Genomic DNA, 42328 nt, shown 5'->3' on the forward strand with positions numbered 1-42328 from the left:
GTTTCAGCAAAATAGGCTTATTGGTCTTGCCCAATTCCTTCAGCAGCTCGAAGTTCTGCATATTGCGCGCGCCCACCTGAATCAAATCTACGTCCTCAACAAAGCGCTCGATTTTATCGGCGGACATAATTTCCGTAACGATTGGCAAGCCGGTTTCCTCACGCGCGGCCTTTAAATAATCCAGGCCCAGCTCCTTTAAGCCCTGGAAGGAATACGGCGAAGTGCGGGGTTTGAACGCGCCGCCGCGCATCAGAGTTGCGCCGCCCAGCTTAACGGACTTAGCGACTTCCGTAACCTGCTCCTGACTTTCTACAGAACAGGGACCGGCAATAACCTGAATTTTTTTGCCGCCGATGGGCACGCCGCTGACGTTGATTACGCTATCCTCCGGGTGGAAGGCGCGGTTAGCGCGCTTAAAGGGCTCCTGCACACGCATAACCTTTTCTACAGCGTCGTCGATACGCAGCATATTCATGTCCAAAGCGCTGGTGTCGCCGATGATACCGAAGATCGTCATATTAACGCCGTTAATCTCGTTAATCTGAAAGCCTTGGCGCTCGAGATTAGCCTTCATTTTTGCTTTGCTTTCGGCGGGTGCGCCCGGTTTGAATACAATTACCATAACAATATCTCTCCTTTTTGCCTGCATCCTTGCAGCTTTACTAAAAAATTATCTGCCTAAAATCATTTTGCTACAAAAAAAGCAGGCTCCGTAAAAGAGCCTGCTCCTAAAGCATTGTGAACGTGTATATACCAATTATATACCCATACCTGTTAACGGCTTCTATTACGATTGCTGCTATATGCTTTTTGCCATGCAAAATAACCGGTGCTAAAGTAGTAGCTAAAGACCGGTGCATAATAAAAGCCGTATTCAGTTGCAGCGTTAATCCTGATAGAATCCATTTTCTTCACCTGCAAAATAATCTTTACGCATAATTCAGCGATTGAAGTTATTCTACTGCTAATTGATAAGACCGTCAAGCAAATTTGCCGACTTTACTTAGAATTTCTTTTTCACCGGCAAATGTGTAAATTAGGTTACAAATTTGTGAATAACAGCATTACAGCGCTGCGCCTCGCAGCGTTCCAACCGCATCGGCGCGGCAGCGGACGCAATGCTGCATCTGCCTTAAATAACGCCCGCAGTCCCGGCGCAAGGACGCCAGCCTTGCCGCGTCCAGCTCAGGCACCTCGGCAAAAGCGCTGCCTGCTATCGGCAGCATGGGAATAATATTCATCACGTCGCAGCCCAAGGCCGCCGCCTGCCGTGCTACCGCAGGAATATCGTCTATATTGACGCCGCCAATAGCTACGCAGTTGATTTTTATAATCACACCCGCCTGCTTCAATAAACGAATCCCGGCCAGCTGCCGCGCAAGCAGCAGCTCCGCCCCGTCCTCGCCGCGATAAATATTTCCCTTATCGTTCACGAAATCATAAATCAACGCGCCAATTTGCGGCTGCACGCAATTCATCGTCACCGTCACAAAACCCACGCCCAGCGCGATAATTTCCGACGCATATTCCGGCAGCAGCAAGCCGTTGGTCGACAGGCACAGCTGTACGCCGCTGTCCAGCTCCCGCACCAAGCGCAGTGTTTCCGCCACCTGAGGCCAATTTGCCAGCGCATCCCCCGGCCCGGCAATACCTGCCACCGTTAAATTAGGCAGCCTGCGCCGCAGCTTGTCATAGCGTGCCGCAGCCTGCGCAGGCGTCAGCACCTGCGCCGTCACTCCCGGCCTGCTTTCGTTCACGCAGCTGAACTTGCGCACGCAGTAATTGCACTGCAAATTACAGGCAGGCGCTACTGGCAGATGCACCCGGGCAAAGCTGTTGCAGCAGGATGCGAAGCAGGGGTGCGTTGCCAAATTCTGTACCATCATCGGTACAGCTCCCGACGCAGCCTGCTGAACAGGCCCTCGCTCTTATAATTCTGCTGCAGCGCGCCGTTGATTATTTTTTCCAGCAGCAGCGCCGTTCCCTGTACGCCTAAAAGCCCCTGCCTTCCTAAAATATATTCGTCAAAAACCGGGTACGCATAGCGCACCAAGGGAAGCTTATATTTTTCGGCCAGCGCCTTTTCCAAGGATGAGCCTAAAAGCAACACAGCGTCGCTGCCCGCCAGCTGCCGCGCCAAAACATTTTGCTCCTCCCTGTCCGCATCCACGCAAATTACCGGCTCCATGCCCAGCTCCCACTACACGAAGCGCCGCATACCCTCCAGCTGCGCGCCGCTGCCCGTCAAAGCCGCAGGCAAGCCGTACAGAGCAGGCAGCAGCACCGCCGTTTTGTGCACCAGCAATTTACTTTCTTCTATTATATTATTGCGCACAGCTGCTAAATCCACCGGCAGCTCCCGCTCTAAAATCTGCAAAAAGTCCAGCATACCCTGTACGCCATAGGGATAAGCCAACTCCACATAAGGAGTGCCGTAATCCCGCTGCAATTTCTGCGCCAGCTGCATGCTGCCGCCAAAAACAATATTCAAATGCGCCGCCGGCAAACGGGCCAGCTCTGCCGCGCAGCAATCCTGCACAGCGCAGTTAATTTTTATTTTGGAAGCCAAAAGCTCGCGCAAAATTTCTAAATCGTTCAGCGCATAAGGGTCGGCAGCCGTAACTCCCAAAATATTTATACTGGGCGCAGCCGTCCGCTCGCAGGAACGGCACAATGACGCCAGCTGCAGCAGTGCCCGCTCCATCCCCTTGCCTTCGCTGCCTTCATAGCCGGGCGCGCTGACGCAAACAATCTGCTTCGTTCCGGTATATTCCGCAGCGGCCGCCTGCACGTCGTCACCAATCATATTGGGAACGCAGCCGCTGATGATAAACGCCGTACTGCAATCAGGATATAAAGCGTCAATTTCCAGCAATGCCTGGGTCACTAAGCCGCAGCCACCGTAAATAACATCGTCCTCATAAATCACCGTGGACGCCTGACGAATATCGTACAATCTGCTTTGCGCCATTGCCAGCGTCCCCCAGTTGCAGCCCACCACGGAATGCTGCACAATCACCGCGTCTCTGACGCCTGCCAAAGCGCGATAAACGCCGAATAAGGCGCAGCCGTTCATTGGTTTCATCTTCTGCGCGTCCTCCAAAACTTCGTATACATTTCGCGGGAAGCCCGCGTATTTTTATCGTCCGCTGTCATAGGATAAAAAATTGCATCGTATTCCAGGCGGCTCAAAAGCAAGCCGTCGTGCAGACCCTGTCCCGCAGTAAGCCGCCGGGCCATAGCCTGCATAATTTCTGCAAAGCTTACGAAATCAAAAGCAGAATATTGTAGCAGCGTCGGCAGCACCAGCCTGCCTAAATTATTGTAGCGCGGATTGGAGCCAGCCAATACAAAATCGCATTCCTGCACGGCCTGCCGCAGCTCCGCGCCTGCGGGGTTAATATAAAGCTTTGCCTTGCACCCGGCCTCAGCCATAGCCGCTTCAATACGCTCGTGCATTTTCGCCAAAGTAGCGCTGTCCACGCCAGCCTCCTTTTGAAAGGACGGATTTAAAATCAAGCACACGCTGCCTAAGGGCAAACCAAAATCCTGCTCGTAAATCATAATCTGCTCCGGCAAAGCCGCCAGCGAACCGCTGATAAGCGCAAAGCGGTGCTTGGCAAAAAGTTCGCGGCAGGCGTCCAGCTGCGGCTGCACTGCCGCCAACTCTGCCGCCAGCACAGCCTCCGCCCGCTCCTGCAAACCCAGCTTAGCTGCTATCGCCAAATAATAATCCTTAATTCCCTGCAACCCGTGCCATTCCTGCATATCGGCAATATGCAGAAAATCCGTGCCGAATCGCTGCTGCATAGCCAACGCCCATTTGCGGCGGCGCACAATATTCAGCTGCGCCCTGGGAGCCTGCCGCATTTGCTCCAACGAGCACGCAGGCAGCAGCGTATTAACCTGCACGCCGATTTTTTCCAACAGCGCCAACATACGCCGCAGCTTCACCTCGCCGCCAAAGCCCCAGATAAACGATTCCAAATTCACCGTCCGCGGTTCCACCGTTTGCGGCTCCATAAGCTGCTCCACCACGGCGTCCATAACCTCCACATAGCCGCAGCCGGGATAGACCGCGCTGCAGCCCGCACGTTTGGCAGTGCAAGCCGCACGTTCCTGCAAGCGTTTGCGCGTATTGCTTTTGTCCATGTGCGAAAAAGCCTGCGAGCGAACGGCGACCACCTTACTGCGCAGCTCCGGATGCACCGCTTCCACAATACCTGCCAAATCATCGTTGATAATATCCGAAAGCACCGTCGGCAGCACAAAAATCAGCTCAGGCCGCTGTTCCGCATCGATCTGCCGCAGCAGCGCACACAGCCTTTCCTCCGCGCCAAAAACCACGTCCCGATCCTGTATGTCCGCACATTCCAGCTCATAATAAGGCGTGTTGCGCGACCGCGCCGAATAACGGTAATGAAAGCCGCAGCCCCGCGGCCCGTAAAGCACGGGCACAGCACTTTCCATTTCATGGATAGCTGCCAAGCTGCCCGCAATTTTGCCGTTCACGCCAAAATGATGCCAAAAGCTGAAGGGCTTGAGCCCTAACAAAAAATTATCCAAATAATATTCACGCATGTTCCGCCCAAACCTTGTTCATAAATTTTGCTTCTAACTCTATTCGAGAATCTATATCTCAAATAGTATATTCTGCCTAAATGCTGAATATGCTATTTACGGAAAGGCAGTAAAATATCTAAGCTCTATCACTACTGTCTTAAAAAAATGTGGAACAATTATTTATTATCTATCTCAATTCCCGGATACATTTTAGAGGCTAAGAATCTTAACCCATCTTCTGTACGGCAGGCCGAACCATAAGTAAAGCGCAAAGGGATACTATACACTTTCTTATTTTTTATACACGATAAATTACGCAAAGCCGGATTCTCTGTAATTTTTTTCAAACATTCACCATAATCAACATGGCTGCATACCACAAATAAGACGTCCGGATCTTCTTTAATAACATTTTCAAAGCCAATAACAGGCGGATTAACCTCTATTTTTCCGCCAATTCTGTTAATCATATCGCCAACTAATTTTGTCCGATCATAGCAAATCATGGAACTTAAGAATTCCACTACCATTACTTTAGGCTGTTTATAAGTAACCCTTTTTTCATTGATTTCATCAATCGCAGCATAGGTATCACTGATAATTTTTTTAGCTTTTTTCTCTACTCTAAATGCCTTGCCCAAATCATCTATAAATTTCATTTCTTTTTCGATAGTTTCAGAAACCAAATGCTTGCTTGGCGTATTAGTATTTAGCGGAACTAAAGTAGCCACACCTCTTGCGTTCCAATAATCCGTATTTTTCAAACGATTACGAACGAACACGCATTGCTGAGCTATAATTAAATCAGGATGCAGCTGCGTAATATATTCCATATTCAAATAGCCGCTGCTGCATTTTTTCACATGATCAAATTTATCCTTATTATAAGAACGCATAGCATACCGCCGGTTATTCTGAGCGGCAGCCATTAAAATATTATTTTCTACGCCCAATTCCAACAGCGTTTCTGTTTCGTTTTCGCCGACAACAACCACTCTGCTGGAAGCCTTTGAAAAAATCTGCTTATTGCTGCCTTTAACAAAATAATTATCTACAGTGATATTATTTATTACAACAGCTTTTTTACCTTTATTATCGTCCCCAGCCTGGTAATTACCACAGCCGCAGAATAACAGCGCTATAACAAGCAATATATTAACCAAAAATAATTTTCTCATTTTTTATTATACCCGTAGTTTTTACTTAACAATAAATAAACAAACACTGGCGCTCCAATAACGGACACTACTATACCAATAGGTACCTCCGACCCTTCCATCGCAATTCTGCTGGCGACATCGGCTAAAACCATAAAGACAGCGCCAGTTAACGCGCAATTAGGCAATATCTGTTTATAGTTATTTCCATAAATTAATCTTATGATATGCGGCACTACAAGTCCTATAAAGCCGATTATTCCGCTATTATACACAATTAAGCCAACCATTAAGGCGCATAAAAAAATATATACCATTCTAATTTTAGCCAAATCATATCCCAAAGTTATAGCAGCTTCATCGCCAAATAACATTAGATTCAGGATTCTGGAATTTTTATAAAAATAAAACATCAGACAGAACACAATAATGGCTAAAACATAAATGTTTTCCCATTTGGCATTCTGCAAACTCCCCATAAGCCAAAAGGTAACGCTTTGTATGCGTTCAGCATCGACATAAACGCTGATTATCAAGCTTATACAAGCGGCGCTGACTGCGTTAAAAGCCATACCCGATAATAAAATAGTTGCCGTATTAGCGCTGCCAAAATAAAAAGCTATCAAAATAATACAAATCGTTACTGCCAATGCGCCGATAAAAGCAAAAAAGCCAATACTATCAAAGCCCATTACACTTGTAAGCCCTAAAATAATTGCCAATACTGCTCCAAGCCCCGCTCCCGAAGAAATACCTAAAAGATATGGGTCAGCTAAAGGATTCTTCATTATTGCCTGCATTACACAGCCTGATACAGCTAATCCACAGCCAATAAGCACAGCCAAGGCAAACCTCGGCAGGCGCAGGTAATATATCACGTCCGCCAAAATATCTGTATTGCTCATAGACACCTGAACAATATCTGCCAAAATTTGACAAGTTTTTCTGTAACCTATCTCTATAGTCCCTTGCCCGAGCAAATATACAAGTATAATACAGCAGGCAAAAAATGTAATGACTGCATATTTTCTGCTAAATAAATTCATTATAAAATCCTTCGTTACTCATAAACTATCAATATTCTTCCATCAGAACGCCGGATAATTTCCGATTCCACTTCGTACATCTCATGGATAAATTCTCTTGTCAAAACCTCCTGCGGCGTACCGATTTTAACAATACTACCATTCTTCATAGCTACCAGCATATCGCAATAGGCCGCCGCAATATTCAAATCATGCAGCGCGGCTACTACCGTTAATTTACGGCTCTTAACAATATTTAAAAGCTGCAGCTGGTATTTTATATCTAAATGGTTGGTCGGTTCGTCTAAAATCAAGCATTCAGTTTTTTGCGCCAACGCGCGTGCCAGCATTATCCTTTGCTGTTCACCACCAGAAAGTAAGGCAAAGCTGCTGTGTGCAAAAGCACTCATGCCAACGACAGCCAAACATTCTCTGGCAATAGCGTAATCCTCTTCATCATCAGCTTCCATTGGTCTTTTATAGGGACTGCGCCCCATCAGCACTACATCTAATACTTCAAAGTCAAAATTATAATAATTGTGCTGTGCTAATACAGCTTGTTTCCTTGCAGTTTCCCGCACAGAATATTCCTCTAACGCTTTGCCGTCAATGTAAATCGCTCCTCTATCAGGCTGTAAAATACGGTAGATACATTTTAGCATAGTGCTCTTTCCACTGCCGTTAGGGCCTATTAAGCCAGTAAATTTTCCAGCAGGAAATTCTAATGTTACTCCCTTTAAAATTTCTTTACCACTGAATTGAATTCTTAATTCTTCTAAATTTATCTTCATTTTAATTCACACCAGGTCTGTAATTTTGTTTTAATAATAAATAAATAAAACACGGAGCGCCCAATAAGGCAAAAATAACTCCCAAAGGAATATCTATGCCAAAAATTATAGTACGGGAAAGTATATCCATAACCACGGCAATACAACCGCCAAAAAGTACGGCTACAGGAAACAATTTCTTATGATTAGCGCCAAAGAGCAAGCGTACCACATGCGGGATAATAAGTCCTATAAATCCTATAGCGCCGGCGTTAAATACTATAAACCCCACTAGCAATCCATTCAAAAGTAAATACCTTTTTATATAATGACGTAAGTCCACCCCTAATGTCATGGCAGCATCACGACCCACTAACATCAAATTCAAAATTCTGGTTTGCGTCAGAAAATACCAAAATAAAAAAATGATAATACCAAAAAGAATTATAACATTTTCTATTCTTGCATTAGCCACGTTCCCCATAAGCCAATAAGTAATAGCTTCCATGCCTTCCTTACTGCTGCCAAAATAAGCTATTAAGCTTGATATACTAGAACAAACTGCGCTCACGGCCATCCCTGATAACAGCAAATTATTATTCGCCGCTTTTGAAGAAGAAAAGTCGGCAATAAAAGTAACTAAAAGAGATACGGCAAACGCTCCCACAAACGCACACACACCTATGGCCTGCGCACCAAAAAAATAGCCTAACCCTAAAAAGATTGCGCTGGTAGCACCTAAGGAAGCTCCGGAAGAAACTCCTAAAATATACGGGTCAGCCAAAGGATTTTTGACAACAGCCTGCATAATAATGCCCGACATCGTGAGTCCCATGCCTACACAGGCAGCTAATAAAATTCGCGGCAGCCGCAGCTGCAAAATTACATCTATTATATCTGCATTAACAGTTTCCACCGGAAGCAGGCCTAATTTCACCAATAAAGCAGATGCCATCATCAGCCAGTCAACTTTTATAAAGCCCAGCTTTAATCCGCAAAACATAGCAATGAGCAAAAAAGCTGCTAAAAAAACTATTATATACTTTATTTTGTACTTTTTTATTTTCTCTTGCATCTTACAATTTCATTCATTATCAAAATAGGCAGAAGAGATGAGCACAGCTCATCTCTTCTGTTGCAGGAGTATACTGCTTATTAAATTTCAAAATTGGCGGACAGGACAATAGTACGCGGTGCACCAACATTTAAGCTGCTGCTGCCAGAACGTGCACTCCAATAATCTTTGCCAGTCAGGTTATAGCACATTAAATCAAAGGTTACGGGAGTATGGCTCAACTTAGTTTTATAGGACGCTCCTAAATCGAATTTAGTGTAGGACGGTACGTCCAAAGCGCCGTTATTAATGGTTGTAGAATCAAGATAAGTTACTCTACCGATGAAAGACAAGTCTTCGGTCGGATGATAAATTGCGCCTACAGTACCGGACCATTTAGATGCGCCATTAACGTCGTTGCCTTTGTAGTCCTCTGAATTAAGATACATAACGCCACCGATTAAATCCCATTTATCAGCCAAATTACCGGTAAAGGCCCATTCAAAGCCTTTATTTTTCTGCTCGCCGTCTTGCAGTAAGAAAGGTTTCTTGTAACCAGGACGATATACGGAAATATTATTGGCTTGAGTAATTTCAAAAGCGCTGAATGTATTTAAGAAATTACCTGCTTTTACTTTGACGCCTATTTCATTCTGTTTTGTTTTAGCCGGGTCAAGTATTTGCCCTTGGTTTTCATAATTATTACCAACCAAAGACCCCATGCCAAAGCTTTCGCTATGGTCGGCATAAATAGTAACGGCAGGCGATAGCTTATAGCTTACCGCATAAGTCGGGCAAATAGCGTCGGAATCCTGCGTTGGAGATCCGACAGGAGTTCTCGAAGCCTTATGACCATGCAAAGCCAAAGTTACCTGTAATTTATCATCCAAAGCCTTTAAGGTATCGACGATATGCCAGCCAGTCATCTGGGCATCCTGACTATGGACAGGATCGTAAGAAGGTCTTTCCAAGGATGGCCACCAATTATGATGATAAATATTACCAGTACCGGACCATGTTCCTCCATTAGCAAAATTCATATTTTTGCTTAAAGCATAGTTGTACCAGGTCTTATCAGCACCAACCAAATATTCATTCTTTACGGAACCGATATTAAAATCGCCTTTTACGCCAACGCCCAAATATTTTTTAGTCAAAGCCAAAGGATAGTTGGTCATAGAAATATCAAAGTCACCTATATTGTTTTTAATCGTAGGGTTGCCATCAATGTAACCATACCAGTCTTCACGATGATAACCGGCATTCAAATAAGCGCTGATATGCTCGCCTAATTTTTGCTCATGATTCAAAGCAGCAATCCAGTTATCGTATTCATTATAAGACCAATCAGGCTTATAAATACGGCTGCTGTCTGGAGCGCTAGGCAAAGAAGTTACATCGCTGCCAAAAGAAATGCTGCCCGTACCACCTTTATGATCAGTATGGTCATACGCAATCAACAAATTAGTTTTGGAATTGTCGCTCTTTTGATCCAAGTTAATTGAGAAAGCTTGTTGGGATAAATTTTCTCCGTCTAGAACAGTATCGCCGCTGATATTGCTGGCCGTAATGCGAACGCCGTATTTATCATTCTCGCCAAATCTGCGGCCTACGTCAATAGCTTCCTGCATGGAAGAACCGCCGCGATAAGCAATTTTCAAATTAGCATTGCCTTCACTTTCAGCAACTTTGGATTGAATATTAACGCTGCCTGCCGCCGCTTCGGAAAAAGACGTAGCGTTAGTTCCCAAGCTAGGACCGGAAATGACGCTGATGCTGTCGGCCCAATAGTAAGGAATATTCTCCTGGCACAGCAAGCCAGGAATACCGTTTACATAGAAGCTATGACCTGATTGATAGATACCGCGAATAGAAATATCGGTATATGTACCGCCGCGGTCAGCACGAACCGAAGGGTCCAAAGACAGAGCGTCGGCAATACCGGCATTGGGAGATGCGAATTTTTCAATAGTCTTATTACTGATTTCGCTGATCGTCATAGGCGCGCTCATAATATCCTGTTTACCAGTAAAGCCAGTAGCAACTACTTCTTTTGCCATACCTCCCGGCAGCACGCCGCGCTCGCCCTCAACGACAACCTCGTCCAGCTTGCCGCTCATCGTTTCTTCGGCGGCGGCAGGCAGCACGAATCCCGCGCCGATTACGGCGCACAGTACTGACATAACTAGCGCTTTCTTTTTCATCATTTCAAACACCTCGCAAAAATTTTATTTTTTAAACCGCGCCGCCGAGCTTGCCGTGTTTCGCTTGCAGCCTGGTTTAAAACAAAGAAAAAACGCCTTTCTGCGCGTACAGAAAGACGTGTGCCCATCAGGCTGCCTCTTTCCGTCGTTCGCAGAATGATTCGGCTTGCTTCAGGCAGTTCTTCTGGCTCGGTTTCATCGCAGGCTTCGTCTTCCCGGTTTCCCAGTGACAATCGTGAAGCCTGCTCCGCCTTACAGCTGCGGGACAGCATAGGTCTTGCACCTATTTCTCTTTTGAGCGCGTTGCGCGCCTAAAGCAAATATCCTATTGATGTTTTTACTTAACTATTGTATAATTGCTATTGATAATTGATTTCGTTTTCTATTATACACGCTTGTCCCCCCCCAGTCAAGCAAAAGTGCATCGAGCACTTTTGCGTTGCAGCGCTCACGCGCTGGCGGCTACGCTCGGGGACTATTTTTAGGAGGATGTTTTATGGACGCTATGCAACAAACTATCATGTACTTCCACAAGGGCGGTCTTGTTATGTGGCCTTTGCTCTTCTGTTCCCTCATGGTCATTTCTATCGCCATCGAACGCTTTTTATTTTACAAGGCCGCCGATTCCGGCCAGGCCTTCACCACCGAATACTGTTCCCTTTTAAGGCAAAACAATATCGACGAAGCCAACAAGCTGGCGGCCAGCGCCAAGGGGCAGTGCGCCCAGATGGTAACAGCCGCTGCCGCTATCGCCGGAGGCCGCACGCAGAAGCAGGCTTATTTAGAAAGCCAGGCCGGTATTTTCATCGCGCAGCTGCGCAACCGTCTGGATTATTTAAGCATCATCGTCACCATGTCGCCGCTGCTGGGCCTCTTGGGCACCATTGTGGGCATGATCGGCGCCTTCAGTATTTTTAATTTGCAGGCCGGCGCTCCCCTGGCCATCACCGGCGGCATCGGCGAAGCCTTAATCGCCACCGCTACCGGCTTGTGCGTCGCCATCCTGTCCCTGTGCGCCCATTCCTACTTTGCCCACCGCATGGACAATATCATTACCAATATGGAGCAATGCTTTTCCGCACTTTTGGAAGCGGCTGCAAGGAGTGATCAATAATGCAATTACGCGATATCCGCAACCGCAAAACTCCCGAACTGAATATTATTCCCATGATCGACATCATGTTCTTCCTGCTGGTTTTCTTTATGCTCAGCACCATGTACATGATTGATTTGAAAACCATTCCCGTAAAGCTGCCTAAGGCGGCTTCGGCGGCGACCGATACCAGCACCACCTTTGCCGTTTCCATGAAAAGCGACGGCAGCATTTATCTGGGCGACGTGCCTACCGAACTTAACGCGCTCGTCATGCAGGCCAGCATGGAGCAGAAGAACAATCCCAACTTCGCCGTCGTTATCCGCGCTGAGCGCGATATCGACTACGGCAAAGTCATCACCCTTATCGACAAATTAAAAAGCGCGGGCGTTACCCGCTTCGGTTTAGCTACGGACGGAGCTGATAAATAATGGACATGAAAAAACGTCAACGCATCGGTATGCTGGGCTCCGTGCTTTTCCACCTTTGCGTCTTTCTCATCGTGGCGTTTACCGGCGTACTGACCGTTTCCCACGCCAGCCAGGACGAAATCGTCGAAGTCACCATGTTCGGCGGCGGCGGTGGGGGCGGCGGTCAGGGCACCGGCGCAGACGGCGACGTAGTGGAAGAAGAAGCTGCGCCGCAAGGCAGCGAAGCGGTTGAGGAAGCGCCGCCAGCAACCGACGAAATTTTTCAAAACGACAAAAAAGAAACGCCGCCTGCGCCCAGGCCCCAGGCAGGCAAGCCCAAGGCTTACGCTAAAAAGGGCGAGGGCAGCGGCGGCGGCCACGGAACCGGGCACGGCACCGGTACCGGCAGCGGAACGGGGCCGGGCAGCGGCAGCGGCTCAGGCGGAGGGCATGGCAGCGGCCACGGCACGGGCGTAGGCAGCGGCTACGGCGCAGGCACGAGCATTTACGCATCGCCCGCAGTACCGCCGCGTTTGGTGCGCAACACGCCGCCCTCCTACCCGACTGCGGAAAAGAACGCCGGGATTCAGGGCACTGCGAACCTGCACCTATTAGTCGGCAAGGACGGCAGCGTAGAGGAGGTCACGGTGATTTCTTCCTCCGGCAACGCCAACCTGGATCAGGCGGCAGTCAACGCCTGCTACAGATGGCGCTTTACCACGGCGCGCAACCAGGCTGGGCAGCCCGTGCGCTGCTACCTCACGGTCCCCATCACCTTCAGGCTGCGCAATTAAATTCAGCTTAACACTTCACACTTCTCCATACAAAAAGCCTTCAGGCCATCCAATTTTTTTGGAAAGCTTGAAGGCTTTTGACTTTGACATATAAGATAAAAGAAAATTCTACTAAAATAAAACCTCTCTTTAGTTTTCTCAATCAAAAAATCCGCGTAAAATAAAGTGAGACTTTACTTTACTCGGATTTTTTTGTATTGTCAAACTCTATAACGCTATAAAAGCAGCTATACCAGGACAGCTTGAACAGGAATTTATTCTCGCTTTAGCCAATACGCTATATTAATTTACAGTTCATAGCAAAGTATACTTTTGCTTTTTAATCACAACCCTTGCCAACCGCTGACCAGCATCATGAACGCGCCGAAAAATACGATGAGCAGCGACAGCCTGCGGAACAGCTCCTGATTAAGCCGGAACACCAGCCGTTCGCCAGCCCAAATGCCGATTAACGTCCCCGGCAGCATCGTATACAGATAAGTCCAGTCGCCCACAGTGCCGATATTGCCCACGAAATAATTAACTATCAGCGTCAAAAATCCCGTCAAGCCAAATATCCAAATCATATTGGCGCGCATCAAATCCTTTTCCGTATGCTCGTTTAAAAAATACAAGGCCAGCGGCGGGCCGCCCACGCTGGTACACGCGCCGAAAAAGCCGCTCAAGATACCGGCTCCCAAACGACCGTAAGTTTTATTTGCGATTTTTACCGTATACTGCCTGCTCATCAAAAACGTAACGACAAGCAGCAGGACGCCCAGGAAAAGCTCCAGGCTGCTCACGGAAATACGCCGCAGCAGCATACTGCCCGGCACCGTGCCGATAAAACTGCCCAGCGAAGTTATGAGTACCGTGCGCCAGTCGAATTGCCCCCACACACGCAGCATGGTCAAAGAACGCAGCACTACCGTAAGCGTCAACATAAAAACGATGGCCCATTTTACCGGCATAATAAGCGACAGCAGCGGCGTCGCCACCAAAGCGAAGCCAAAGCCGGAAATTGTCGCAAAGAACGAGCCAAGAAAAATTATGCCTCCCGCCAGCAATAAATTTACAATATCCATAAAGCCTCCGAAAACAACAGCAGACAGAAAAGCTTTGCAGGCAGCTTACGCCGTCTGCATCGCTCCCCTGTCTGTTCTTTACTTTTTCTGCGAATATTGCTCCACCAAATATGTCCAGCCGTTTTCCTGCTTGATTTTGCCTTCCTTCATCAGATGGCCCAGAGCGCGCTTAAAAGCCGCCTTGCTGATGCCAAACTTCTGCTTGATGATTTCCAGCGGCGTAGTATCGCAATAGGGCATGCTGCCGTTGCGCTTTACCAGAAAATCGTAAATATCCTGCGCGTCGGCAATCAGCGCGTTTTCCTTCTGCAAGCGCATGGACACGTTAATGCGCCCATCCTCGCGGATATAGGTAACGCGGCAATTAACCTGCTGACCGAAGTCCAGCCTTCCTCCCGGCACCTCGCTGCGGTGCAGAAAGGCCAGGAAGCGCTGAGTAGTCAGGATAAAAAAGCCTTCGGGCAGAATATTATAAATAGTGCCCGTTACCTTATCGCCCACCTTCAAGCCTGCTGCCGGTTTTGAAGCGCGCACCATATCCTCCTCCACCCGCATGGTAACTGCCGGACGTCCGCTCTTATCGCGGTACAGCTTCACCCACACCAGCTGCCCCGGCACCACATGGCCGCGCATTTGGCTGTAGGGCAAAAACACGCCGCGTTCCGCGCCGATATCCACAAAGCCGCCGTCGCGGGTAACGCTGAGCACACGCACATAGCCCAGCTGGCCCTCGCGCATTTTAGGCAGGTTCATGCTGGCGGTCAGACGCCTGCTAGGGTCCAGATACAAATATACCTTCACCTCGTCGCCTACCTGCAGCTCCTTAGTCTGCTGCTGCTTATGCAGCAGAATGTCGTCGCTGGTATTGCCTGTGGCGGCATCCAAAAAAGCGCCCATCTCGCCTAAGCGCGCTACCTTCAGCGTAGCCACGTCGCCGGGACGGTATTTGGTATTATTCGGCGGAGCCGCCGGTTTACGCCCAAAGCTCCTTTTATTATCATTCATTGTCATTCTCCACAAAGGCCTCGGACGGAGCGTCGGCCCACAGCTGCTCTAAATTATAAAAATCGCGTTCTTCCTCCAAAAAGACGTGAGCTACAATATCGCCGTAGTCCAGCAGAATCCAGCGGCCGTCGGCATAGCCTTCCTTATGCGTAGGGAACACGCCGTCCTCGCCCAGCTTATCTTCAATATTATCGGCAATGGTTTTTACCAGATTGCTGTTGCCGGCGCTGCAAATTACATAATAATCAGTTACAGGGGACAAGCCCTCCATATTCAGCAGCAAAATATCCTTTGCCTTTTTATCGTTAGCCGCAGCGGCAATTTTCGTTGCGATTGCTTTAGTTTCCATTTAAGCTCCTCCTTTTAATCCTCTATCCATAATGCCTGAGGCATTTATTGCTTTTCCTTATCAAGCTGGTCCCTGTCCAGCGGCTGTAAATGCTCAACAGGAGTTTCTTCGGCCGCAACCTGGTCCTCAGACTGTACGTCGGCGTCCTCCTTCACATAGGGAATGCCCAGCTCCTCCAGCGACTTATTCACCGAGTCCTGGTCCGCAGCCCAGTAGCTGACGCCGCTACTGTCGTCAAACTTGCCGTACAGCATGCAGATGCGTACCTTATCGTCGCCGAACAGCTTAAAGCTGTTGGCCGCCTTGAGCATCGTCACCGTATTCAGGTCGGTCTGAATATATTTATCCAGCGTAGCCAGCAGACTGCTGACCTTAGTCATATTCTGCACCGAAAACATCTGCTCCGCCGCAGCCTTCAAAAATTTCTGCTGCCGCTGCACACGGCCGATATCGCCCAGCTCGTCCTTGCGGAAGCGTACATATTTGCCCGCAGTCTCGCCGTCCATATGCTGATAGCCCTGCTTAATGTCGATGACCAGATCGGCGTAAGGATCCTCGTAATACATATCTTTATCCACATAGATATCGACGCCGCCGATAAGGTTCACGATGTCGATAAAGCCGCGCCAATCTGCCAAGCAGTAATAATGAATAGGCACACGCAGCAAATTCGCCACCGTCTGCTTAGCCATTACCGCGCCGCCGTAGGCGTAAGCCGCATTGATCTTATCCGGGTCCTTATGCCCCGGCAGCACCACTCTGGTATCGCGAGGGATGGAAAGCACCGCCACCTTATTCTGCTGCGGGTCAAAGCTCAGCAGAATAACGGCGTCCGTGCGCTTAGGCTCCGATTCGGCAGCCTCGCTGTCGCCGTCGTCAATGCCCAGCAACAGCACGTTAATGCGCTCGTTAAGCTTTTCATTCTGGCGGATACTGTCGTCAGCCGCGGCAATTTGCGCCTGCGGCGGGTTAATCAGGTTATCGTAAATCCAAACACTGCACCAAAACAAACCCGTGCCAAATAATCCAATCAGCAGCAAAAAACACAGCAGTCTGCCCCAGCGCAGCTTGCGCTTTACACGGCGCGGCTGCTCCTGCTGCCCGTTAGTCTGTTCTTCCATAACAACACCCGCCTACTGCTTTTTCGCTGCCAAAAGCAGCTCGTTATAACCGCTGATGCAGTGAGGATGAATCAGCTGTCCCTCGTCCAGCAAATAGCGGATGGTATTGCCGTAGGCCAGCAGCATCGCTTTATCCAAATCCTTGCGCGCCAGCCTGCGCAGCTCCTCCACACCGGGAAAATCGCGGCCCGGCTCCACCATGTCGGCCAAAAAAACCACCTTGGCCAAGGGCGTCATGCCGTCGATACCCGTAGTATGGTACAGAATACCGTCCAAAATTTCCTGATCGGCCACGCCGTACTTGTGCATAGCGTTATAAACGCCGATTTTAGCGTGGAGCAAAATCGGCTGCTGCAGCTCCACATCGTCAATGGGCAGGCCCAGCTCTCTGGCCTTAGCCACGCTTTCCTTGCTGCCCACCTCGCGCCCGCAGTCATGGAGCAGCGCGGACACCGCAATCTTCTCCGCCGGCAGCTTATGCGTCGCGGCAAGCTCCAGCGCCGTTTCATAAACATTAACGGAATGCTTGTACCGCTTCGGCGGCAAAGACTCCTTTAAAACGCGCTTCATTTCTTCCAGCTTCATCATTTATAGTTTCTCCTGCTTTATATATAAATCATGCCGGTAAATATATTGCTCCACCGCCTGCGGCACCAATCCGGCCAGGCTTTCCTGCCGTCTGATGCGGGCGCGAATATCGGTGGAGGAAATATCGTATTCAGGCGTATCCAGCAAAATGATGCGCTCCCGCGCCCGTTGTCCCAGGCGCTGCGCCACCTGCTCCATCACTCCCTCATAGCCCGGGCGTCCGGCCGCCACAAAGGTAATCAGCTCCAGCATTTCTTCAATGTTATGCCAGGTGTGCAGCTGCGCCACGCTATCCGCGCCGATAATAAAATACAGCTCCTGCTCCGCATAAAGCTTGTGCAGCTCCCGGACAGTATCAATGGTGTAAGATACGCCGCTGCGCCGCAGCTCCATATCCGACACCGTAAAGCATGGGTAAGCGGCCACCGCCAGCTCGGTCATGGCATAGCGCTCCTCCGCCGTAGCGAAGTACATGCCCACCTTATGCGGAGGCACATACGCGGGAATAAACAGCACCTGCGACAGACCCATGCGCCGGTAAACGGCCTCTGCCATTTGCAGGTGCCCCATATGAATCGGGTCAAAGGTTCCGCCCAATATGCCAAGCTTGCCGCCAGCCACCACAGCCATCCTCCTCACGCTCGGCCGCCGCCCTTGCCGCAGCAGCCGGCTTCATTGTACATGGGCTTGCGCCGCATCTACTCTATCATTTTATTATATCAATCGCAAAGCAATTCTACAACCTTTTGCAGCAGAATAATTACAGCAATCAGCAGCAGCGCCAGGCGCAACCTGTCCTTCAAGTCAAAAACAGTTTTAGGCCTTCTCAGAAAGTCCAAGAAGGCCTGCACGTATTCGCTAACGCTAGATTTATTTGAGTGTCTGTTATTGTCGCCGGGGTAATCATTAAGATAATTTTTCATAAGTTATTATTGAAATGTTCTTTCGCAAATTACTTTTAATTAACTTCTTTCGTCCCCGAAAGAAGTTACAAGAAAGGGGCAAACTTTTAAAAAGTTTGACAAACTTCCGCTTTTTGCCTCGCCGCAAAAAGCTTAGCAAAAAAGGCTTTACCAATTCCCAATTACGATATTAGTAAACGAAAGGCTAGTATTTCCACCGTTACATATCTCTGACGAAGCAGATGACGCACTATGACGCTTCTGCCTCTATTCATATCTTAAAGCGTCGATAGGATCCAAAAGCGCCGCCTTACGCGCCGGGTAAATGCCGAAGAACAGGCCGATGCCCACGGAAAAGACTACCGCGATAATAATTGCCCACATGGAAATCACCGTATTCCAGCCGGCAAAATGGCTGATGGCAAAGGAAGCGCCCACGCCCAGCACCACGCCCAACGTGCCGCCCACGATGCCGATAACCATGGCTTCGATCAGAAATTGCAGCAGGATATTATTATAGGTAGCGCCTAACGCCTTGCGGATGCCTATTTCCCGCGTGCGTTCCGTTACGGACACCAGCATGATATTCATAATGCCGATGCCACCGACCAAAAGGGAGATGGCCGCAATGCAGCCCAAGAGCATGGTAATGCTATTGGCCGTTTCCATCATCGTATCCATAATGGCCGCCATATTGCGCACCGTAAAATCGTCGTAATCGTTTTCCTTTATCTTATGGCGCGAGCGCAGCACCTGCTCCGTTTCCGCCTGCACGTCGTTAATCGTATTTTCATTTTCCGCCTGCAGGGTTATGCGTTGCACATGCGTAATACCCATCATGCGGTTCTGCGCCGTCGTCAGCGGAATATAGACGATGTCGTCCTGATCCTGACCCACGCCGCTCTGGCCTTTGCTTTTCAAAACGCCGATAACCTGGAAGGGCGCTTTGTTGACGCGCATAATCTTGCCCACCGCATCGCCGTCAGGAAAAAGGCTTTCGGCTACGGTCTTGCCGATAACCGCCACCCTGCCGCGGCTGGACAAATCCTTCTCATTTAAAATACGTCCATCCTCTATTTCCAGAGTTTGAATCGTAAAATTGCTGGGAGTCGTGCCCTCCACGCGGCTGGTCCAGTTCTGGTTACCGGCCACCAGCTGATAGCTCTGGCTGACGCTGGCGCTCATCGCGGCGATACCGTCCACCTGGCGCACGATGGCCTGCGCGTCCTCGTAAGTCAGCTTAGCGCCCTCGCCCGCCGCCAAACGCGCGCCTGTAGCCGTGCGCCCGCCGCTGGTAATTACCAGCAGGTTGCTGCCAAGGCGGGAAATATTCTGCTTAATATTTTCCTTAACGCCAAAGCCCAAACTGACCATGGCAATAACCGCACCCACACCGATGATGATACCCAAAAGCGTCAAAAAGGTGCGCAGCTTGTTGCTAATCATGCCGTCCAAGGCCATTTTAATAGATTCGTTTAACATGCCGCTACCTTCTTTCGTCGCTGACCAGCTTGCCGTCGCGCATTACCAAAATACGCTTGGTCTGCTCGGCAATATCCGGCTCGTGCGTAACCATCACCACAGTTTTGCCGCTGTCGTTCATCGCTTTAAAAATATCCATAATTTCGTAACTGGATTTCGTATCCAGATTACCGGTCGGCTCGTCGGCCATAATAATCGCCGGGTCGTTAATCAGCGCGCGAGCGATGGCCACACGCTGCCGCTGGCCGCCGCTCATTTCCGTAGGCTTATGCTCCAAACGGTCGCCTAGGCCCACGGCCTCCAAAGCCTTTTTAGCGCGTTCCATGCGCTCCTCCTCGCCCACGCCGGCGTAAATCAGCGGCAGCGCCACGTTAGCCTGCGCCGTCAGCTTGGCCAACAGATTAAAATTCTGGAAAACGAAGCCTATTTTAGCGTTGCGCGTGTGCGCCAGCTCGTCGTCGTTATAACCGGCAATTTCCTTGCCGTCCAAATAATACTCGCCGCTGGTAGGACGATCAAGGCAGCCCAAAATATTCATCATCGTGGATTTGCCGCTGCCCGACGGCCCCATAATGGACGTAAACTCGCCAAAAGCAATTTCTACGTTCACATGATCCAGGGCGTGAACGACGCTGTCGCCCATCACATAGGTTTTCATGATGTCCTTCAATTGGATAACTACTGCCATTGCCTTCGCCTCCTTATTACATGGGAGGGCCCATTCTGGTATTAGTCTGCTTTGCTACCGCTTTTTTCACCAGCAGCCGTTCGCCGGGCTGCAGGCTGGCACCGGAAATAACGATATTGCTGTCGTTGCTCAGGCCTACGGTAACGTCAACGTCGCGGGTTTCCTTAGTCTTTTCATTATATACTTTTACATAACGGCGCTTACCCTCGCTGTATACGCAGTTCAGCGGCGCCATCAGCACGTCCTTCGCCTCGTCGACAATAAATTCCGCGCGCGCCGTCATAGTCGGCAGCAGCTTGCCCCTGGCGTCGTCGACGGTTACATATACCTTATAATAAATTACGTTGTTTTCCGTTTCCGCGCTTTTGGATACCAAACGCACTTCGCCCGTAAAGGTTTCGTCAGGAAAAGCGTCGACAGTAAAGCGCACCTGCTGCCCCACCTTAACCTGACCGATATCTGACTCGTCCACCATCGTTTCAATCTCCATATTATCCAGCGTGGCTACGGACATGATTACCTGCGGTTCGCTGATACCGGAGCTGATGGTCTGACCTACGGGCGTAGGCTTGCCGATAATATAACCGCTGATAGGCGTAACGATAACCGTATCGCTGACGTCGGAAGCAGCCTTATCATAATTGCTCTTAGCTACCAGATAATCGGCATAAGCCGTATCATAGGTGGACTGGCTGATAGCGCCGGTGTCCAGCAGCTTGCGGTAGCGGTTATAGGTCAGCTCGGCGTCGACTAACCGCGCCTGCATCTGCGCCAAAGTAGCGCGCAGGGAAGTGTCGTCCAACCGCACCAGCACATCTCCGGCATTGACGTGCTGATTTTCCTTAACCAGCACCTCGACGATACGTCCGGTAATTTTAGAGCTGATATCCACGTTATCTAACGCGGCCAAAGAACCGGTAGCGGAAATAGTTTCCGTCAAATCTCCCTTTGTTACCTCGCCCAATTTTATGGTAACGGCGTCGGCCTGAGAACTTTGATAATATTGGTAGCCGCCGTAGCTGCCCACCAGCAGGATAGCGCACGCGACAATGACATACTTATTGTTCTTGATAAAATTCAACATAGCAAATCCCTCATTCATCATCTTATTTAAAGTCATGTACTTATTATATACCCCTCGCTTTTTGAGGTCAAAATCATCATATCAGGAAGTTGTGTTTTTTTTATGGCGTTTGCTCATATTTCTCTTATAGCTGCTGCTTATAATCCAGTCCCCATTCTTCCATAGCTTTAATAACAGGCCGCAGAGAACGCCCCAAATCGCTTAAAGCGTATTCAACATGGGGCGGCACTTCTGGATAAACAGTGCGAGTAATAAGGCCGTCCGCTTCCATCGACCTTAAACTATCCGTCAACACCTTTTGGCTGATACCCTCCAAGGTTTTTTTCATTTCGTTAAAGCGCCACGGACGTTGTAAAAGATTCCTTAAAATCAGTAGCTTCCATTTGCTGCCGATAAGCTGTACCGTTGTTGCTACCGGGCATGCCGGTAATTCTTCTTTCGTTAGCAAGATATCGCCCCTTCCAAAAGTTTCAAAAAGAATATTGCATTCAAATTATAATACAGCGTTCAATTTTCTTCAAGCGCCAGGTTATAAGCCGGACTTTTGGAGACTGCTTGCTCTGCTCAAGGAGTACGAAATTCCTTTTACTATTTTAGGTAATCCCTTTCATTTAAACGACGAGGTGTGCCGGTTATTAAAAGCCCATGGCTGTCAAAAATACCAGCTTTCCCTTGACGGTATGAAAAAAACGCACGACTGGTTCCGCAAGCCCGGTTCTTTTAACTGCACGCTTGAAAAAAGAGGTAAGCTAAATCATGAATGAAACAATTAAGACAATTCCGCATCGCAGCATACTCTGTCGCTATACACTTTCCATCTACAATACACACAAAGCGTTACTTTTTCTGCCTGGCAAAAAATCTGCTTGACAAATCCCCAACTTGTTGCCATAATGTAAAGAACACAATGATGTGTTGTTGCTAAATTTAATACTCATCAGTAAATGCAATGAACGGGAAAATTTACCTGGCCCAAGGCTTTTAGAGAGACGGCGCACGGTGCAAGCCGCCACCATCCAGGCAGAGAAGCTCGCCCGCAAGCAGCCGCTTTGAACGAAGTAGAAGCGGACGCCCGACAGCGTTAAGTCTCCGAACGCAGGCTTCGGAAAGAATGAAGTAAAAAATTAGGGTGGTACCGCGATTTTTCGCCCCTATCTGTTATGAAAAAAGCAGATAGGGGCTTTTTCATACAGTTTAGAATGCTTTAGATACGAGGAAGAGCGACGACGGCGTATAAATACTACTCCCAGGAGCCCTGACGCAGTAGATGAAGTATTATAAGCCGTATTTATTAGGTAATAATCAACACCATATCAAAATGAAAAAAATTGGAGGTCTTAATTTATGGGTATGACAATGACAGAAAAAATCCTTGCGAAGCATGCTCATCGCGACAGCGTCAGCGCTGGCGATCTGCTGGTTTCCCAAGTAGACCTGGTATTAGCCAACGATATTACCGGTCCCCCGGCGATTACCGAATTTGAAAAAATCGGCAAGCCGGTATTTGACAAAAATAAAATTGCTCTGGTTCCCGACCATTTTTCTCCCTGCAAAGATATCAAATCCGCTACCATGTGCAAGCGTATGCGCGACTTCGCCCGCAAGCACGAAATCAAAAATTATTTTGAAGTAGGCCGCATGGGCATCGAACACGCTTTACTACCGGATCAGGGTCTGGTTGCTCCCGGCGAAATCGTTATCGGCGCCGACTCCCACACCTGCACCTACGGCGCGCTCAACGCGCTGAGCACCGGCATGGGCCAGACCGATATCGGCTGCGCTATGGCCAGCGGCACCACCTGGTTCAAGGTTCCCCAGGCCATTAAGGTCAACCTGACCGGCACGCTGCCCAGATATGTGCGCGGCAAGGATATTATCCTCACCATTATCGGCATGATCGGCGTCGACGGCGCTCGCTACCAATCTTTGGAGTTTGGCGGCGAAGGCGTTGCCCAACTGTCCATGGCCGACCGTCTGACCATCTGCAACATGGCTATCGAAGCCGGCGGCAAGAACGGCATTTTCCCCGTTGACGAAAAAACCGTAGAATTTCTTAAAGAACGCGGCGTAACCCGTCCCTGGGAAGCGGTAACTGCCGACGAGGACGCAGAATATGCCCGCGTACTGGATATTAAGCTGGACGAGCTGGTACCCGTAGTCGCTTATCCGCATCTGCCGGAAAACACCCATCCGGCCCGCGAAGGCCATAACATTAAAATCGATCAGGTAGTAATCGGCTCCTGCACCAACGGCCGTTTGGAGGATCTGGCGCAGGCTGCGGAAATTATCAAAGGGCATAAGGTTTGCGACCATGTGCGCATGATCGTCATTCCCGCTACCCAGGAAATTTATCAAAAGGCTATGCACCTGGGCTATCTTGATACCTTTATCGAAGCCGGCGCAGCCGTTTCCACTCCTACCTGCGGTCCCTGCCTGGGCGGCTACATGGGTATTCTGGCCGCCGGCGAACGCGCCGTTTCCACCACCAACCGCAATTTCCGCGGCCGCATGGGTCATGTGGACAGCGAAGTTTATCTGGCCAGCCCCTACACCGCTGCCGCCAGCGCAATCACCGGCTATATCACCAGCCCCGAGGAGGTAGTAAAATGAGTAAAGTTTGGCGTTACGGCGACCACGTCGATACGGACGTAATTATCCCCGCAAGATATTTAAACATCGCAGATTTCATCGAGCTGGCAGAGCACGCTATGGAGGACGCCAAGGAAAATCTGGTAGAAAACTTTGCCGCAGGCGTGCATCCCGGCGATTATATCGTAGCAGGCAAAAACTTCGGCTGCGGTTCCTCCCGCGAACACGCGCCCATGGTTTTAAAGGTTAAAGGCATCAAATGCATCGTTGCCGACAGCTTCGCCCGCATTTTCTATCGCAACGCCATCAATATCGGCCTGCCCGTTTTGGAAATCGGCGCTGACGTAGAAAAAATTCAGCCCGGCGATACCATCGACGTAGATATGAACGCCGGTGAAATTCATATTACCAATAAAAACATTACTATCAAAACCAAACCGCTGCCGGAATTTATTCAAAAAATTGCCGACTGCGGCGGTCTTATCAATTATTTAAAAGGAGAGCAGAAATAATGAAGATTTGCTTACTTCCCGGCGACGGCATCGGCGTAGAAATCGTAGACGCCGCAGTAGAGGTACTGGACGCCGCCGCGAAAAAATTCGGCTTTGCTATTGAATATGACAAGCAGCTTATCGGCGGCTGCGCTATCGACGCTACCGGCGTACCCCTGCCGGAAGCTACTATCGCTGCCGCTAAAGCTGCGGACGCAGTGCTGCTGGGCGCCGTAGGCGGCCCTAAATGGGATAATGTGGAGCCCGATATCCGTCCGGAAAAGGGCCTGCTGGGCATCCGCAAGGCGCTGGGCTTGTACTGCAACCTGCGCCCCATGACCGTCTCCAAATTCACCGCGCATTTATCCCCGCTCAAAACGGAACGCGCCGAAGGCGCAGACTTGCTCATCGTGCGCGAGCTGACCGGCGGCATTTACTTCGGCGAGCATAACGAGGCACACCTCAACGCCGACGGCGTAGAAGAAGCCAGTGACGTAGAGCTGTACACCCGTCCGGAAATCGAGCGCATTGCCCGCTTCGCCTTCGAGGCCGCTAAAAAGCGCCGCGGCAAAGTGACCAGCGTCGATAAAGCCAACGTGCTGGGCTCCAGCCGTATGTGGCGCAAAATCGTCGCCGAAATGCAGGCCAAGGATTATCCGGAAGTAGAGCTGAACAATTTCTATGTAGATAACTGCGCTATGCAGCTTGTACTCAACCCCAGACAATTCGACGTTATTCTGACCAATAATATTTTCGGCGATATTTTGAGCGACGAAGCCAGCACTATCGCAGGCAGCATCGGCCTGCTGCCCAGCGCCTCCTTAGGCGACGGCACTGGTATGTACGAGCCCATTCACGGCAGCGCTCCGGACATTGCCGGTCAAGGCATTGCCAACCCGCTGGCTACCATTCTCAGCGTCGCTATGATGCTGCGTTATTCCCTCAACCAAAGCGCTGCAGCCGACGCTATCGAAGCCGCTGTGGACGCGGTAATGGAGCAGGGCTACCGCACTCCCGACCTGTACGCCGAAGGCTTGAAGAAAGTTTCGACCGCTGAAATGGGTAGTCTTGTTGCCCAAGAGCTGTTGAAATAATGGCTCCGTCCCCTCGCAGCCGCGCCTTCCTCGGAGGCCTCTACTAAATATTAATCAACCAGCTAAAAAGCTCTGTGCAACCGTTTCAAATTGCACAGAGCTTTTTTATACATATTCCGCCGGTAGATAATACAAATTATCCGCTAACAGTTTGATTTCGCCTCCCGTACCGATAACGCAGCCGCTGCCCAAAGCAGCGCCGTGCTCTGCGGCATACCCGCGCAGCAGCTCAAAGCTTTTCTGCACCTTGCGCACGCTGTACCCGTCCTTACAAATATTTACGGGATACAGCACGCCGTCAACACGCAAGATCAGGCTGATTTCCTTGTAATTGGAATCCTGATAAAACATCATCCGCGCTCTTTTACCCTGCCGCAGATAGCTTTCCCTAAGCCTGTTGAGCACATAATTATCAAACAGATTCTTCAAATAAAAGCTTTGCACCAGCGTCTTCACATCACCGATTTGTAATAATTGCGCCGCTGCGCCCGTATCGCGGAAATACAGCTTCGGGGCTTTTACCATGCGCTTGCTGCCCAGGCTGCCCAAAGGCTGCAGCAGGTAAACCATGCCCGTCCCCGCCAAAAATTGCAGCCATTGCTTGGCCGTCGGCGCCGTAATGCCCACGCCGCTGCAAAGTCTGGAATAATTGACCACCGTGCCCGTCATGCTGGCCGCCACGCATAAAAAACGGTAGAACTTCATAGCGTCGCTGACCGTAGTCTGCTCCATAATCTCCCGCTGTACCAATCCGCTGATATACGCGCCCAGTTCCTCGCTACAGCCGTCCCAAGTTCCCCACAGAACAGCAGTAAAAACCTCCTGCTGTTTTTGCCGTAAATTCGCCAGGCAGGCGGCAGTCGGCGCAAAGGGTTCATTTAGTTCGTCCGCCTGCGGCAAGGGCAAATCTCCAAAGACGACCTTTCTTGTTTCCTGCTGCCCGGCCAACGCTTCTAAATAATAGCTCTGCGAACAGCTTACCAAAACCTTAGCCAAAGGTACACCGCCAGACAGCAGCGCAGGCAGCAAAGACGGCGTATACTGTAAGTTCGCCAGATAAACAGGCAGCCGCAAACTGCTCAAAAAAAGCCGCGGGTTCTGCTCCACCTGTAAGCGCAGATTGGGCAGGGACATATCCACCGTCGTATAATCCTTTGCCAGCGCAACCAGCAGTTCCTTTTGCCTGTCATTCCCGCAGGTACGTAAAATAACGAGTTTATTATTCAGTTGTAGATTGCGAATAGCATTTTGTAAATCAGTCATATTCTTCCTTTTCATGCGCCGCCCTTTTTATCGCCCTGCGGCACATTCCTTTAACAATTCCGGCTTTTGTTTTTTGACTATCGCCAGCGCCGCCTCCAACGCCGCTTTGCTTTCTCCTTTTTCCAATACCGCTTGCAACCTCTGCGCTTCCGTCCGCGCCGCTTCCTCGCGCTTCCTTTGCTGACGCTTACGCCAGCCTTCGGCCAACTTCCGTACTTCCGCCGCAGTTTGCGGCAACTTTTTCGTAGTCAGAAATTCCTCGTATGCGTCGCAATGCAGCGTTACCTCGTCAGTAAAAGCTACTTGTTTTCCGTGGTCCAGCCACAAAATTTTATTGCACAGCTCCCGTACCTGCCCCAGCGAATGGGACACCAAAATGCCCGTTACGCCGCCGGCCAGTATCTCTTTCATCTTATCGCCGCTCTTTTTGCGGAATGCTCCGTCGCCCACCGATAAAACCTCGTCCAGAATCAAAATATCCGGCTTCACTAAGCAGGCGATAGCAAAGGCCAGCCTGCTCTTCATCCCGCTGGAAAGCTGCTTAAAGAGCCTGTCCTGAAAGCCCTGCAGCTCGGCAAAAGCGATAATGGCGTCATACTGCTCATCCATAAATTTGCGGGTATAGCCCAATAACGCCCCGCGCAGATATGTATTTTCCCGCACAGTCAAATCGCCGTCAAAGCCGCTGGCCAGTTCCAGCAGAGCCGCAACTGTGCCGTTGATTTCCATATGGCCCTCAGTTGGCACCATAATGCCGGATACCGCTTTGAGTAGCGTGGATTTACCTGCGCCGTTAGTGCCGATAATGCCCAGCATATCGCCTTTTTCCAGGGAAAAGGTAATATTTTTATCCGCCCAAAATTCTGTAATGCGGTAATTGCCTTTAAGCCTGCGTACCACATATTCCTTGAGCCCGATATTTTTAAAATCTCCCGTCAGATAGCGTATGGAAACGCCCTCTGCTTTAATAATAGCCATGCCTGCCTCCTGCGCATAATATAAAATTTATGATTAGTTTTTTATTGCGTAAGTTACCGCCAACGCTTGCCTCTGTATTCTGTACATGTTATAATTTATATGAAAAATTCATAAGTAGGGCGGTACTTCACAGTATCTATTTAGCAGTATCTGCGTTCTGTTTTTACAGAGCGCCGGTACTGCTTTTTTGTTTTGCCGCATTCTGATTATGTGTTTTCAACCCCAAATTATCAAACTAAAGGAGATGAAAGCATGCCCAACGAATTCGTCAAACCCGAATATCTGGAAAAGCTTGCCAGGCTGCGTCTTATCGACGACACCTTCATGCGCAAAGTTTTTGAAAACAACACCCCGGCCACAGAGCTGCTCTTGCGTATCATTCTGCAGAATGATAAAATTAAAGTGGTCAAAGACCTAAGCCAATATACGCTTACCAACCTGTCCGGACATTCCGTACAATTGGACGTATTAGCCCAAGACGCTTGTGGTCGTTACCTAAACGTAGAAGTTCAAAGTAAATCAGAAGGAGCTTCACCGCAGCGCGCCCGCTATTACGTAGGCGCAATCGATACGGCACATTTCCCTAAAAGCGTCGACTACCGCACGCTTTTCGATACCTACGTTATCTTCATCACGGAAACCGACGTGCTTGGCGCAGGACAGCCTATTTACCATATTGAGCGTAAGATTGAAGAAAACGGAGCCAGTTTTAAAGACGGCTCGCATATTATCTACGTCAACGGCAATTGCCGTTATGACCAAACCGCTTTAAGCAGGCTGATGCACGATTTTTTCTGCACCAATGCCAGCGATATGCATTATCATGAATTAAAACAACGTGTAAAATATTTGAAGGAAACCGAGGAAGGAGTGCAAACTATGTGCAAGATTATCAATGATTTATCCGATGTAGCATTTGCCCAAGGTAAAAGTGCAGGTATAAGTGAAGGTCTCGCCCAAGGTGAAGCTAAAGCTACATTAGACATTGCCAAAAACATGAAACATTCAGGTAAATTCAGCGACGATGCTATCGTACTGGCTACTAACCTCACCTTAGAGCAAGTCAAAGCAATCCGCGTCTAGCCCACGCTACAACTTCATATTGTACGCTAGAGGACGGCGCAGGCCGTCCTTTTTGTTATCGCCAACGCTTGCCTTAACATCTCATTACATGATATAATCTATATGAAAATTACATAAGTAGTGCGGTACCTGACGGTATCTATTAAGCAGTATCTGCGTTCTGTTTTTACAGAGCGCCGGTACTGCTTTTTTATTTTGTACCGCACTCTGCTTATGAGTTTTCAATCCCCACATATTAAGCAAAAGGAGATGAAAGTATGCCCAACGAATTTGTCAAACCCGAATACCTGGAAAAGCTTGCCAGGCTGCGTCTTATCGACGACACCTTCATGCGCAAAGTCTTTGAAAACAACACACCTGCTACGGAACTGCTCTTGCGTATCATTCTGCAGAATGATAAAATTAAAGTGGTCAAAGACCTAAGCCAATATACGCTTACCAACCTGTCCGGACATTCCGTACAATTGGACGTATTAGCCCAAGACGCTTGTGGTCGTTACCTAAACGTAGAAGTTCAAAGTAAATCAGAAGGAGCTTCACCGCAGCGCGCCCGCTATTACGTAGGCGCAATCGATACGGCTCACTTCCCTAAAAGCGTCGACTACCGCACGCTTTTCGACACCTACGTCATCTTCATAACAGAAACCGATGTGCTTGGAGCAGGACAGCCTATTTATCACATTGAGCGTAAGATTGAAGAAAACGGAGCCAGCTTTAACGACGGTTCGCATATTATCTATGTCAACGGCAATTGCCGTTATGAGCAAACCGCATTAAGCAGGCTGATGCATGATTTTTTCTGCACCAGCGCCAGCGATATGCATTATCATGAATTAAAACAACGTGTAAAATATTTTAAAGAAACCGAGGAAGGAGTGCAGACTATGTGTAAGATTATGGAAGAACTGAAAGAAAGTGGTAAAGCCGAAGCTATGTTAGAATCAATCAAAAGCCTGAAGGTAACTCAAAACTGGACTACCGAGCAAGCCTTAGCCGCGCTCAATATCGATAAAAAGAATTGGGCAACATACATTGCATTACTCTAAATTATAATTGCGATCAACTTGCCGCTAGGACAAGCTCAAGCTATCAGCGTATAGCCCACGCTACAACTTCATATTGCACACTAGAGGACGGCGCAGGCCGTCCTTTTTGTTATCGCCAACGCTTGCCTCTGTATTCTGTACATGTTATAATTTATATGAAAAATTCATAAGTAGGGCGGTACTTCACAGTATCTATTTAGCAGTATCTGCGTTCTGTTTTTACAGAGCGCCGGTACTGCTTTTTTGTTTTGCCGCATTCTGATTATGTGTTTTCAACCCCAAATTATCAAACTAAAGGAGATGAAAGCATGCCCAACGAATTCGTCAAACCCGAATATCTGGAAAAGCTTGCCAGGCTGCGTCTTATCGACGACACCTTCATGCGCAAAGTTTTTGAAAACAACACCCCGGCCACAGAGCTGCTCTTGCGTATCATTCTGCAGAATGATAAAATTAAAGTGGTCAAAGACCTAAGCCAATATACGCTTACCAACCTGTCCGGACATTCCGTACAATTGGACGTATTAGCCCAAGACGCTTGTGGTCGTTACCTAAACGTAGAAGTTCAAAGTAAATCAGAAGGAGCTTCACCGCAGCGCGCCCGCTATTACGTAGGCGCAATCGATACGGCTCACTTCCCTAAAAGCGTCGACTACCGCACGCTTTTCGACACCTACGTCATCTTCATAACAGAAACCGATGTGCTTGGAGCAGGACAGCCTATTTATCACATTGAGCGTAAGATTGAAGAAAACGGAGCCAGCTTTAACGACGGTTCGCATATTATCTATGTCAACGGCAATTGCCGTTATGAGCAAACCGCATTAAGCAGGCTGATGCATGATTTTTTCTGCACCAGCGCCAGCGATATGCATTATCATGAATTAAAACAACGTGTAAAATATTTTAAAGAAACCGAGGAAGGAGTGCAGACTATGTGTAAGATTATGGAAGAACTGAAACAGGAAGGTTTTGCTCAAGGCGAAGCCAAAGGAAGAAGTGAAGGGCTAGCTCAAGGCAGAAGTGAAACTGCGCAAAATTTGAAGAAGTTAGGAAAAATGAGTGACGAAGCCATAGCTATAGTTACTAATCTCACCTTAGAGCAAGTCAAAGCAATCCGCGTCTAGCCCACGCTACAACTTCATATCATACGCTAGAGGACGGCGCAGGCCGTCCTTTTTTCATGCCACACGCTGAATTTAGACATCCAATCTGCATCAGCATTAAAATCAATTTATTTTAAGTTCTGTTGCCATAAATATTGATCATCTTATTGCATACATCTTGGATTTTTTCTTCTACTTTCAAATAATGAAATAATTTAATTCTTATAATCTCAATCAAAGTACAGCTTAGATATATCAATATTGCCGATAGTAATATTTTAGCAAGCATCATCAAAACATGCGACTTGATAAAACCAGCAGAAAAGCCACGAAATATTCCCTTCCATATCAATGGATGTAAATGAATAAGGTAAATACCAAAGGCTGCTGGCGCAAAAAATTTTATTAGATTTTTAAATCTTTCATTAGACACCTTTATTTTGGCAAACAAGATAAAAAGGAATACACCCGAAAATATAATGGTAGGCGATGTATACTTTATAAAAATATTAGCTGGATTTATTTTTAATGCTATGTATTTAGTCAAGATGTCAAACGCTATTTTCCATATCCACGTAAATATAACGCTTGTAAAAAACATTTTCATTGCGAACACGCTCGAAACATTATTTACAACATCCAACTTACGTATTGCTCCACCTAACAAAAATAATAACAAAAGCCAAATCAATGAATACCCTCTATTAAGTATATAAGGGTCTTTCATAAATAATGTAGGCAATACAGAAACAAAGACAAATAAAATTATCATATATCGCTTTAATTTTTGTCTATCAACGCCAACCAAGCCTTGATTTAAAATTGGCATGAGCAGAAAAAGTCCAAAATAAGCCGTAACATACCAATACACTCCATAAGTAACAGGTAAAAGACTCGCCAGCCAAATATTCTTAGGAATATTATTTCCGGACAACCAAAATATCAAGCTAATGCCGGTCGTATAAAAGAGTACCTGTAACCAAAATATCATTATTTTTGCAAACTTAATCGCCTTACCAAAATAGTTATAGCCTGTAAGAATTGCATAACAATTAACCGCGCAATACGCAAAAATTTCTACCAACCATGCCGCCGCGAACTTAGAAAAGTGTATTTTTGTCTCGGGGGGGGGTAAGGCCTTCAAAATTCCCCCTTGGCCTAAAATATGTAATAAAAGTACCATAAACATGGCTGTTATTCTTAATAAATCTAATCCGTAATTACGTTCATACATAATGTAATTTCCTTTTACACATAATACAAAAATTTATGATTGTATTTTTTGTAAATCCAAGCGCCAAGCCCTAAAGCCAAAATTGCATAGAACGCGCACAACAAATGTATCTCCATCGACGGCAGCTTCCCCAGCAGTACTACGGTACGGAAATACTTAATATATGTATATACCGGATTGAGCAAAAACAAATTTTGGTAAGTGGCAGGCAGCACGTCGACATTGTAAAAAATTGCCGAACAATACATTACCAGCATCGTGAATACGTCGTATAAATAGCTGATATCACGATAAAAGACAAATAAAGCGGATAAAATCAAGCCAATGCCGATATTAAAAACAACCAGGCAGGCCAAGGGATACAGCAAGGCTAAAAAATGCGGACCGAAGCTGACATTATCAAAAAATGCAAAAACGAAGAATACGCACAGCGTCAGCAGAAAATTGATAAAGGCCGATACATTTTTAGACAGCAAAAAAATATATTTCGGCACGTTGATTTTGGTAAAGATACTGGCGTTACTCATTAACGAGTTCATGCCGCCGTTCGTCGATTCGCGATAATAGCTAAAGACCAGATTACCGCAAAACAAAAAAATTGTGTAATGCGCTACGCCGCGCCCGAAGTAATGGCCAAAAACTAATTTCATCACCAGCAAACTTAAAAGCGGGGACAAAACGCTCCACCCCATACCTAAAACCGTGCGTTTATATTTTTGTTTGAAGTCGCGCTTGACGAGTTCTTCAAAAAGGAACTTATGCCGCATAATTTTTTTTAACGCTTCATTAACTAAAACCATACTTAAACATCAATAGATTTAATTGCTTCCCACACCCTCCGACAATTATTCCTGTCGTTAAAAGCAAAAAATCTCTCAATCCTCTCTCTGTACTTATCTTTTAAAGTACAATCATTTTCCATGTATTCAATAATTCTATCCACGGTCTTTTCTAAATCGTATTCGACTTCGCCAAAGCCGTCGCGCTCATAGTCAAAATAACCCTTGCTATAAATATGACTACCAGAAAATACCTGCTCTTTATCAAATTGAGTATAAATAACTGGCTTTCTAAGATATGCAAAATCAAAAGCTACCGAAGAATAATCAGTTATAATCATGCTGCTTTCGGCAAAAATATCTCTATAATTCGTGCTTATGCTGCAAAATTTAACATTATTTCTGTCAAACCAATCTATATACCCTATTAAATTGGGGTGAGGCATAAATTGAATAACATATCCCATTTCCACTGCAGCTTGTAATAAACGAGGATGATTAATAAATTCATTGTAGTACTTAAAATACTGTGAATTCATAACCGTTTTATCATACCTTTTTATGCCATCATCAAAATAAGTAGCATTGCTACCCAAACTGCTCCGCCACGTTGGCATAATGGTTACAACTTTTTCTTTTTTATCCACCAATCTGTCGTACCGCGGCATTCCCGTCAATTTTACAACGCTATCGCTATAAAAATACTCGCCCTGCACAATGGACTCATATTCCGGAACTGCGCTCGTAACGAACAAAGATAAATTTTTATTATATCTATTAAGCCAATCGGAAAGATTGTCTTTTGTTATCCCGTGTTGTAAAAATATTCTTTTTTGTTTATATAATATATCGTGGTAATATTTTTCATTATTGTAAAACGGATTGTAAACGAAATCGTCGGCGGCAGATGAAACTGTCTTATCCGCTAACAAATGGTACAATTTATGCTTCCAGGAATGATAATCCAACACTTTGCCCAGCTTTTTTACGACTGCATAATCCGCGCTGTCTTTGCGAATTACAAAATACGCATTTACCGGCAAATTGTTTTCATTAACGTATTTAAACAACGCTTCGCCGTTATCGTCCGCCTTATTGATGCGGTCGCTGAACAGCCAGATTTCGTTTTTGAAAAACGGTTTCATAGCATGGTACAAACAGCGGGAAACGATTGCTTTTTTCGCGGCCTGCCCTTTAGAGCAAAATTCGCCTAACAATTTTACTTCTTGAGCTATAGACTTGATAACGCTGCTCTTGCTAACGCGCAACGCATTATCTTCATAAGTTAAAGTGTAGCCGCCTAGTAAGGCGTAAGAATTTTTAAAGGATTTCGTTAGCGGGAAGAATTTGCCAAATCTGACAGATTCTTTTTCCACTAGCTGATTATCTACTTTTTCATAAAATTTAATTTCACAAATATCGCAGGCGCCGATACTATCTATTTTAACTTTAAAGGCCTTCGCCTCAGAAATTAGCTCTCCCCAACATTCGCTACAGATTTTCCTGGCGTCATTGATTTCGCAAGGCAAAAATTTCCCATTAACGCTTACGCAAATCTCCGTAGGCGTTTCAGTAGGAATAACTGTCATAGCGCCTTCTATTTCCATTGAACCATTAGCTATGTTAATAAATTCTAACCTTAACGCGCATTGTTTTAAAGCAATGACTGACGTACCATTGATATTCACAGCCAAATCGCCGTTTGCATCAGCGCCAATTTCAGGCGTTGCATTATGTTTCTTCGCCAGCAAAAAGCTTTTCACTTCCGGGGTAATATGCCTTTGCCCAAGAATAATTTTATCTTCAAAATTGACTAATATATCAAAACAAGCTTTTATAAATTCCCGCGCTTCTTCTTCACTTAATGTGTCGCGTATAACTCTAATATTTACTTTAAAACGCCACTGCAAATCATACATTAAAGTATATTGCACAAACAACGGCGCTTCGCCGCACAACTCCTTTGCCTTATTTAAACTACTATATGAGAAGTAGTTTAAAGAAGGCATGTACCATGCCTTCTTTAAAAGAGCTTTTTGTAAAGCAGACTGCTCTCCGCTGCTTCTCTTCCTATAGTTATATTGCGCTTCTTTAACGACTCCTAATTTCTTTTTAGCGCACAAAATACGAAGGCATTCTTTCGCATCCTCCGCGTACTGCAATCTGCTATCGAAATAAATTTCCTTAGCAATATCATGTTTAACAAACGCACTCGACAAGCTCAGCTGTACGCAATCATACTCTTGCTCCAAATCTATAATTCTGCTGCCTTGGTTAAATTTATAATTTAGTATATGATTGCCGCTTTGCCCATCAAAAAACATTATTGGTATGGACACCACATCAACGACTTCATAATGCTTCTCAAAAAAATTAAATACATTTTTTAAAGTTTCTTCAGACAACATATCGTCGGCGTCTAAAAAATTAACGTACTTCCCTTCTATATGTCTCAGCCCTTCATTACGGGCAGACGATACCCCTCCGTTCTCTTGATGCATAACTATTATGTTGTCAGGAAATCGAACGGCGAACTCATCGCAAATCTTCCCGGATTTATCCGTTGAACCGTCGTCTACCAAAATCAGCTGGACATTCTCTTGAAAGCCTATGTCCTGCTTGATAACGCTTTCAATAGCTGCCGCTAAAAACTGCTCCACATTATAAACTGCCATAACTATGGAAATTTTAAATTTATACATGCCTACTCTCCTCGTATTATTGCATAGAATTTTATTATCAAAGGTAGCGTCCTCGTATAGACGCAAATAAATTTTATTTTTAAGCGCATTCCAATATTTCCGTCCAAAAACAGAGTCCAAATATTGCCGTCTATAGTTGCGCACAGCTCTCTATATTTACAGCTAAACTTGTTTTTTAAAATTTGTCGGCATTTGCAAAATTGGAAGCAAAACCCTAATGCCTGCGCCAAATAACCGACTCTACTGATATTTTCATATCGTGCCGATAAATACTCGTACCGTTCTTTAGCAATCAAATAACAGTCGTAACTTTTTTGCAAATCTACTTCTTTAACTAAGCCGTCATTTCTGATTCGGTAACAATAAATGATTTCATGCAGGTAATATATGCTGTTGCAGTTTTCAATTATTTTATGTAGCACAGCGTAATCTTCCATGCACTTATAATGTTCCGGAAAAATAATTCCATTCAACAATTCTCTTTTAAAAACTTTCTGCCAAAGCTGGCTTTGTATTTTTTGATCGACAACCAAATCGTGCAAAAGTTCTTCGTTATTTAAATATTGAGAACGAGCGGCATATATAATTTTTTGACCGTTACCGTCCTTATCTTTTTGATAATCAAAAATCAATAAGTCAGGCTCTTTTGATTTTAATATTGTCGTTATGGTTTCGTACCAATTACTGCGCACATAATCGTCGGGGTCGACCCAAGCAATGTATTTCCCTTGCGTAAACTTTAAGCCGATATTGCACGCAGCAGCAACGCCTTTGTTAGCCGTGTGAATGACTTTAAACAAATCGCTTTTGCCAGCGTAAGCGTCGCATATCATTCCGCTCTTATCGGTAGACCCATCGTCGACGCAAATTATTTCCGCTCCTTCATCAATTTGCCCAATCAATGAATTAAAGCATTGCTCTATATATTTTTCTACGTTATATACCGGAATAATAATCGATAAGAAACGCATACTATCCCCTGCCATACTGAATTTTTGAAGCTTGCCAGAATTTTTACTTCCATGGTATAATTAGACAACTAAAACTTCATAAGCAGTACAACGCCTCGCAGCGTCCATTTAGCAGTATCTCGCGTTACGCATCAACGTAACGTCGGTACTGCTTTTTCTTTTGCCAGCTTATGAAGTTTTATATAAAAGCTAAAGGAGCTGACGCCATGTCCAACGAATTTATCAAGCCAGAATACCTGGAAAAAGTCTCCCGGTTGCGCCTCATCGACGACATCTTTATGCGTAAAGTTTTTGAAAACAACGTCCCGGCTACTGAACTTTTATTGCGTATTATTATGGATAATGATAAAATTAAAGTAATAAAAGCGCAAAGCCAATACGCCTTAACCAACCTTTACGGTCGTTCCATACAGCTCGACGTGCTGGCGCAAGACGGCTTTGGCCGTTACTTTAATGTAGAAGTCCACAGTGAAAGTTCCGATACTTCGCCTAAACGCGCCCGCTACTACGTGGGCGTAATCGATACGGCGCACTTTCCTAAAAGCGTCGATTACGGAACGCTTTTCGACACCTACGTTATCTTCATTACGGAAACCGACGTACTAGGCGAAGGTCGCCCAATCTATCACATCGACCGTAAAATCAATGAAAGCGGCAACCACTTTAACGACGGTTCGCATATTATTTATGTTAACGGCGCGTGCCGTTATGACGAAACTGCATTGAGCAAGCTGATGCACGATTTTTTCTGCACCAGTGCCAGAGATATGCATTATCAAGAATTAAAGCAACGTGTAAAATATTTTAAAGAAACTAAGGAAGGAGCACAAATCATGTGTAAGATTTCTGAAGAACTAAGAAAAGAAGGCTTTGCAGAAGGTATGTCTAAAGGCAAAGCAGAAACAACTTTATCCATCGCTAAAAATCTAAAACGGTTAGGAACTTTAACCGACGAAGCTATCGCTTTAAGCACGCACCTTCCTATAGAGCAAGTTAAAGCGCTTAGCGTCTAATTTCAAAATTTGCCAAGAAAATATTCATCGCAAGCCCTCTGATTTCATTCAGGGGGCTTCTTTATTTTCCGTATCGCCTATACTGAATCTCTTTAATCTTTTTAAAAATAAACTGCGGTATCAAACCCAAAATAACAGGCTTTAATATATACGGCAGTCCTTGAAGCAAAATGCCATTCTTTTTGTAACCGCGGTAACGCACAACGGCTTCGCTCAGCCTGTCCTTCATCGGCCTGTATTTTTTGCTGCCGTTGGCAACATAATAATCAAGCAACGTTTCCTGTATATTATGCCCTTTATATCCCTTGCTATATAAATCCATCACTAAAGTATAATCTTCGCATCTTCTATTGCTCGCGTCCGTACTGTATTGCACAACGTCAAAAATATTTTTTCTAAAAACCATCGTGGGATGGATAAAAGGTATATTCCAAAGAAAGTCGTTTTTAGCAGGCGCTTCCGGCATTTTTAAAACGCCCCAAACGCCGTTATTATTAAACACTCTGGCTATGCTGCCCACAAAGTCTATTTCCTTATGCGTTTCCAGATATGCTATCTGTTTTGCTAATCTATCTTCTCTGGATATATCGTCGTCGTCCATGCGCGCAATGTACTGCCCCTCTGCCAAAGAAATACCGTGATTTAAGGCAAAGGCTAAGCCTTTATTTTTAGCATAGCGTTCGATTCTTATTCTTGTGTCCAGCTCTTTTATCTTCTGTAAAAGTTCGAAAGTGTTATCTGTTGACCCATCATCGATGATGATAAATTCCCAATCAGTATACGTTTGGGCAATTATTGACTGTACACTTCTGTAAAGCGCAGCCGAATCTCTGCAATTATAGACGCCCATCACTACCGATACTTTAGGCATTTATCTCACCGTTCTTCTCAAAATTTTTTTATAAACAAAAATTCTTACTTTGTTTGGTACTAGCCTGATGGCTATCCTTACAAATACATTATTTGCATAATTTTCTAAGCCAATAAATCCCCGCTCATACAGCGCTCTCTGAAACCTTACTTCCTGCTTTAGATACCTCCACCCGCCGCGCCGGGCAAACATTTCTTCCCCAGCTCGGACGTTTACCAGCACCTCCGGCATATTCGCCACCTTATAGCCCTGCTGCAGTATCCTCACCCACAAATCGTAATCCTCGAACCACAAAAAATCCCGGTAATTACCGCTGGTTATAACGGCGCTTTTCTTAAACACCACCGTCATATGCCGGAAAGGATTGCGCTTCTTGGCGTAAGACAAAATTGCTTCATGGGTACAAGGCAGCTTGGTTATAGTGTCAGGTTTATCGGCATCTTGGGAAAATTCCGTTATCCAGCTTCCCAGCAGCGCGATATCCTGATGCTGCTCAAGATAAGCCATCTGCCTGGCAAAGCGGTCGGGCAGCGCTATATCGTCGGTGTCCATGCGGGCAATGTATTCATAGTTGCAAGCCTCCACACCGTCCCGCAGCGCCAAGCCTAAACCGCGGTTCTGCGCAAAAGGCAGGACTCTTACGTTTTGTTGCTTGGCGGCAAAATCGTCTATCACCGCATCCAAAGCCTGCGTTAAGCCGCCGTCCTTGACGATAACAATCTCGTCCGGCTGCAAGGTTTGCGCGGCGATGCTCTGCAAAGCTAGGCGCAGATATTCCGGCTTTTCATTTTTATATACTGAAAGCAGTACGGAAAACTGCATCTTTCTCAATACGCTCCTTTGCCCATGAACACGCTCTTCCCCGTCCGCCACAGCAGCATTACATCCAGCCACACGCTCCAATTACGCACATACCAGCTATCCAGCTGCACGCGCTCGTTATAGGTGGTATCGCTACGGCCGCTCACCTGCCACATACCGGTTATGCCCGGCTTCACCATCAGATAATCGCCCACGTACTCGCCGTAGCGCGCCAGTTCTTCCGCTATTATCGGCCTGGGCCCTACTAAGCTCATCTCGCCTTTTAATACGTTAAAGATTTGCGGCAGCTCGTCCAGGCTGGTCTTGCGCAAGAACGCGCCGCTTTTGGTAATGCGCGGGTCGTTTTTCAGCTTAAAGTCTTTTTCCCACTCTGCCCGCGCCGCCGGGTCGTTAGCCAGCAGTTCCGCCAGCTTTTCCTTGGCGTCCACGCACATACTGCGGAATTTATAGCAGGGGAACGGCTTGCCGTTCTTCCCGACGCGCGTGTGTTTAAAAATCACCGGCCCCGGCGAATCCTTATAAATCCAGGCGGCGATAAACAGTAAAACCGGAGAAATCAAAATCGTGCCAACAATCGTCAGCGTGTAATCGAAAATTGTTTTCAGCCAGCGGTTCAGCGGCCGCGCCAGATTATTCTTCAAACGCAGGATTAAAAGCTTTTCGTTGAAAATGCTTTCCGCTTCCACAGCGCCCAAAGGCACGCCCACTAAATTGGGAATCACGCCGATGTTTTTTACCAGCGGCTGGATGCGATAGATTAACATCCCCAGCTTGCGTTCTTCCAGCCCCGGCGCGGCGATAAAGACCCGCTTGACGCCCGTTTCCTTAATCACTTTTTCCGCGTCGGCAAATTTACCCAGAACCGGATATTTTTGCAAGACTCCCGGCTGCACTTTGTTATCTTCCAAAAGGCCGACGATTTTATAGCCCATGCCCGCGTCCTGCGTAATGCTTTTCGCCAGCAGCTCCGCCGTTTTGCCCGCGCCGATGATAATCGTCGGCGCTTGCAGCAAATCCCAATGCAGCAGCAAACGCTTAGCGCCGTACCGCAACAGCGTCAGGAAAACGAAAGCCAGAATACCGAATAAGCCCACGAACATTCTGCTGGTGGTGGCGGCGATGCGCGCCACGTACAAAACAAAAATTACGGCCAGCGTACCGTAGCAGCAGGCGTGGAACAGTTTTTCCACTTCCTTGTAGAAGGGCATACGGCGGCTGTACAGCTGTCCCAGATGAATAAAGAGCAGGAACAGGCTGGGAAATACTATCCAGAAATTGAGCCAGGAAATATGCAGGTTTTGCGAACGCAAAAACCAGTTGCGCAGGCAGAAAGCGCTCTGTTCGGCGCCAATTATCGCCACATAGTCCAACGCTATAAACAGCAAAAACAATATCGACGTGTAATAGCGTTTCACGAGCTCTTCTCCCCATCCCTACAGCTGCGGTTATACTTTGTATAAAACAAATTTCCTTAACATAAGTAAATCTAAAATCATGCCCATGAATATTTTAGCACATCTGCCCCCCCTCGCAAGACCTTTTGGCCGGCGTTTAGCTTTTGTTTCTGCTTCTTGCGACCCTTTGGCTCGCCGTTCTTTCGCAGGCTCCCTTTCTTTTCCTTTCCTGTACCCCTCAAGCCGCTTCTGCATGTCAGCTCGTTCCCTGTTTAACCGCTCCGTTAGGCGCATCTGTTCCCTCGCTTCCGCGTTTATATTATCCCTTGCCCTGCCCATCAGCTCCGCTATATCCACATCCAAAGCCACGCTCACTAGTAGATATTTGTCAATACTATAATTGATATATCCGTTTTCTATCCCTATCAACAGTCTTTCGGACATTACGCACATCGTAGCCAGCTCTTTTTGTTTCAGCCCTCGCTTCTTTCGACAATCAGCCAACGCTTCTCCTATTTCCTTACGCAATGTAGCCAGCAGTACATCCTTACTATAATCCATAAAGTCAGAGCCCTGCGCAGGCTGCAAAGGCCGTTAAGCCAATAAAGCAAAAAACTCGATGACCGCTTCCCTGCTATCAGAGAAGTTCGTCATCGAGTTTTAGTTTTATTTTATTATCTTTCAATCAACAGCTCTTTATCCAGCTCCATATCTTCACTAGGCTTCAGTAGTTCTGTTAAATCGTGCTGCTTTCCTATATTAGTCACATCAATCTTGTTTACGCATAAGCTAACCCAAGGCAATGTATCCAATAATTCGTCCATCAAATCATATATATCTGCCGTACTCAATTTCTCGTCAGAAATATAGCCGGAACCTTGCCTGTGAGAAAATTTATGAAGTTTAAAAAATTTGCGTAAATCATAATATGCCTGCCGGTAATTAGCACCTGAATAATGTTTCTGCAAACTATGCGTGTCCAAGTCAAAATTCAACGCTTTAAAATATCTTCTTTCCAAATTCTACGCTCCTATAGCCTGCTTTTGACGGTAATGACGCAATAAATCTTCTTCGCTAAAATCAGCAGGATTGTCTGAATCTTCGCTGTCACACAAAGTCCATACAGCGACATTATCCATAAACCATTCCTGTTTTTTCAAAGTATTTACAATTCTGCCAAAACGTCCATAATCCTTGCTGCTGCCATTATCACGATAAACCAATAAACCAGGCGTTTCTTCTATACGCGGCAAGCCCATTTTTACAAAAGCACTGTTAATAGTACTGTAAATACCATCTAAACGATACTTTTTTTCTGCATTTATTTTATTATCATCCATACGAATAATCATCTTCAGCATAATATACTCCTCACTTTAAGTATTATGTGCATCTTTCCAATAAAGAAAACTTTTAGCGCCACTATTATTATATCAGTACTACACTTTAAGTACAAGGAACAATCGCAAAGCGATTGTTTAAGCTAAACTGTACCCTTTGTCAAGGACATTTTTGAAAGAAAGAAAAGAAATTTCAATA

40 protein-coding genes, 3 pseudogenes, 1 riboswitch and 1 other annotated feature (1 of these 45 running past the window's edge) are annotated in these 42328 nt (G+C 46.7%); of the genes and pseudogenes, 11 read left to right on the plus strand and 32 right to left on the minus strand.

Features of this window, described 5'->3' with window-relative positions:
- From aroF to Q4E64_RS07545, 9 genes and pseudogenes are all read right to left on the minus strand, one after another.
- Positions 1 to 622, minus strand: partial view of a 3-deoxy-7-phosphoheptulonate synthase gene (aroF, locus tag Q4E64_RS07505; protein WP_303167165.1) — the 5' portion only. 392 nt of this gene lie to the left of the window's left edge; 622 of the gene's 1014 nt are visible here — the first part of the coding sequence; the start codon lies at positions 620 to 622; its stop codon lies beyond the left edge, outside the window.
- A gap of 442 nt (positions 623 to 1064) precedes the next feature.
- Positions 1065 to 1886 (minus strand): radical SAM protein, encoded by an 822-nt coding sequence (locus Q4E64_RS07510; protein WP_303167166.1) that lies wholly within the window; start codon positions 1884 to 1886, stop codon positions 1065 to 1067.
- Positions 1883 to 3085: pseudogene (locus tag Q4E64_RS07515) on the minus strand (nitrogenase component 1). The gene Q4E64_RS07510 and the pseudogene Q4E64_RS07515 overlap by 4 nt, the downstream one beginning before the upstream one ends.
- The gene (locus Q4E64_RS07520) at positions 3082 to 4581 is read right to left on the minus strand and encodes a nitrogenase component 1 (protein ID WP_303167167.1); all 1500 of its coding nucleotides are present in this window, start codon (positions 4579 to 4581) and stop codon (positions 3082 to 3084) included. The pseudogene Q4E64_RS07515 and the gene Q4E64_RS07520 overlap by 4 nt, the downstream one beginning before the upstream one ends.
- A 158-nt stretch (positions 4582 to 4739) precedes the next feature.
- On the minus strand, positions 4740 to 5741 hold the full coding sequence (locus Q4E64_RS07525; protein WP_303167168.1) for an ABC transporter substrate-binding protein: 1002 nt from the start codon (positions 5739 to 5741) through the stop codon (positions 4740 to 4742).
- On the minus strand, positions 5738 to 6766 hold the full coding sequence (locus tag Q4E64_RS07530; RefSeq protein WP_303167170.1) for an iron ABC transporter permease: 1029 nt from the start codon (positions 6764 to 6766) through the stop codon (positions 5738 to 5740). The genes Q4E64_RS07525 and Q4E64_RS07530 overlap by 4 nt, the downstream gene beginning before the upstream one ends.
- Before the next feature lie 14 nt (positions 6767 to 6780).
- Entirely contained in the window at positions 6781 to 7536 is a 756-nt protein-coding gene (locus tag Q4E64_RS07535) for an ABC transporter ATP-binding protein (protein WP_303167171.1), read from the minus strand.
- A 1-nt stretch (position 7537) separates the two neighbouring features.
- Positions 7538 to 8590, minus strand: a complete 1053-nt coding sequence (locus Q4E64_RS07540) for an iron ABC transporter permease (protein WP_303167172.1) — start codon at positions 8588 to 8590, stop codon at positions 7538 to 7540.
- An 80-nt stretch (positions 8591 to 8670) separates the two neighbouring features.
- Entirely contained in the window at positions 8671 to 10776 is a 2106-nt protein-coding gene (locus Q4E64_RS07545) for a TonB-dependent siderophore receptor (protein WP_303167173.1), read from the minus strand.
- Between the two features lie 153 nt (positions 10777 to 10929).
- Positions 10930 to 11103, minus strand: a riboswitch (cobalamin riboswitch).
- A gap of 166 nt (positions 11104 to 11269) precedes the next feature.
- On the opposite strand from Q4E64_RS07545, the gene Q4E64_RS07550 reads away from it, so the two are divergent.
- From Q4E64_RS07550 to Q4E64_RS07560, 3 genes are read left to right on the plus strand one after another with little or no spacing between them, the layout of a single operon-like run.
- Positions 11270 to 11887: a MotA/TolQ/ExbB proton channel family protein gene (locus tag Q4E64_RS07550; RefSeq protein WP_303167174.1), complete on the plus strand. Its 618-nt coding sequence runs from the start codon at positions 11270 to 11272 to the stop codon at positions 11885 to 11887.
- The gene (locus tag Q4E64_RS07555; RefSeq protein WP_303167175.1) at positions 11887 to 12297 is read left to right on the plus strand and encodes a biopolymer transporter ExbD; all 411 of its coding nucleotides are present in this window, start codon (positions 11887 to 11889) and stop codon (positions 12295 to 12297) included. Before Q4E64_RS07550 ends, Q4E64_RS07555 begins: the two co-directional genes overlap by 1 nt.
- A 5-nt stretch (positions 12298 to 12302) precedes the next feature.
- Positions 12303 to 13070: an energy transducer TonB gene (locus Q4E64_RS07560; protein WP_303167177.1), complete on the plus strand. Its 768-nt coding sequence runs from the start codon at positions 12303 to 12305 to the stop codon at positions 13068 to 13070.
- 323 nt (positions 13071 to 13393) lie between these two features.
- On the opposite strand, the gene Q4E64_RS07565 is transcribed toward Q4E64_RS07560, so the two are convergent.
- From Q4E64_RS07565 to Q4E64_RS07615, 11 genes are all read right to left on the minus strand, one after another.
- Positions 13394 to 14134 (minus strand): sulfite exporter TauE/SafE family protein, encoded by a 741-nt coding sequence (locus tag Q4E64_RS07565; protein ID WP_303167179.1) that lies wholly within the window; start codon positions 14132 to 14134, stop codon positions 13394 to 13396.
- Positions 14135 to 14212: 78 nt separating this feature from the next.
- Entirely contained in the window at positions 14213 to 15139 is a 927-nt protein-coding gene (locus tag Q4E64_RS07570) for a S1 RNA-binding domain-containing protein (RefSeq protein ID WP_303167181.1), read from the minus strand.
- Positions 15132 to 15488, minus strand: a complete 357-nt coding sequence (gene rsfS / locus Q4E64_RS07575; protein WP_303167182.1) for a ribosome silencing factor — start codon at positions 15486 to 15488, stop codon at positions 15132 to 15134. The genes Q4E64_RS07570 and rsfS overlap by 8 nt, the downstream gene beginning before the upstream one ends.
- Before the next feature lie 44 nt (positions 15489 to 15532).
- Positions 15533 to 16609, minus strand: coding sequence for an LCP family protein (locus Q4E64_RS07580; protein WP_303167184.1), 1077 nt, complete (start codon positions 16607 to 16609; stop codon positions 15533 to 15535).
- A 12-nt stretch (positions 16610 to 16621) separates the two neighbouring features.
- Positions 16622 to 17197, minus strand: a complete 576-nt coding sequence (yqeK, locus tag Q4E64_RS07585; RefSeq protein ID WP_303167185.1) for a bis(5'-nucleosyl)-tetraphosphatase (symmetrical) YqeK — start codon at positions 17195 to 17197, stop codon at positions 16622 to 16624.
- Positions 17198 to 17827, minus strand: coding sequence for a nicotinate-nucleotide adenylyltransferase (gene nadD / locus Q4E64_RS07590; RefSeq protein WP_303167226.1), 630 nt, complete (start codon positions 17825 to 17827; stop codon positions 17198 to 17200).
- 89 nt (positions 17828 to 17916) lie between these two features.
- Entirely contained in the window at positions 17917 to 18120 is a 204-nt protein-coding gene (locus Q4E64_RS07595; RefSeq protein WP_303167186.1) for a hypothetical protein, read from the minus strand.
- 246 nt (positions 18121 to 18366) lie between these two features.
- Entirely contained in the window at positions 18367 to 19581 is a 1215-nt protein-coding gene (locus Q4E64_RS07600; RefSeq protein WP_303167188.1) for an ABC transporter permease, read from the minus strand.
- Positions 19582 to 19585: 4 nt separating this feature from the next.
- A complete protein-coding gene (locus tag Q4E64_RS07605) occupies positions 19586 to 20269 on the minus strand; it encodes an ABC transporter ATP-binding protein (protein WP_303167190.1) in 684 nt (227 codons plus the stop codon).
- A gap of 16 nt (positions 20270 to 20285) precedes the next feature.
- Positions 20286 to 21353, minus strand: a complete 1068-nt coding sequence (locus Q4E64_RS07610; protein WP_303167192.1) for an efflux RND transporter periplasmic adaptor subunit — start codon at positions 21351 to 21353, stop codon at positions 20286 to 20288.
- A 124-nt stretch (positions 21354 to 21477) separates the two neighbouring features.
- Positions 21478 to 21801, minus strand: coding sequence for a helix-turn-helix domain-containing protein (locus tag Q4E64_RS07615; RefSeq protein ID WP_303167194.1), 324 nt, complete (start codon positions 21799 to 21801; stop codon positions 21478 to 21480).
- A gap of 88 nt (positions 21802 to 21889) precedes the next feature.
- Between Q4E64_RS07615 and Q4E64_RS11490 the strand changes: the two are divergent.
- From Q4E64_RS11490 to leuB, 4 genes and pseudogenes are all read left to right on the plus strand, one after another.
- Positions 21890 to 22093 (plus strand): annotated as a pseudogene (locus Q4E64_RS11490) (radical SAM protein); the annotation flags it as partial.
- Between the two features lie 200 nt (positions 22094 to 22293).
- Positions 22294 to 22509: a binding site (T-box leader), on the plus strand.
- A 188-nt stretch (positions 22510 to 22697) separates the two neighbouring features.
- Positions 22698 to 23963 (plus strand): 3-isopropylmalate dehydratase large subunit, encoded by a 1266-nt coding sequence (gene leuC, locus Q4E64_RS07625; protein ID WP_303167196.1) that lies wholly within the window; start codon positions 22698 to 22700, stop codon positions 23961 to 23963.
- Entirely contained in the window at positions 23960 to 24454 is a 495-nt protein-coding gene (locus Q4E64_RS07630; RefSeq protein WP_303167197.1) for a 3-isopropylmalate dehydratase small subunit, read from the plus strand. Before leuC ends, Q4E64_RS07630 begins: the two co-directional genes overlap by 4 nt.
- Positions 24454 to 25527 carry a 3-isopropylmalate dehydrogenase gene (gene leuB / locus Q4E64_RS07635; RefSeq protein WP_303167199.1) on the plus strand — a complete coding sequence of 358 codons (1074 nt, stop codon included), beginning with the start codon at positions 24454 to 24456 and terminating at the stop codon, positions 25525 to 25527. The genes Q4E64_RS07630 and leuB overlap by 1 nt, the downstream gene beginning before the upstream one ends.
- A 105-nt stretch (positions 25528 to 25632) precedes the next feature.
- Here the strand turns inward: leuB and Q4E64_RS07640 are convergent, their stop codons facing one another.
- Both Q4E64_RS07640 and Q4E64_RS07645 read right to left on the minus strand, forming a co-directional pair.
- A complete protein-coding gene (locus Q4E64_RS07640) occupies positions 25633 to 26790 on the minus strand; it encodes a DUF4143 domain-containing protein (protein ID WP_303167200.1) in 1158 nt (385 codons plus the stop codon).
- Between the two features lie 243 nt (positions 26791 to 27033).
- A pseudogene (locus Q4E64_RS07645) lies at positions 27034 to 27768 on the minus strand (ABC transporter ATP-binding protein); the annotation flags it as partial.
- Positions 27769 to 28020: 252 nt separating this feature from the next.
- On the opposite strand from Q4E64_RS07645, the gene Q4E64_RS07650 reads away from it, so the two are divergent.
- From Q4E64_RS07650 to Q4E64_RS07660, 3 genes are all read left to right on the plus strand, one after another.
- Positions 28021 to 28851 carry an Rpn family recombination-promoting nuclease/putative transposase gene (locus Q4E64_RS07650; protein WP_303167203.1) on the plus strand — a complete coding sequence of 277 codons (831 nt, stop codon included), beginning with the start codon at positions 28021 to 28023 and terminating at the stop codon, positions 28849 to 28851.
- 257 nt (positions 28852 to 29108) lie between these two features.
- Complete coding sequence (locus tag Q4E64_RS07655; RefSeq protein WP_303167205.1) at positions 29109 to 29897, plus strand: PD-(D/E)XK nuclease family transposase; 789 nt, start codon at positions 29109 to 29111, stop codon at positions 29895 to 29897.
- 308 nt (positions 29898 to 30205) lie between these two features.
- Positions 30206 to 31024 (plus strand): Rpn family recombination-promoting nuclease/putative transposase, encoded by an 819-nt coding sequence (locus Q4E64_RS07660; protein ID WP_303167206.1) that lies wholly within the window; start codon positions 30206 to 30208, stop codon positions 31022 to 31024.
- Positions 31025 to 31136: 112 nt separating this feature from the next.
- Here the strand turns inward: Q4E64_RS07660 and Q4E64_RS07665 are convergent, their stop codons facing one another.
- From Q4E64_RS07665 to Q4E64_RS07680, 4 genes are read right to left on the minus strand one after another with little or no spacing between them, the layout of a single operon-like run.
- Positions 31137 to 32237: an acyltransferase gene (locus Q4E64_RS07665; RefSeq protein ID WP_303167208.1), complete on the minus strand. Its 1101-nt coding sequence runs from the start codon at positions 32235 to 32237 to the stop codon at positions 31137 to 31139.
- Positions 32238 to 32251: 14 nt separating this feature from the next.
- A complete protein-coding gene (locus tag Q4E64_RS07670) occupies positions 32252 to 33037 on the minus strand; it encodes an ABC transporter permease (protein ID WP_303167210.1) in 786 nt (261 codons plus the stop codon).
- A 2-nt stretch (positions 33038 to 33039) separates the two neighbouring features.
- Positions 33040 to 35718 carry a CDP-glycerol glycerophosphotransferase family protein gene (locus Q4E64_RS07675; protein WP_303167212.1) on the minus strand — a complete coding sequence of 893 codons (2679 nt, stop codon included), beginning with the start codon at positions 35716 to 35718 and terminating at the stop codon, positions 33040 to 33042.
- Between the two features lie 2 nt (positions 35719 to 35720).
- The gene (locus Q4E64_RS07680; protein WP_303167214.1) at positions 35721 to 36704 is read right to left on the minus strand and encodes a glycosyltransferase; all 984 of its coding nucleotides are present in this window, start codon (positions 36702 to 36704) and stop codon (positions 35721 to 35723) included.
- Between the two features lie 155 nt (positions 36705 to 36859).
- Between Q4E64_RS07680 and Q4E64_RS07685 the strand changes: the two genes are divergently transcribed.
- Positions 36860 to 37702 (plus strand): PD-(D/E)XK nuclease family transposase, encoded by an 843-nt coding sequence (locus Q4E64_RS07685; protein ID WP_303167215.1) that lies wholly within the window; start codon positions 36860 to 36862, stop codon positions 37700 to 37702.
- Between the two features lie 61 nt (positions 37703 to 37763).
- Here Q4E64_RS07685 and Q4E64_RS07690 read toward each other — a convergent pair whose 3' ends face one another.
- From Q4E64_RS07690 to Q4E64_RS07715, 6 genes are all read right to left on the minus strand, one after another.
- The gene (locus Q4E64_RS07690; protein WP_303167217.1) at positions 37764 to 38573 is read right to left on the minus strand and encodes a glycosyltransferase; all 810 of its coding nucleotides are present in this window, start codon (positions 38571 to 38573) and stop codon (positions 37764 to 37766) included.
- A complete protein-coding gene (locus Q4E64_RS07695; RefSeq protein ID WP_303167219.1) occupies positions 38574 to 39395 on the minus strand; it encodes a glycosyltransferase in 822 nt (273 codons plus the stop codon). It lies immediately after the preceding gene.
- 5 nt (positions 39396 to 39400) lie between these two features.
- On the minus strand, positions 39401 to 40810 hold the full coding sequence (gene wbaP, locus Q4E64_RS07700) for an undecaprenyl-phosphate galactose phosphotransferase WbaP (protein WP_303167220.1): 1410 nt from the start codon (positions 40808 to 40810) through the stop codon (positions 39401 to 39403).
- A 30-nt stretch (positions 40811 to 40840) separates the two neighbouring features.
- On the minus strand, positions 40841 to 41350 hold the full coding sequence (locus Q4E64_RS07705) for a helix-turn-helix domain-containing protein (protein ID WP_303167222.1): 510 nt from the start codon (positions 41348 to 41350) through the stop codon (positions 40841 to 40843).
- Positions 41351 to 41463: 113 nt separating this feature from the next.
- Positions 41464 to 41808, minus strand: a complete 345-nt coding sequence (vapD, locus tag Q4E64_RS07710) for a VapD family protein (protein WP_303167223.1) — start codon at positions 41806 to 41808, stop codon at positions 41464 to 41466.
- A 3-nt stretch (positions 41809 to 41811) separates the two neighbouring features.
- Positions 41812 to 42150 (minus strand): hypothetical protein, encoded by a 339-nt coding sequence (locus Q4E64_RS07715; RefSeq protein ID WP_303167225.1) that lies wholly within the window; start codon positions 42148 to 42150, stop codon positions 41812 to 41814.
- Between the last annotated feature and the right edge of the window lie 178 nt (positions 42151 to 42328).

This window comes from Phascolarctobacterium sp. (genome assembly GCF_030531065.1).
Taxonomy (GTDB): Bacteria; Bacillota; Negativicutes; order Acidaminococcales; family Acidaminococcaceae; genus Phascolarctobacterium_A.

What these genes read in the sequence shown, in the direction of transcription:
- Q4E64_RS07650 (WP_303167203.1), top strand. Translation starts at nt 28,021, where the DNA reads ATGCCCAACGAATTCGTCAAACCCGAATATCTGGAAAAGCTTGCCAGG.
- Q4E64_RS07600 (WP_303167188.1), bottom strand. Translation starts at nt 19,581, where the DNA reads ATGTTAAACGAATCTATTAAAATGGCCTTGGACGGCATGATTAGCAAC.
- Q4E64_RS07680 (WP_303167214.1), bottom strand. Translation starts at nt 36,704, where the DNA reads ATGGCAGGGGATAGTATGCGTTTCTTATCGATTATTATTCCGGTATAT.
- rsfS (WP_303167182.1), bottom strand. Translation starts at nt 15,488, where the DNA reads ATGGAAACTAAAGCAATCGCAACGAAAATTGCCGCTGCGGCTAACGAT.
- Q4E64_RS07630 (WP_303167197.1), top strand. Translation starts at nt 23,960, where the DNA reads ATGAGTAAAGTTTGGCGTTACGGCGACCACGTCGATACGGACGTAATT.
- Q4E64_RS07565 (WP_303167179.1), bottom strand. Translation starts at nt 14,134, where the DNA reads ATGGATATTGTAAATTTATTGCTGGCGGGAGGCATAATTTTTCTTGGC.
- Q4E64_RS07555 (WP_303167175.1), top strand. Translation starts at nt 11,887, where the DNA reads ATGCAATTACGCGATATCCGCAACCGCAAAACTCCCGAACTGAATATT.
- Q4E64_RS07695 (WP_303167219.1), bottom strand. Translation starts at nt 39,395, where the DNA reads ATGCAGTTTTCCGTACTGCTTTCAGTATATAAAAATGAAAAGCCGGAA.
- Q4E64_RS07610 (WP_303167192.1), bottom strand. Translation starts at nt 21,353, where the DNA reads ATGTTGAATTTTATCAAGAACAATAAGTATGTCATTGTCGCGTGCGCT.
- Q4E64_RS07540 (WP_303167172.1), bottom strand. Translation starts at nt 8,590, where the DNA reads ATGCAAGAGAAAATAAAAAAGTACAAAATAAAGTATATAATAGTTTTT.
- Q4E64_RS07535 (WP_303167171.1), bottom strand. Translation starts at nt 7,536, where the DNA reads ATGAAGATAAATTTAGAAGAATTAAGAATTCAATTCAGTGGTAAAGAA.
- yqeK (WP_303167185.1), bottom strand. Translation starts at nt 17,197, where the DNA reads ATGATGAAGCTGGAAGAAATGAAGCGCGTTTTAAAGGAGTCTTTGCCG.
- Q4E64_RS07655 (WP_303167205.1), top strand. Translation starts at nt 29,109, where the DNA reads ATGCCCAACGAATTTGTCAAACCCGAATACCTGGAAAAGCTTGCCAGG.
- leuB (WP_303167199.1), top strand. Translation starts at nt 24,454, where the DNA reads ATGAAGATTTGCTTACTTCCCGGCGACGGCATCGGCGTAGAAATCGTA.
- Q4E64_RS07675 (WP_303167212.1), bottom strand. Translation starts at nt 35,718, where the DNA reads ATGTATAAATTTAAAATTTCCATAGTTATGGCAGTTTATAATGTGGAG.
- Q4E64_RS07550 (WP_303167174.1), top strand. Translation starts at nt 11,270, where the DNA reads ATGGACGCTATGCAACAAACTATCATGTACTTCCACAAGGGCGGTCTT.
- Q4E64_RS07665 (WP_303167208.1), bottom strand. Translation starts at nt 32,237, where the DNA reads ATGTATGAACGTAATTACGGATTAGATTTATTAAGAATAACAGCCATG.
- Q4E64_RS07605 (WP_303167190.1), bottom strand. Translation starts at nt 20,269, where the DNA reads ATGGCAGTAGTTATCCAATTGAAGGACATCATGAAAACCTATGTGATG.
- nadD (WP_303167226.1), bottom strand. Translation starts at nt 17,827, where the DNA reads ATGGCTGTGGTGGCTGGCGGCAAGCTTGGCATATTGGGCGGAACCTTT.
- Q4E64_RS07715 (WP_303167225.1), bottom strand. Translation starts at nt 42,150, where the DNA reads ATGCTGAAGATGATTATTCGTATGGATGATAATAAAATAAATGCAGAA.
- Q4E64_RS07545 (WP_303167173.1), bottom strand. Translation starts at nt 10,776, where the DNA reads ATGATGAAAAAGAAAGCGCTAGTTATGTCAGTACTGTGCGCCGTAATC.
- Q4E64_RS07580 (WP_303167184.1), bottom strand. Translation starts at nt 16,609, where the DNA reads ATGGAAGAACAGACTAACGGGCAGCAGGAGCAGCCGCGCCGTGTAAAG.
- Q4E64_RS07670 (WP_303167210.1), bottom strand. Translation starts at nt 33,037, where the DNA reads ATGGTTTTAGTTAATGAAGCGTTAAAAAAAATTATGCGGCATAAGTTC.
- Q4E64_RS07705 (WP_303167222.1), bottom strand. Translation starts at nt 41,350, where the DNA reads ATGGATTATAGTAAGGATGTACTGCTGGCTACATTGCGTAAGGAAATA.
- Q4E64_RS07690 (WP_303167217.1), bottom strand. Translation starts at nt 38,573, where the DNA reads ATGCCTAAAGTATCGGTAGTGATGGGCGTCTATAATTGCAGAGATTCG.
- Q4E64_RS07560 (WP_303167177.1), top strand. Translation starts at nt 12,303, where the DNA reads ATGAAAAAACGTCAACGCATCGGTATGCTGGGCTCCGTGCTTTTCCAC.
- Q4E64_RS07520 (WP_303167167.1), bottom strand. Translation starts at nt 4,581, where the DNA reads ATGCGTGAATATTATTTGGATAATTTTTTGTTAGGGCTCAAGCCCTTC.
- Q4E64_RS07530 (WP_303167170.1), bottom strand. Translation starts at nt 6,766, where the DNA reads ATGAATTTATTTAGCAGAAAATATGCAGTCATTACATTTTTTGCCTGC.
- Q4E64_RS07570 (WP_303167181.1), bottom strand. Translation starts at nt 15,139, where the DNA reads ATGAATGATAATAAAAGGAGCTTTGGGCGTAAACCGGCGGCTCCGCCG.
- Q4E64_RS07660 (WP_303167206.1), top strand. Translation starts at nt 30,206, where the DNA reads ATGCCCAACGAATTCGTCAAACCCGAATATCTGGAAAAGCTTGCCAGG.
- Q4E64_RS07510 (WP_303167166.1), bottom strand. Translation starts at nt 1,886, where the DNA reads ATGATGGTACAGAATTTGGCAACGCACCCCTGCTTCGCATCCTGCTGC.
- leuC (WP_303167196.1), top strand. Translation starts at nt 22,698, where the DNA reads ATGGGTATGACAATGACAGAAAAAATCCTTGCGAAGCATGCTCATCGC.
- Q4E64_RS07525 (WP_303167168.1), bottom strand. Translation starts at nt 5,741, where the DNA reads ATGAGAAAATTATTTTTGGTTAATATATTGCTTGTTATAGCGCTGTTA.
- Q4E64_RS07685 (WP_303167215.1), top strand. Translation starts at nt 36,860, where the DNA reads ATGAAGTTTTATATAAAAGCTAAAGGAGCTGACGCCATGTCCAACGAA.
- Q4E64_RS07595 (WP_303167186.1), bottom strand. Translation starts at nt 18,120, where the DNA reads ATGAAAAATTATCTTAATGATTACCCCGGCGACAATAACAGACACTCA.
- Q4E64_RS07640 (WP_303167200.1), bottom strand. Translation starts at nt 26,790, where the DNA reads ATGACTGATTTACAAAATGCTATTCGCAATCTACAACTGAATAATAAA.